50 protein-coding genes, 1 tRNA gene and 1 other RNA gene (1 of these 52 running past the window's edge) are annotated in these 57,040 nt (G+C 70.1%); 10 read left to right on the top strand and 42 right to left on the bottom strand.

All coding sequences use genetic code 11. The annotated features are described in order from the left end of the window. The first annotated feature begins 380 nt into the window (after window positions 1-380). Complete coding sequence (locus tag ACFVU2_RS00185; RefSeq protein ID WP_387869685.1) at window positions 381-2,024, top strand: MFS transporter; 1,644 nt, start codon at window positions 381-383, stop codon at window positions 2,022-2,024. Here the strand turns inward: ACFVU2_RS00185 and msuE are convergent. The 10 genes from msuE to ACFVU2_RS00235 form a co-directional block, all read right to left on the bottom strand. Continuing rightward, a complete protein-coding gene (gene msuE, locus ACFVU2_RS00190; protein ID WP_387869687.1) occupies window positions 2,021-2,614 on the bottom strand; it encodes an FMN reductase in 594 nt (197 codons plus the stop codon). The two genes, ACFVU2_RS00185 and msuE, sit on opposite strands and share 4 nt — an antisense overlap. Before the next feature lie 90 nt (window positions 2,615-2,704). Further along, the gene (locus ACFVU2_RS00195; RefSeq protein ID WP_387869689.1) at window positions 2,705-3,721 is read right to left on the bottom strand and encodes an LLM class flavin-dependent oxidoreductase; all 1,017 of its coding nucleotides are present in this window, start codon (window positions 3,719-3,721) and stop codon (window positions 2,705-2,707) included. Between the two features lie 54 nt (window positions 3,722-3,775). Beyond that, complete coding sequence (locus ACFVU2_RS00200) at window positions 3,776-4,333, bottom strand: LPXTG cell wall anchor domain-containing protein (protein ID WP_387869691.1); 558 nt, start codon at window positions 4,331-4,333, stop codon at window positions 3,776-3,778. Between the two features lie 56 nt (window positions 4,334-4,389). Further along, window positions 4,390-6,246, bottom strand: coding sequence for a DUF4012 domain-containing protein (locus ACFVU2_RS00205; RefSeq protein WP_387869693.1), 1,857 nt, complete (start codon window positions 6,244-6,246; stop codon window positions 4,390-4,392). A gap of 70 nt (window positions 6,247-6,316) precedes the next feature. Continuing rightward, window positions 6,317-7,624 carry a UDP-glucose dehydrogenase family protein gene (locus ACFVU2_RS00210; protein WP_387869695.1) on the bottom strand — a complete coding sequence of 436 codons (1,308 nt, stop codon included), beginning with the start codon at window positions 7,622-7,624 and terminating at the stop codon, window positions 6,317-6,319. Window positions 7,625-7,654: 30 nt separating this feature from the next. Next, window positions 7,655-8,332, bottom strand: coding sequence for a thymidine kinase (locus ACFVU2_RS00215; protein ID WP_387869696.1), 678 nt, complete (start codon window positions 8,330-8,332; stop codon window positions 7,655-7,657). Between the two features lie 28 nt (window positions 8,333-8,360). Next, a complete protein-coding gene (locus ACFVU2_RS00220) occupies window positions 8,361-9,035 on the bottom strand; it encodes a response regulator transcription factor (protein WP_387869698.1) in 675 nt (224 codons plus the stop codon). Beyond that, window positions 9,032-10,249, bottom strand: a complete 1,218-nt coding sequence (locus ACFVU2_RS00225; RefSeq protein ID WP_387869700.1) for a hypothetical protein — start codon at window positions 10,247-10,249, stop codon at window positions 9,032-9,034. The genes ACFVU2_RS00220 and ACFVU2_RS00225 overlap by 4 nt, the downstream gene beginning before the upstream one ends. Further along, window positions 10,246-11,355, bottom strand: a complete 1,110-nt coding sequence (locus ACFVU2_RS00230; RefSeq protein ID WP_387869701.1) for a sensor histidine kinase — start codon at window positions 11,353-11,355, stop codon at window positions 10,246-10,248. The genes ACFVU2_RS00225 and ACFVU2_RS00230 overlap by 4 nt, the downstream gene beginning before the upstream one ends. A 243-nt stretch (window positions 11,356-11,598) precedes the next feature. Then, a complete protein-coding gene (locus ACFVU2_RS00235; protein ID WP_387869703.1) occupies window positions 11,599-12,771 on the bottom strand; it encodes an Rv2578c family radical SAM protein in 1,173 nt (390 codons plus the stop codon). A 24-nt stretch (window positions 12,772-12,795) separates the two neighbouring features. On the opposite strand from ACFVU2_RS00235, the gene ACFVU2_RS00240 reads away from it, so the two are divergent. Next, window positions 12,796-13,191 (top strand): hypothetical protein, encoded by a 396-nt coding sequence (locus tag ACFVU2_RS00240; RefSeq protein ID WP_387869705.1) that lies wholly within the window; start codon window positions 12,796-12,798, stop codon window positions 13,189-13,191. Window positions 13,192-13,332: 141 nt separating this feature from the next. On the opposite strand, the gene ACFVU2_RS00245 is transcribed toward ACFVU2_RS00240, so the two are convergent. The 4 genes from ACFVU2_RS00245 to ACFVU2_RS00260 all read right to left on the bottom strand — a co-directional run bounded on the left by ACFVU2_RS00245 (window position 13,333) and on the right by ACFVU2_RS00260 (window position 17,657). Further along, the gene (locus tag ACFVU2_RS00245) at window positions 13,333-14,955 is read right to left on the bottom strand and encodes an ABC-F family ATP-binding cassette domain-containing protein (protein WP_387869706.1); all 1,623 of its coding nucleotides are present in this window, start codon (window positions 14,953-14,955) and stop codon (window positions 13,333-13,335) included. 213 nt (window positions 14,956-15,168) lie between these two features. Next, window positions 15,169-16,644 carry a malate:quinone oxidoreductase gene (locus ACFVU2_RS00250; RefSeq protein WP_387869708.1) on the bottom strand — a complete coding sequence of 492 codons (1,476 nt, stop codon included), beginning with the start codon at window positions 16,642-16,644 and terminating at the stop codon, window positions 15,169-15,171. 86 nt (window positions 16,645-16,730) lie between these two features. After that, a complete protein-coding gene (locus tag ACFVU2_RS00255; RefSeq protein WP_387869709.1) occupies window positions 16,731-17,174 on the bottom strand; it encodes a DUF1801 domain-containing protein in 444 nt (147 codons plus the stop codon). A gap of 60 nt (window positions 17,175-17,234) precedes the next feature. Then, on the bottom strand, window positions 17,235-17,657 hold the full coding sequence (locus tag ACFVU2_RS00260) for a hypothetical protein (RefSeq protein ID WP_387869710.1): 423 nt from the start codon (window positions 17,655-17,657) through the stop codon (window positions 17,235-17,237). 85 nt (window positions 17,658-17,742) lie between these two features. Between ACFVU2_RS00260 and ACFVU2_RS00265 the strand changes: the two genes are divergently transcribed. After that, entirely contained in the window at window positions 17,743-18,378 is a 636-nt protein-coding gene (locus tag ACFVU2_RS00265; RefSeq protein WP_387869712.1) for a MerR family transcriptional regulator, read from the top strand. 73 nt (window positions 18,379-18,451) lie between these two features. Here ACFVU2_RS00265 and ACFVU2_RS00270 read toward each other — a convergent pair whose 3' ends face one another. The 10 genes from ACFVU2_RS00270 to ffs form a co-directional block, all read right to left on the bottom strand. Further along, window positions 18,452-19,522, bottom strand: a complete 1,071-nt coding sequence (locus ACFVU2_RS00270) for an aspartate-semialdehyde dehydrogenase (RefSeq protein ID WP_387869714.1) — start codon at window positions 19,520-19,522, stop codon at window positions 18,452-18,454. A 95-nt stretch (window positions 19,523-19,617) separates the two neighbouring features. Continuing rightward, a complete protein-coding gene (locus ACFVU2_RS00275; protein ID WP_387869716.1) occupies window positions 19,618-20,904 on the bottom strand; it encodes an aspartate kinase in 1,287 nt (428 codons plus the stop codon). A gap of 95 nt (window positions 20,905-20,999) precedes the next feature. Further along, complete coding sequence (gene recR / locus ACFVU2_RS00280) at window positions 21,000-21,596, bottom strand: recombination mediator RecR (protein ID WP_387869718.1); 597 nt, start codon at window positions 21,594-21,596, stop codon at window positions 21,000-21,002. A gap of 3 nt (window positions 21,597-21,599) precedes the next feature. After that, window positions 21,600-24,050: a DNA polymerase III subunit gamma and tau gene (locus ACFVU2_RS00285; protein ID WP_387869720.1), complete on the bottom strand. Its 2,451-nt coding sequence runs from the start codon at window positions 24,048-24,050 to the stop codon at window positions 21,600-21,602. Between the two features lie 47 nt (window positions 24,051-24,097). Then, entirely contained in the window at window positions 24,098-25,345 is a 1,248-nt protein-coding gene (locus tag ACFVU2_RS00290) for an acyl-CoA thioesterase/BAAT N-terminal domain-containing protein (RefSeq protein WP_387869722.1), read from the bottom strand. A gap of 24 nt (window positions 25,346-25,369) precedes the next feature. Next, entirely contained in the window at window positions 25,370-26,755 is a 1,386-nt protein-coding gene (locus tag ACFVU2_RS00295; RefSeq protein ID WP_387869724.1) for an acyl-CoA thioesterase/BAAT N-terminal domain-containing protein, read from the bottom strand. Window positions 26,756-26,770: 15 nt separating this feature from the next. Beyond that, window positions 26,771-27,967 carry an acetate/propionate family kinase gene (locus ACFVU2_RS00300; protein WP_387869725.1) on the bottom strand — a complete coding sequence of 399 codons (1,197 nt, stop codon included), beginning with the start codon at window positions 27,965-27,967 and terminating at the stop codon, window positions 26,771-26,773. Beyond that, entirely contained in the window at window positions 27,964-30,087 is a 2,124-nt protein-coding gene (pta, locus tag ACFVU2_RS00305; RefSeq protein ID WP_387869727.1) for a phosphate acetyltransferase, read from the bottom strand. The genes ACFVU2_RS00300 and pta overlap by 4 nt, the downstream gene beginning before the upstream one ends. A gap of 3 nt (window positions 30,088-30,090) precedes the next feature. After that, on the bottom strand, window positions 30,091-31,434 hold the full coding sequence (locus ACFVU2_RS00310) for a DUF1254 domain-containing protein (protein ID WP_387869728.1): 1,344 nt from the start codon (window positions 31,432-31,434) through the stop codon (window positions 30,091-30,093). Between the two features lie 99 nt (window positions 31,435-31,533). After that, window positions 31,534-31,630: signal recognition particle sRNA small type (gene ffs / locus ACFVU2_RS00315), an RNA gene on the bottom strand. Window positions 31,631-31,729: 99 nt separating this feature from the next. On the opposite strand from ffs, the gene ACFVU2_RS00320 reads away from it, so the two are divergent. The 3 genes from ACFVU2_RS00320 (at window position 31,730) to ACFVU2_RS00330 (ending at window position 32,898) form a co-directional block, all read left to right on the top strand. Then, window positions 31,730-31,817: transfer RNA gene (locus tag ACFVU2_RS00320), tRNA-Ser, on the top strand. Window positions 31,818-31,949: 132 nt separating this feature from the next. After that, window positions 31,950-32,492, top strand: a complete 543-nt coding sequence (locus ACFVU2_RS00325; RefSeq protein WP_387869730.1) for a hypothetical protein — start codon at window positions 31,950-31,952, stop codon at window positions 32,490-32,492. A gap of 4 nt (window positions 32,493-32,496) precedes the next feature. Beyond that, window positions 32,497-32,898, top strand: coding sequence for a hypothetical protein (locus tag ACFVU2_RS00330; RefSeq protein ID WP_387869732.1), 402 nt, complete (start codon window positions 32,497-32,499; stop codon window positions 32,896-32,898). Window positions 32,899-32,971: 73 nt separating this feature from the next. Here the strand turns inward: ACFVU2_RS00330 and ACFVU2_RS00335 are convergent, their stop codons facing one another. From ACFVU2_RS00335 to ACFVU2_RS00360, 6 genes are all read right to left on the bottom strand, one after another. After that, entirely contained in the window at window positions 32,972-34,486 is a 1,515-nt protein-coding gene (locus tag ACFVU2_RS00335) for an alpha-N-arabinofuranosidase (protein WP_387869734.1), read from the bottom strand. Continuing rightward, window positions 34,483-35,796, bottom strand: a complete 1,314-nt coding sequence (locus ACFVU2_RS00340; RefSeq protein ID WP_387869736.1) for a family 1 glycosylhydrolase — start codon at window positions 35,794-35,796, stop codon at window positions 34,483-34,485. Before ACFVU2_RS00340 ends, ACFVU2_RS00335 begins: the two co-directional genes overlap by 4 nt. After that, the gene (locus ACFVU2_RS00345; protein WP_387869738.1) at window positions 35,796-36,698 is read right to left on the bottom strand and encodes a carbohydrate ABC transporter permease; all 903 of its coding nucleotides are present in this window, start codon (window positions 36,696-36,698) and stop codon (window positions 35,796-35,798) included. Before ACFVU2_RS00345 ends, ACFVU2_RS00340 begins: the two co-directional genes overlap by 1 nt. Continuing rightward, window positions 36,698-37,645, bottom strand: coding sequence for a carbohydrate ABC transporter permease (locus ACFVU2_RS00350; protein ID WP_387869740.1), 948 nt, complete (start codon window positions 37,643-37,645; stop codon window positions 36,698-36,700). Before ACFVU2_RS00350 ends, ACFVU2_RS00345 begins: the two co-directional genes overlap by 1 nt. A gap of 53 nt (window positions 37,646-37,698) precedes the next feature. After that, window positions 37,699-38,958, bottom strand: coding sequence for an ABC transporter substrate-binding protein (locus ACFVU2_RS00355; protein WP_387869742.1), 1,260 nt, complete (start codon window positions 38,956-38,958; stop codon window positions 37,699-37,701). Window positions 38,959-39,084: 126 nt separating this feature from the next. Beyond that, window positions 39,085-40,140: a LacI family DNA-binding transcriptional regulator gene (locus ACFVU2_RS00360; protein WP_387869744.1), complete on the bottom strand. Its 1,056-nt coding sequence runs from the start codon at window positions 40,138-40,140 to the stop codon at window positions 39,085-39,087. A gap of 81 nt (window positions 40,141-40,221) precedes the next feature. On the opposite strand from ACFVU2_RS00360, the gene ACFVU2_RS00365 reads away from it, so the two are divergent. Then, window positions 40,222-40,449 (top strand): hypothetical protein, encoded by a 228-nt coding sequence (locus tag ACFVU2_RS00365; protein ID WP_387869746.1) that lies wholly within the window; start codon window positions 40,222-40,224, stop codon window positions 40,447-40,449. 15 nt (window positions 40,450-40,464) lie between these two features. Then, window positions 40,465-41,037: a hypothetical protein gene (locus tag ACFVU2_RS00370; protein ID WP_387869748.1), complete on the top strand. Its 573-nt coding sequence runs from the start codon at window positions 40,465-40,467 to the stop codon at window positions 41,035-41,037. A gap of 33 nt (window positions 41,038-41,070) precedes the next feature. On the opposite strand, the gene ACFVU2_RS00375 is transcribed toward ACFVU2_RS00370, so the two are convergent. Next, window positions 41,071-41,679, bottom strand: coding sequence for a GNAT family N-acetyltransferase (locus ACFVU2_RS00375; protein WP_387869749.1), 609 nt, complete (start codon window positions 41,677-41,679; stop codon window positions 41,071-41,073). Between the two features lie 17 nt (window positions 41,680-41,696). Here ACFVU2_RS00375 and ACFVU2_RS00380 point away from each other — a divergent pair, with 17 nt between their 5' ends. Further along, window positions 41,697-42,602: an aminoglycoside phosphotransferase family protein gene (locus ACFVU2_RS00380; RefSeq protein ID WP_387869751.1), complete on the top strand. Its 906-nt coding sequence runs from the start codon at window positions 41,697-41,699 to the stop codon at window positions 42,600-42,602. Here the strand turns inward: ACFVU2_RS00380 and ACFVU2_RS00385 are convergent. The 3 genes from ACFVU2_RS00385 to ACFVU2_RS00395 are packed head-to-tail and all read right to left on the bottom strand — an operon-like array spanning window position 42,595 to window position 45,689. Beyond that, window positions 42,595-43,491: a carbohydrate ABC transporter permease gene (locus ACFVU2_RS00385; RefSeq protein ID WP_387869753.1), complete on the bottom strand. Its 897-nt coding sequence runs from the start codon at window positions 43,489-43,491 to the stop codon at window positions 42,595-42,597. The genes ACFVU2_RS00380 and ACFVU2_RS00385 overlap by 8 nt on opposite strands. Beyond that, complete coding sequence (locus tag ACFVU2_RS00390; RefSeq protein WP_387869755.1) at window positions 43,488-44,441, bottom strand: carbohydrate ABC transporter permease; 954 nt, start codon at window positions 44,439-44,441, stop codon at window positions 43,488-43,490. Before ACFVU2_RS00390 ends, ACFVU2_RS00385 begins: the two co-directional genes overlap by 4 nt. 6 nt (window positions 44,442-44,447) lie before the next feature. After that, on the bottom strand, window positions 44,448-45,689 hold the full coding sequence (locus ACFVU2_RS00395) for an extracellular solute-binding protein (protein WP_387869756.1): 1,242 nt from the start codon (window positions 45,687-45,689) through the stop codon (window positions 44,448-44,450). A 482-nt stretch (window positions 45,690-46,171) separates the two neighbouring features. On the opposite strand from ACFVU2_RS00395, the gene ACFVU2_RS00400 reads away from it, so the two are divergent. Next, window positions 46,172-46,957 (top strand): DeoR/GlpR family DNA-binding transcription regulator, encoded by a 786-nt coding sequence (locus tag ACFVU2_RS00400; protein ID WP_387872369.1) that lies wholly within the window; start codon window positions 46,172-46,174, stop codon window positions 46,955-46,957. Window positions 46,958-46,981: 24 nt separating this feature from the next. Here ACFVU2_RS00400 and ACFVU2_RS00405 read toward each other — a convergent pair whose 3' ends face one another. The 8 genes from ACFVU2_RS00405 to ACFVU2_RS00440 form a co-directional block, all read right to left on the bottom strand. Beyond that, complete coding sequence (locus tag ACFVU2_RS00405) at window positions 46,982-48,820, bottom strand: helicase HerA-like domain-containing protein (protein WP_387869758.1); 1,839 nt, start codon at window positions 48,818-48,820, stop codon at window positions 46,982-46,984. A 33-nt stretch (window positions 48,821-48,853) separates the two neighbouring features. Further along, window positions 48,854-50,125, bottom strand: coding sequence for a saccharopine dehydrogenase family protein (locus ACFVU2_RS00410; RefSeq protein ID WP_387869760.1), 1,272 nt, complete (start codon window positions 50,123-50,125; stop codon window positions 48,854-48,856). Window positions 50,126-50,169: 44 nt separating this feature from the next. Continuing rightward, on the bottom strand, window positions 50,170-50,880 hold the full coding sequence (locus ACFVU2_RS00415) for a phosphatase PAP2 family protein (RefSeq protein ID WP_387869762.1): 711 nt from the start codon (window positions 50,878-50,880) through the stop codon (window positions 50,170-50,172). 42 nt (window positions 50,881-50,922) lie between these two features. Beyond that, entirely contained in the window at window positions 50,923-52,152 is a 1,230-nt protein-coding gene (locus tag ACFVU2_RS00420; protein WP_387869764.1) for a multidrug effflux MFS transporter, read from the bottom strand. A gap of 361 nt (window positions 52,153-52,513) precedes the next feature. Continuing rightward, on the bottom strand, window positions 52,514-53,725 hold the full coding sequence (locus tag ACFVU2_RS00425; RefSeq protein WP_387869766.1) for an ROK family protein: 1,212 nt from the start codon (window positions 53,723-53,725) through the stop codon (window positions 52,514-52,516). Window positions 53,726-53,741: 16 nt separating this feature from the next. Continuing rightward, the gene (yicI, locus tag ACFVU2_RS00430) at window positions 53,742-55,985 is read right to left on the bottom strand and encodes an alpha-xylosidase (RefSeq protein WP_387869768.1); all 2,244 of its coding nucleotides are present in this window, start codon (window positions 55,983-55,985) and stop codon (window positions 53,742-53,744) included. Between the two features lie 2 nt (window positions 55,986-55,987). Beyond that, window positions 55,988-56,887, bottom strand: coding sequence for a carbohydrate ABC transporter permease (locus tag ACFVU2_RS00435; RefSeq protein ID WP_387869769.1), 900 nt, complete (start codon window positions 56,885-56,887; stop codon window positions 55,988-55,990). Then, window positions 56,887-57,040 carry the 3' end of a carbohydrate ABC transporter permease gene (locus tag ACFVU2_RS00440; protein WP_387869771.1) on the bottom strand. It continues 803 nt past the right edge of the window, so 154 of the gene's 957 nt are visible here — the last part of the coding sequence; its start codon lies beyond the right edge, outside the window — the gene reads right to left on this strand; the stop codon is at window positions 56,887-56,889. The genes ACFVU2_RS00435 and ACFVU2_RS00440 overlap by 1 nt, the downstream gene beginning before the upstream one ends.

The raw sequence follows: 57,040 nt of genomic DNA on the forward strand, positions 1-57,040 counted from the left end.
TGTGGTTGGGGTCGTTGTCTTCCGGGTACCGTTACCACATAAAATAAATTTACACCCTTTTCTAATCTTCTCTCAGCTCGGGCGGGGGCGCCCCCCCCCCCCCCCCCCTCTTCTGTCTTCTGCGATGTGTCGCTGGAGTCTTCCCGGCCCCTGCCGCGAGGGGCCCCGGGCGCCGCCGAACGCGCAGCGTGAGGCGGTGTTCGGGGTAGCGGTAGGGTGCACCCCGACCACACGGCAAGAAAATGAAGAAGCCCGGTTCGCATCGCGAACCGGGCTTCTTCGCTTCCTGCCATTCGGCGCTGCGGGGTTCTGCATCAACGCGTCGCGTTCGAAGGTGAATACTGGCTCCACGATTCCGAAGCGAGGGAGCAGGTACCGGGATGCGCAAATGGGCCGTCGTCATCATCCTCGGCAGCGCGCAGTTCGTCATGGTCCTCGACGGCACGGTGATGAACGTCTCCATCTCGACCGTGGTCAAGGACCTGCACACCTCCGTGGCCGCGATGCAGGCCGCCATCACTTTCTACACACTGACGATGGCCGCGTTCATGCTCCTCGGGGCGAAGCTCGGCGACGTGTGGGGGCGGCGGCGCGCCTTCGTGATCGGTTCGATCGTCTACGCGGCAGGCTCCCTGACCACCGCGCTCGCACCGAACATCGCGGTGCTCTTCCTGGGCTGGTCCGTCGTCGAGGGCCTCGGCGCCGTGCTGGTGATACCCGCGATCGCGGCGCTCATCGCCGACAACTACGACGGCCACGACCGCGTCACGGCCTATGCGGTCATCGGGGCCGTGTCCGGAGCGGCCGTTGCGGCGGGCCCGCTGATCGGCGGGTTCGTGACCACCTATCTCGACTGGCGCTACGTCTTCGTGTCCGAGGTGCTCATCATGGCCGTCGTCGTGGCGTGCGCGCGGTTCGTGACCGACACGACCGGGCGCCGCGCCGCCTCCATCGACGTCTGGAGCGTGGTGCTCTCGGCGTCCGGACTGGTCCTGGTGGTGTACGGGATGCTGCAGAGCAAGACGTGGGGGTGGATCGCCCCACTGCAGCCGCCGGTGATCGCGGGGACGACGATCGCGCCACTGGGCATCTCACCGACCGCGTGGCTGATCCTCCTCGGCGGGATCCTGCTCTGGGGCTTCCTCCGGCGGCAGTCCCGCCTGGTGCAGCGCGGTCGCCTGCCGCTCGTGCACGTCGACGTCTTCTCCATCCGCCGGTTGCGGAGCGGGTTGAGCGTGCTCGGCGCCCAGTACGCCGTCACGGCGGGCCTCTTCTTCATGGTGCCCGTGTACCTGCAGATGACCCTGGGGCTGGACCCGCTCTCGACGGGATTGAAGGTGTTCCCGCTGTCGATCGCGCTGATCCTGTCGTCGATCCTGGGATCCGCTCTGAGCCGGCGGTGGTCGCCCCGGCGGATCGTTCGGATCGGGCAGTTGGTCCTGGTGGTCAGTGCGGTGGTCCTCCTGAGCTCGATCACGACGGACCTCCGGAGCTGGGTGTTCGGCGTCGGGATGTTCCTGTCCGGGGCGGCGCTCGGCCTGCTGGCGTCCCAGCTCGGCAATGTGAACATGTCGAGCGTCGACGAGACACGGACCAGCGAGGTCGGCGGTCTGCAGGGCGTGCTGCAGAACCTCGGTTCGTCGCTCGGCACGGCACTGATCGGGTCGATCCTGATCGGGGCGCTGGCGACGTCGTTCGCCGGCGGGGTGGCCGGCAGCGACCTCCCGTCGAGCGTCCGCTCCGAGGTCAGCGACCGGACGCAGGGCGGCGTCGCGATCGTGCCCGCCTCCAGCGTCCCGGAGATCGCGACCACGGCCGGCCTGTCGACGCAGGACGCCGACGAGCTCGCGACGATCTACCGCGACGCGCAGGTCTCGTCGCTGCGGGTCGCGTTCTTCGGACTGATCGCGATCACCGTGGTGTCGCTGCTGTTCTCGCGCGATCTCCCGACCGATGTGCCGGGTGCTCCGGGGGCATCTGCACGCGCACGGCCACGGCCACGACCGCGTCGGACCGGGGCCTAGAAGGCGTCGGGCCGCGCGAACTCCGCGTTCGCGTACCGCGACTCGGGGTCGATGTGCGCCCGGACGAGCGGGATGGTGCGGTTGACCGCCGTGTCGATCCGTCCCCGGAGGTCCTCCGACGTGATCGCGTAGTCGGCGAAGTCGCTCTCGGCCGCATAGATGCCCAGCGGGAGGGTGAGGGACTGGAAGAACCCGAACAGCGGACGCATCTGGTGCTCGACGAGGAGGGCATGCCGGTCGCTCCCGCCCGTCGCGGTGAGCACGATCGGCTTGTCGATGAGGGCGTACTGGCCGATGTGGTCGAAGAAGAGCTTGAAGAGGCCCGTGTAGGTCGCCCGGTAGGCGGGAGAGCCGACGACGATGACGTCGGCCGCCTCCACCGCCTCCAGGGCCTCCACGACCTCGGGCCCCAGGTGCGAGCGGAACGGCCCCGCACCGAGCTGCCCCAGCAGAGGCGCGAGCTCGATGGTGCGGTGCGTCCCGCCGATGGCCTCGGCGAACGAGCGGGCGACCTCGTCGACCAGGACGGTGGTGCGCGAGGGATGAGTGGGGCTGCCGCTCACTCCGACGACCGTGGGGACGTGTGCCATGCGGGGACCGCCTTCGTGTGACTTCGGCTCGGGAACGCCCTCACGCTACTCGCGTGCCGCCCCGGCCTCCTCTCGGCGCGTCACGCACCGTCATGGAGCGGGGTACAGCTCCGACACGATCTCGAGCGAATGGATGCGGCCCTCGACGGTCGCGGCGCCGGAAGACACCATCAGTTCGTCGGCGCCGGTGGAGCCCAGGAGGGCGTCGAGACGGGAGCGCACCTCGTCGGGCGTGCCGATCGCCTGACGGGCGTTGCGGGCGGCGATGAACTCCTCCTCGAGCGGGCTGAACTCGTAGGCCATCGCCTCCTCGACGCTGACCGGCTGCGGCTTCTGGCCTTGCCGCATGCGGAGGAACGAGAGCTGGCCGGGGAGCGACAAGGCACGGACCGTCTGCGGGTCCTCGTCGGCGACCACGTTGACCGCGATCATCGTGTGCGGTTCGTCGAGCAGATCGCTCGGCTCGAACTTCGACCGGTACAGATCGAGCGCCGCTTCGGTGTTCTCGCCGGCGAAGTGGTGGGCGAAGGCGAACGGCAGACCGAGCGCGGCCGCCACCTGGGCGCTGAAACCGCTGGACCCGAGCAGCCACACCTGCGGCGCGTCTCCGAGACCAGGGACGGCGGTGATCGTGTGCAGCGGGTTGGCGTCGCTCATGCCGCCGTAGAAGAATCCGAACAGGTCGAGCAGCTGCTGCGGGAAGTCGTCGACCCCGAGGCCCTGCTCGCTGCGGCGGAGCGCCATCGCGGTCGCGCCGTCAGTGCCCGGCGCGCGCCCGATGCCGAGGTCGATGCGGTCGCCGTAGAGGGCACGGAGGGTGCCGAACTGCTCGGCGACGACGAGAGGCGCGTGGTTGGGAAGCATCACACCGCCCGACCCGACCCGGATGCGCGCCGTAGCTGCTGCGACGCCCGCGATGAGCACGGCGGGGGCACTGGAGGCGATCGCCGGCATGCCGTGGTGCTCGGCGACCCAGAATCGCTCGTAGCCGAGACGCTCGGCCGCCTGCGCGAGGCGGATGGTCCCGCCGACCGCATCGGCGTTCGTGCCTCCGGCGGGGCGACTGGCGAGGTCGAGGACGGAGAGGGGGATGCTGCGATTCGTCACACTGAAGCCAACCGGCGGGCGGGGGATGTCATTCCATCCCGCCCGGCGGTTCGCTCAGGACTCGCGGACCTTGCGCGCCCAGAACACGACGGACACCGTGACGAGTCCCGCGACCAGGAGGCCACCGCCGATCCAGATCGCCCAGACCGCCATCGTCGAGCCCGTGTCGGCGAGACCGCTGCCCGGGTCGGACACCGTGACGGCCGTGTCCGCAGGGAGGACAGTGATCGATGCCGGACAGGTGTGGTCGCTGGTCCGCCCGACACCGGTGAACGAATACACCCCGACGGCATCGGCTGGAAGCGTGACGGCGAGCAGGTCGCTGCCGTCGGCGTTGGACTGCTTCGCGAAGTGCACGCTGCTGACCATGGTGCGGAAGCTGGCGAGCTTCATGCTCGAGCCGTCCTCCCCGGTTCCCGTCCAGTCGATGAACTCGCTCGACGCCCAGGTGCCCGCGGTGCAGACGATGTGGACGGTGTCGCCGGCGTGCGCGACCGCCTTGTCGAAGGCACAGGGCGAGCCTGCCGTGTAGTCGACGGCGTTCGCCGCCGTTGGAGCCGCGAGCAGCACCGCGACGGTCACGGCTGCCGCCGCAAGGATCTTCTTGAACATGGCCCCGCCTTTCGCCGACCCGGCCTCAGCGTCGGGATACGTGATTATTTCTCAGTTTACGGACTGGTGCAACCGACGGCAATGGAACCGACCGCCGATTCTGTCCCCACATCGGGGGTCGAGCCGTCTCCTGGCAGCGTCGGAGTCGTCGTCACCGACACTCCCGTTCCCGTCTGCTTCAGCGCGAGGAAGTCCACGTCGACCGTCTTCTGCTCCCCCGGTGCGAGGGTGACCAGGAACACGCTGACGGGACGGCCGCTGTCCGTTCCCGAGATCGCCGACTTCGTCGCGCCGCCGCTCGTCGTCGCCGCGAGAAGACCGCCGGACGGCCCGTAGACGGCGACTCGCGTCTGGATCGAGCCCGGAGGGATCCCGAACCTCCCGCCTCCCGTGACGTAGTCCGGCAGCGTGGTCGCCGCATCCGCCGGCGCGCGGTTCGCCAAGGTCACCGCGACCCGCGTGGTCGGCGTGCCGTCCGCCCGGCAGATCGCAGCGCCCGCCGCGACCGACGTGTCGAGGTAGTAGTCCATCTTCGCGCCGGTTGAGTCGTTGAAGTACACCCCCACCCCCGCCGTCGAGGCCGTCGAGGTGGGCAGGCCGCCGGCCAGCGAAGTGGAGGAGAGCACGGCCTGCTCGTCGGGATGGGCGCTCCAGATCAACAGGCGATGGGAGGAGCCCGCGGCCGCCAGGGCGGAGATCAGCGCGCTGCCGTCGATACCGCCGCGTGCGACGCGCTGGAAGACCGCCGCGGCCGCCGACGCGAAGAACGCATCCTGCTGGGCCGGATCCGGATAGCGCTGGTACACCTGGCTGAGCAGCAGGCTCACCGCGTTGTCGGCGGTGATCGACTCGCCGCCCGCCAGCTCGACGGGGCCGGTCGCGCGCAGAAGCGCGGCCAGCACGACGGGGTCCATGGTGATGACACCGTCCACGCTCCCCCCGTTGGTCAGCGTCCACATCCGGGAGGCCGTGGAGGCTGCGAGCGGGAAGTCCGGGGTGAGGTTCACATCCTGGATGTACGTGCCGATGAGCTGACCGAAGAGTCCGGTCGGTCCGTCGGGGATGGGCGCGACCGACTCCGTCCACGGACCGATGGACGTGCCCGCCTGTTGGGCCACCAGCGAGACCGCACCGTGGTCGGCCGCGATCAGCGCGACGGAGCCGATCAGACCGCCCGTCGCCCGCAGCTCGGCGGGGTTCTGGGCGACCAGCAGGTAGTGGCGCGGTCCGTCGGCGCCGAGCATGGCGGGGAGCAGCTTCGCGCTGTTGCCCAGAGCATCGACGGCCGGCGTCACCTCGGCGAAGAGTTCGCGCAGGCGGTCCACCGCCGACCCGACCGGATGGATGGTGGCCGACGTGTCGACGGCGGCGAGGCTCTTCGAGGCGGCGTGGAAGGCGGTCTGGGCCTTCGCCACGACAGGCTGAGCGGCGACGAGCGGAGCGAGGTCGACCTTTCCCCCGACGATCGAGAGCTTACGGGGGTCAGCCGATCCCGCGACGTCGACGAGGGGCGCGATGACGCGGGATGCGACCTGCTGGGTGGTGGCCGCGGCGGTACGCACGGCCGCGAGGTTGGGGCCCGCCCACGGCACGATCTCGGCCGCGCGCCAGATCGGGTCGTCGGTCAGCGCCGCCGCCGCGGATGCATGCTTCTCGAGCTCGTCGGCCGAGGATCGCGCCGCGGCCAGATCGCCCGACACGATGGCGCTCTGGATGCCGTGAGCGGCAGGGAGCGCGGCGTACAGCTCCTGCCGCGCGAGGTATCCGCGCAGGGCCACCCAGCCCACGAGGCCGGCGACGACGAGCACCAGTGCGACGGCGATGCCCGTCGTGAGGCGACGCCGACGGCGCGCAGGGACCGGAGGCTCCGCCGGAAGGGGCGGCGCCTCCTCACGCGTGAGACCGGTCGCCATGAGGACAAATGTAACAAATCCTCACTTTTTGGCATCCCCCGAAACGAGGGACGCCTGCGGCCGGCGCCAGCTAGCGGCCGAGACCCCGGTACGACCATCCCGCCGCGCGCCAGGCCGCGGGATCGAGCACGTTGCGGCCATCGATGATGCGCCTGCCTGCCACGATCGCTCCGAGCTCGAGCGGATCGAGGGAGCGAAACTGGGGCCACTCGGTGATGAGCACGACGATGTCGGCTCCTGCCGCGGCCTCCTCGGCACTCGCGGCGTAATTGAGCTGGGGCGCACGCCGGCGGGAGTTCGCGACCGCCTCGGGGTCGGTCGCCGTCACCACGGCACCGGCTTCGGCCAGGCGAACGGCGACATCGAGCGCGGGCGAATCGCGCACATCGTCGGAGTGGGGCTTGAACGCCAGTCCCAGCACGGCGACCCGGAGGCCGGCGAGGTCGCCTGCCTCCTCCCGGACCAGCTGGACCACCCGATCGCGGCGACGCAGGTTGATCTTGTCCACTTCCGCGAGGAACTCGACGGCCTCGCCGCGGCCCAGCTCGCGGGCGCGAGCGGTGAACGCGCGGATGTCCTTGGGCAGACACCCGCCTCCGAAACCCACGCCGGCGTTGAGGAAGCGGCGTCCGATGCGCGCATCGTGCCCGATCGCGTCGGCGAGCTGCGTGACATCCGCTCCCGTGACCTCGGCGATCTCCGCCATCGCGTTGATGAACGAGATCTTCGTCGCGAGGAACGCGTTCGCCGCGACCTTGACCAGCTCGGCCGTCGCGTAGTCGGTGACGATGACCGGCGTGCCGGCGGCCACGGCCTTCGCATAGACGTCGTTCAGCACTCCGGCGGCGCGCTCCCCCGCCGGTCCCGACGGGACCCCGTAGACCAGGCGGTCAGGGCTGACCGTGTCCTGCACGGCGAAGCCTTCGCGCAGGAACTCCGGGTTCCAGGTGAGCGTCACCTCGGGCGCCCGCTCGGCGACCAGGGCCGCCAGTCGCGTGGCGGTCCCGACCGGGACGGTGCTCTTGCCGACGAGCACATCCCCCGGCTTCACGTGCTCCAGCAGGGTGGTGAAGGCCGCATCGACGTAACGGAGGTCCGCCGCGTCGCCGTCCGCGCTCTGCGGCGTCCCGACGGCCACGAAATGGACGTCCGCGTTCTCGGCGGCAGCGAAATCGGTCGTGAAACGCAGGCGGCCGCTGGCGGTCGCCGAGGTCAGCACCTCGGGGAGTCCCGGTTCGAAGAAGGGGGCGCGGCCCGCCGACAGCTCGGCGATCTTCGCCTCGTCGACGTCGATGCCGACGACCTCGTGGCCGAGGTCCGCCATCGATGCGGCGTGGACCGCGCCCAGGTAGCCGCAGCCGATCACGGAAATACGCATGTCGCCTCTTCTCGCCGCGCGCGCGGCCGCTCAGGTGAAATCGGGGTCGGGTTCGCTGTCGTACGCGGTCTCGGAGGAGCCGACCGGCCAGTGCCGACGGCCGTTGTTGAGCACTCCGCGGCTCTCCTGGAGGTAGCAGTTGCCGCAGAGGGACTCGTAGCCGACGTCGACGCCGTCGATGGCCACCTGCGCGCCGTCGAAGACGAAGACCCCGTCGATCGTGCGGGCGTTGAAGATCGCCTTGCGACCGCACCGGCAGATCGTCTTCAGCTCTTCGAGGCTGTGCGCCACCTCGAGCAGACGTCTGCTGCCGGGGAAGGCGACCGTCTGGAAGTCGGTGCGGATGCCGTACGCCAGCACCGGGATGCCCTCGAGCAACGCGATGCGGAGGAGGTCGTCGACCTGAGTCTCCGAGAGGAACTGCGCCTCGTCCACGAGGAGCGCGCTCACGTCGGTGTCGAAGCGCTTGATGGTGCGCTCGCGGTGCTGCTGGAACTTGCCGTAGGCGTCGGTCTCGGGAGCGATCAGGAAGTCGACGTCGCGGGTGACCCCGAGGCGCGACAGGATCCCCATGTCGCCCTTCGTGTCGATCGCAGGCTTCGCGAGCAGCACCCGGTGACCGCGCTCTTCGTAGTTGTAGGCCGCCTGCAGCATCGCCGTGCTCTTGCCGCTGTTCATCGCGCCGTAGCGGAAATACAGTTTTGCCACGCACCGATCCTAGACGGCACGAGCGGTCTCAGGTGAGGTAGCCGTCTTCGGCGGCGCGGCGGATGAGATCGGCGCGGGAGCTCGTGGGACGACCGGCCTTGCCGTACTTCTCGCGGACGCGGCGCAGGTACGTCTTCGCCGTCTCGTACTGCACGTTCATCGCCTTCGCGACCTCCGAGGTCGTCCGGCCGTCCGCGTAGAGCACGAGCGCCTGTCGCTCGCCATCGCTCAGTCGCGGGCGGGCGGCCTCCGGGATGATCGGGCGGGGCCGCCACACCGGTTCCGGCGCCGGCTCCCTCCGATCGCCTCCACGGCCGATCGCCGAGAGGGCGGCGGCGAGCAGCTCGTTCATCGGCTGGGACTTGGTCACGTACGCGACGGCGCCCGCAGCGAGGGCGGCGTCCCGGTCCTCCTGGGTGTCGACGGCGCTCAGCACGACGACCTTGGCACCGGCTGCGCGGCAGGTGCGCACCCGTGCTCCGATCGAGACGGACTCGCGCAGCTGGAGGTCCATGATCACGAGGTCGGTCGGGAAGGCGTCGCTGTGCACGAGTTCGATCCAGCTCCCGGCCCGCAGCACGAGATCGAACTCGGGGGCGTTCTTCTCGATCCAGGTCGCGAGACTGTCGAGCAGGATCTCGTGGTCGTCGAGGATCGCCAGCCGTGCTGGCGCGGGGACGGGGGATGCGGGGGTGGTGCTCATGGTCTGCGCCTTCCAGGATAGGCGAATCGAAGCGTCAGCCCGCCCGCTCGAACGCGCAGGCCGGTCTCCATCGAGACCGAACGGAGGGCGCTGAGGTAGGGGACGAGCTCCCGTCGGATCTCCGAGCGCGGCTGCGCGACCCGAGCCGTCAGCAGGAAGGCGGGGTGCGCCGGCTCTCCGACCTCGATCCGGAAGGTCGACGGGTCGAGTCCCGGCAGCTCGGACACGGTCATCACGAGGGCGGACACGATGGCCCGCTGCTCGCCCGTCAGCACGCCATCCAGGCGATCCGGGTCGTGGACGTGCGGGCCGGATGCGGCGGTGGAGGCCGGGTCACGGCCTGCCAGGGCGAGAGCGACGGTCTCGTCGAGCCAGGTGCGCTCGACCGACGAGACGGCGAGGGCGCGCAGGCGGCCCGCGAGTTCGGCGGCTCTGTCGCGGTCGAGCGGGGTGATCTCATCCTGATCGAGGATCCGGGTGAGGAAGGGCACCGTCTCCTCGAAGGCGGAGGCGCTCTCGTGGGCGATCTGCCGCCGTGCCGTCTCGCGCAGCTCTCCCTCGAGCCGTTCCTGCCCGGCGCGCGCGATCTCGCGCCAGCGGAGGGTCTCGCCGGTCATCGTCCACGCGTAGCCCGCTCCCCCGGCCGCGAGAGCGAGCACCGGAGTGGCGGCGACGGTGGCGTAGACGATCGAACCGGTGTGGATCACGAGGGAGTCGGCCTGAAGCGCCGCGAGCGTGCCGACGACGACGGCCCCCGTCACCGCGACGACGAGGACCTCCAGCACTGGACGGTAGAGCGGCATGGCGATCAGCATCAGCGCGATCGCGATCTGCCCCCAGTCGTCCTGGATCCGCAGGTTCCGGCCCCAGACGGAGGCGTCGAAGAGGCAGGCGGCTACGATCGCCAGGCCGATCACCGAGACGTGGGACCAGCGGCCGAACGGCGCGAGCCCGGGGTGCGTGCGCACCGTCGCGATGACCACGGCGAGCAGCAGGATCCCGATACCGGTGATCGCGAGAGACGGTGAGCGTAGCTGGTCGAGATGCCAGATGGTCGACGTCACGGCGTAGCCGATCGCGGTCGCCCCGATCAGCGGGACGAGGAGCCAGGCCGACTGGACGCCGAGCGGGTCGAGTCGCTGCGGCGTCCGCTCGACCGGCACCGAGCGCAGGCGCACGATGGTCTCGCTCGCGATGCCGCGCGGGGCGTTCATGCGACCACCTCGGGAGCGCACGGGACGACCATGATCACAGTGGTCCCGACGTCTTCGCTGGAGTACACGGTGACCGTTCCGCCGACCCGCGAGATCCTGTCGTGCACCGACTGCCGCAGTCCGAGCCGGTCGCCCGCGGTCGAGTCGGGGCTGAATCCGCGGCCGCCGTCGACCACCATCACCGACAGCGAGTCGTCGCAGATGCTGAGCGCGACTTCGGCGGTCGCGCTCCCGGAATGCCGGATGACGTTGACGAGGCACTGGCGCACGGCCAGCCCGATCGCCCGCAGAGCGTTCTCGTCGAGGCGCGACACCGACGACCTCTCGCCCGAGACGTCGACGGCCAGTCCCTCGTCGCGGGCGTCCTCGATCGCCCGGTGAAGATCGCTGCGGTACCAGGGGTCGTCGTCGATCGCCTCGACCGTCACGCTCTCGCTCAGGGAGGGGAGACCGCGACCGAGCGCCACGAGGTCGGCCTCGATGCGTCCGCGCAGACGATCCGGGAGGGCGCCGGGCTCGGTGCGCGAGATGGCCAGGAGCTCACTGAGCACCGTGTCGTGCGTGTCTGCCGCGAGGTCTGCGACGAGAGACCTCCGCAGCTCGACCAGACGCACGTCGCGGACGGCACGATGGATCGCGGACTGGGTGCGCCCGCGCGACCCTCTCGTGAGGCCGTCGAACGCCAGCACTCCGACGAGGAGGAGGTAGGCGCCGAGGGAGATCGCGTCCGTCGTGAAGGTGCGGTTCGTGGTGGCGGCGGCGAGGATGACGGCCGCTTCGGCGAGGGCGAAGCCGAGGGAGGCCCAGAGGATTCCGGCGAGCGCCCCGGTGCCGGTGCCGCCGACCAGCGTCATCGCGACGACGGGCAGAGCCACGACGAAGAGGTTCGTGTCCCGGTAGGCCGGGGTGCCGAGGAAGATCGCCACGACGTAGAAGTACGTGCAGACCGTGCCGACGGCGAGGTAGGCGATCGTGAGCGCGACCGTGCGCCCTCGTGCCAGGAGCGCCAGGAGCGCGAGCAGCGCGACCATCGGCAGCAGCATGAGCAGCGTCAGCCAGGAGGCCCCGCTCACGCCCTGGCTGAAACCGGAGAAGAGCGCGTTCACGAGGGCCGCTGCGAGACAGACGAGTCCCGCCCAGCGGGCTGCTGTGGCGAGCGCTCTCGAATTGGCCGCCCTCGAGAGGTGGGTGGGTAGGCCGAGGGACACACGACCCCTTTCGAGCGAGCGGTCGATCCGGACCGATCCGGAGGGGTCGGATCGTCCCGGCCCCCTCGGGAATTATGACATCCGCCACGCACCGCGTGTACCCCGCATTTCGCCCGCGGTTGTACCCCGAGGGCCGCCCGCTCAGAACAACGTCGGCTGCAGTCCTGCCGCGAGCAGGGAGGCTCCCACGAGGGACTCTGCATCGGGCGCACCGCCGTGCGCCACGGCGTCGCCATCGGCCCTCGCACCTGAGCCCGAGCCCGACACCGCCCCCGAACGAGTGATCCGACGCTCGCCTTCGCTGTCCCGCAGCATCCCGAGCGCGGAGGATCGCACGCCGCCCGTCACGGGGTCCTCCTCACTGCGTTCGAGACCGTGCGCCCGGATCAGCGGCTTGATGCGCGCGGCGAGCCACTTTCGGTACTCGGCGGGCGCGTAGGTGCCGCGCCCGTACATGCTCCGGTACTTCGGCAGCAGCTCGGGATGCTCGCGACCGAGCCACAAGTAGTACCACTCCTTCACACCCGGCTTGAGGTGCAGAGCCGTGTACAGCACCGAGGTCGCCCCGGCCTCTTTCGCCTGGCGCAGCGCTTCGTCGAGATGAGCGCGTGTGTCGGTCAGGTACGGGAGAATCGGCATCAGGAACACCGAGCAGTCGAGTCCGTGCTCGCGCACCGCGGTCACCGTCGCGAGTCGCGCCTTGGTGCTGGGCGTGCCCGGCTCGACCGACTGCTGAAGCTCGTCGTCGTAGACCGCGATCGACATCGCGAGATCGACGGGCACCCGCTTGGCCGCCTCCGCCAGGTGGTCGAGGTCCCGTCGCATCAGGGACCCCTTGGTGAGGATGCTGAACGGCGTGCCCGTGTCGGCCAGAGCGTCGATGATGCCGGGCATCAGCGCGTAGCGGCCCTCCGCGCGCTGGTACGGGTCGGTGTTGGTGCCGAGTGCGACGGGATGCCGCCCCCAGCTCGGCCGGGACAGCTCCCGTCGCAGCACCTCGGCCACATTGACCTTGACGATGATCTCCTGATCGAAGTCCTTGCCCTGATCGAGCTCGAGGTAACTGTGGGTCGGCCGGGCGAAACAGTAGACGCAGGCGTGCGAACACCCCCGGTACGGATTGATGGTCCAGCCGAAGGGCATCGGACCGCCCCCGCCCGGGATCTTGTTCAACGCCGACTTCGCGAGCACCTCGTGGAAGGTGATGCCCGCGAAGTCGGGCGTGCGCACCGAGCGCACGAGGTTGTTGAGCCGCGCGAGCCCGGGCAATGCGGTCGGCGCCTCCGCCGTGAGTTCCTGCCCGCTCCATCTCATGACCTTATTCGAACATATGTTCGAATGATCGTCAAGCGAACCGCGGTGAAGTCCAGGGGTGCGGCGCATCGAAGTAGGCTCGCGACCATGTTCTACGGCTCGCCGACCATTCACGACGACGGCGACGGCTCTCTGCAGCTGCAGGCGGCCGAGATCACCGATCAGCGCGTGATCCTCCGACTGCGGGACACACGGTTCACCAGCGGCCCGCACGCGACCACGAGCGCCGCCGCCGCCGGTTCCCGCTGGGTACTCCAAGACACCAGCGGTCATCGGTACGGATTCGAACAGTCCTCCACGGGCGGTGGACCGTTCCAGGGGATCGTCGACATCGCCTTCCTCATCGAATCCGGACTCGGTCGGGACGATGAGCTCATCCTCGAGAGCCAGGAACGCAGCATCCGCTTCAGCCTCCGATGATTCGCCGTCCCGCCCAGCGGCAGCAGCAGGCGCAGGCGCAGCGGTGGAGAAGGGTGCACGTCCGGGCGTGCACCCTTCTCCACCGGCCACCGACGGCGTCACCGACGCTCCGAGACGGAACCGTCGATCTTCGAATGTCCGTCAAGCGGCGCGCAGGGAGATCTCCTCCCCGTCCCACCGCGCCCGCAGCCAGCGGTCGTGGCTGGCGACCACCACCGCGCCCGGATAGGCGCCGAGAGCATCCTCCAGCTCGGTCGCCAAGGCGAGCGAGAGATGGTTGGACGGCTCGTCGAGCAGGAAGAGGTGCGGCGGCCGCGCGAGGATCAGAGCCAGCGCGAGCCGGCGCTGCTGCCCGACCGAGAGCGCCCCGACCGGCCGGTCGAGGTCGCGCGGTGCGACCAGGCCCAGCGTGACGAGCGGGACGCTCTCGGACCGCTTCTCCCCGAGAGCCGCCGCGTAGATGGAACGAGGCGAGATCGAGGGATCGGCGAAACGGACGTCCTGCTCCAGCAGACCGACGCGCAGCCCGCGCCTGCGACCGACGGAGCCGGCGGCTGGTTCGAGACGACCCGCCACGGCGGCGAGCAATGTCGATTTGCCCGCCCCGTTCGCGCCCGTGACCAGCACCCGCGACTGCGGTGCGATGTCGAACGCGGGGACGTCGAGCCGCCCCGGGATGCGCAGCCCGCGGGCGTGCACGAGCAGCCCGCCGTCCTCCGCGAGCGGCTGGAATCCCGACGGGATCCCGGCGAAGCGGAGGACGGGAGGCGGTTTGCGCACCTGCGTGCGCTCGAGCTCGTCGCGCCGGCCGTCCGCGTTCTTGATGCGGCGGCTGATCTGCTTGTCGAGCGCTCCCCCCTTGAACGACTTAGCGAACTTGTCGTTGTCGCGCACCTTCCCCGACCAAGCGATCGACCGCGCGGTGACGTCTGCGGCGAAGCGGAGGGCGGCGAGCTCGTCCTGCTCGTCGGCGAACTGCTTCTCCCAGCGCGCCCGCTCGGCCGCCTTGGCGTCGAGGTAGGAACTGTAGCCGCCGCCGAACGCGACGGGACCGCCGCGGGCGGGGTCGATGTCGAGCAGCCCTGTCGCGACCGCGTCGAGGAACGCGCGATCGTGACTGGCGAACAGCACCGGACCGCGCCAGTCGCGCAACCGGCTCTCGAGGAACGCGGCAGCCGCATCGTCGAGATGGTTCGTCGGTTCGTCGAGCAGCAGGGCATCCGGCCTCCCGAGCAGCAGCGCCGCCAGGGCGAACCGGCTGCGCTGGCCACCCGAGACCTCGTCAAGCCGCCGGCCCAGCGGGATCCCGCCGACACCGAGGCCTGCGAGGAGCTCGTCCCGGCGGGCGTCGATCGTCCAGATCTCGGCCCGCTCGGCCGCCTCGAGAGCACGGTCGTACCGGGTGGACGAGTCGTCCTCGCCCGTACCGAGCGCGACGGCGGCCGCCTCGAGCTCGCGCTCGACGGCCCGGACGCCGGCGAGGGCGTCCTCGATCAGCGACTCCAGGGAGTCGTCCGGCCGGAACCGGACCTCCTGCCAGAGGAAGCCGACGCGCGCCGGACGGCGGATGGTGCCGGCGTCCGGCGACTCGACGCCCGCGAGCAGGCGCAGCAGAGTGGACTTGCCGACGCCGTTCTCGCCGATCAGCCCGAGGCGCGAGCCGGGAGCGACGGTGAGGGAGACATCGGTGAGAATGCGACGTTCGCCGTAGCTGAGCGAGACGCCGTCCGCACGTAGCGGAGTGAGAGTGGTTGATACGGGCATGGAGACCGCCTTCCGAGCGCTCCGATGAGCCGGTTCCCGCCGGGCGTGCTCCGTCGAGAGCGGCGCGTGAGCGCAATGAACGCGATGACCTGTTCTCAGGTGCACCCCACTCTGTCGACGGCGCCTCGGGCGCGGGACGAGAGGAGGTGATCACTTCATAGCGTTGACGACCATAACAGGCCGCCGACGCCCCTGTCCACCCTCTGGGAGGGACTACCGGGCGAGGTTCAGCGTGGCAGCGGTCTCCGCCAGCACACGCGCGGCCTCCTCCGGACGGTCGTTGAGGGTCGTCCCGACCGTCGGGATGAGCTTCTCGATCGTCGGGAGCCAGCCGTCGTAGCGGTCCGGGAAGCAGCGCTTCAGCAGGTCGACCATGATCGGGACGGCCGTGGAGGCTCCCGGCGATGCGCCGAGCAGACCGGCGATCGAGCCGTCCTCCGCCGCGATGACCTCGGTGCCGAACTGCAGCACTCCGCCCTTCTTCGCGTCCTTCTTCATGACCTGGACGCGCTGACCGGCGGTGATGAGCTCCCAGTCCTCGCTCTTGGCGGTGGGCATGAACTCCTGCAAAGCCTTGAGCTTCTTGGCGCGGTTGGCGAGCAGCTCCCCCACCAGGTACTTGATCAGGTCGAAGTTGTCACGGGCCACGGCGAGCATCGGTCCGAGGTTGCCCGCACGCACCGAGCCGGGCAGGTCGAACCACGACCCGGTCTTGAGGAACTTGGGGCTGAAGCCGGCGTAGGGGCCGAAGAGCAGCGACGTCTCGCCGTCGACGACGCGCGTGTCGAGGTGCGGCACCGACATCGGCGGCGCGCCGACGGCGGCCTTGCCGTAGACCTTCGCCTGGTGCTGGGCGACGATCTTCGGGTCGCTGGTGCGCAGGAACTGCCCGGAGATCGGAAAGCCGCCGAAACCCTTGATCTCGGGGATGCCGGACTTCTGCAGCAGGTGGAGCGCACCGCCTCCCGCGCCGACGAAGACGAATCGTGCCTGGACCTCGTGCGGCGTGTGCCCGACCTCGTGGAGGACCTTGATGCGCCAGAGACCGTCCTTGGTCCGCTTGACGCTGCGGACGCGGTTGTTGAGAGCCAGCTCCGCGCCGTTGGCGACGAGGTTGTCGACGAGCGCACGTGTCAGGGCGCCGAAGTCGACATCGGTGCCCGAGGTCGAGCGGGTGGCGGCGATGCGCTGCTTGGCGCTGCGCTTCTTCGTCAGCAGGGGCGTCCACTCGCCGATGACGGCCGGGTCTTCCGAGAACTCCATGTCGGAGAACAGCGGCTGCTCTTTGAGCGACTCGTAGCGGCGGCGCAGATAGCGCACGTTGTCGCGACCGCGCACGAAGGTCATGTGCGGCGTCGGGTTGATGAAGGTCTCCGGGGCCGGGAGGTCGCCCGCCTCGACCAGGCTCGCCCAGAACTGGCGGCTGAGCTGGAACTGCTCGTTGATGCTGATCGCCTTCGCGGGGTCGACGGAGCCGTCCGCGCCCTCGGGCATGTAGTTCAGCTCGCAGAGGGCGGCGTGACCGGTGCCGGCGTTGTTCCAGGGGTTCGAGCTCTCCTGGGCGACTTCGCCCAGGTTCTCGTAGATGCGGATGCTCCAGTCGGGCTGCACGCGCTGCAGAAGCGCTCCGAGCGTCGCGCTCATGATGCCGCCGCCGATGAGGACCACGTCGATGGGAGAGTTGCTCACCGTACGATCTTACGGTGCGGTGGGCGCATCCCCTTGTCCCGAGCGGGAAAGTGTCTCGATGTCGAGATAACCAGCAGGAGGCGGCCTCAGTTCGCGCGCTCGTAGATGGAGACGAACCGCGCGACCGGGAACGCGGCCACCGTCTTCGCCACCAGCGGGAGGTCCACGTCGGCGAGGGAGCGGAAGCGCACGCAGCTCTTGCCCATGTCGAGCCGCCGGCCGCTGCTCGCCCATTCGCGCCGGAAGCCGCGCTCTTCAGCCGAGTCGCTGGAGAGCGCCATGAGATACAGCGACGTGTAGTTCTTCTGCGCGCCGAGGCTCACGTATGCGAGCGGCTGTCCGTTGTAGGTGTCCGGGAACGTCTCGAGCGGGACGACCCAGCCGGGCATCCGCCACTGGACGCCGAGCCGGTAGCCGTCCGGCATGGCCTCGGCGACCGTGTCGAACACGGGCTGGTAGACCTCCCGGCGCTTCGACGGCAGCGCTTCGAGATAGTCGACGACCTCGGCGGGCAGTGGTTCGGCGCGCATGCGTTCAGGCTAGCCTCCGCCGGGCGCCGCGAGGAGGGTCGGATCCGGGCGCGGACGGCGTCATCCCACCTGTGCCGCACCGGCTCCGATCAGGGCGATCCCCGCGATCACCAGACTCACCGTCAGGACCCCGAACCCCACCCAGACCAGCGCGATCACCCCGTTGGGCCGCTGCGGATCGCGCCCCAGGACCGAGAGGAAGAAGCCGCCCGGGATCAGGATCGCCGTGGCGAGAACGCCGATCGCGGCGACGTGCATCCAGCTCGTGACACCGGCTGCGTCGAGCAGCACGAGGACGACGAGACCGAGGATGACGAGCACGCCCGCGTGCGCATGGCCGGCGCGGAAGAAGCTCTTCTGGAGGTCGTTGGCCCCCTGCTTCCCGGTGACCACTCGGAGCATGAAGGTCCCGCCGTAGGCGATGCCGATGACGGTGAGCAGGACGACGCCCGCGGTGATGGCGCTGGCCGGTTGGAGCAGCATGGTCCGCCTCCTTGGATAGTTACGGTATCCAAAGATTAGATAGTGCTACTATCCATGTCAAGGGTCGATGAAGGAATGGTGAGACGTGCGCATCTCCGAGCTGGTCGGGCAGACGGGCGTCCCCCTCGCCACCCTCAAGTTCTATCTGCGCGAGGGGATGCTGATGCCCGGCGTCGCCGTCAGCGTCACCCGCGCGGACTACGGCGAGGAGCACGTGCGGCGCGTCGCGCTCATCCGGGCACTGTCCGATGTCGCCGGGCTGCCGCTGCAACGAGTGAAGACGGTGCTCGGCCTCATCGACGCACCATCGGGTTCGCTCTTCGATTCGCTCGGCAGCGCCGTCGCAGCGCTGCCGCCCTACGCGGACGGACCCCCGGTGGATGGCGCGGACTACCCGCGCGCCCGAGCCGCCCTCGAGGCGCTCGGTCAGGTCTACGACCCGCGGTTCGCCGCCGTCGCGCAGCTGGAGCGCGCGCTCGTCGGGGTGGAGGCGGCAGGCATCCCGCTCTCCCCCGATCGTCTGGCGGTCTACGGCGAGCACGTTCGGGCGATGGCCGAGTTCGACCTCTCCCGCATGCCCGACGACGGCAGGGAGAGTCAGCTGGGCTACGCCGTTCTCGGCACCGCGCTCTACGAGCCGGTCATCGCCGCCCTGCGGCGTCTCGCGCACCAGGACATCGCGGCGCAGCGCCTGGCAGCGTCGCCCGACGCACGCGCGTAACCCTGCCGCATTCGTGGCGAATGTCGGGAAAGCGTGGGGCTTTCCCGACATTCGGCACGAATGTGCGGAGGGTTCAGGCCTCGACGGGCGAGGAGAGCCGCTCCGCGACCAGCTCGGCGATCTGCACCGCGTTCAGCGCTGCTCCCTTGCGGAGGTTGTCGTTGCTGATGAAGAGCGCGAGTCCGCGTCCGGCCGGGGCCCCCTCGTCCTGACGGATGCGTCCGACGAAGCTCGGGTCCTTGCCCGCGGCCTCGAGCGGCGTCGGGACGTCGGTGAGGACCACGCCGGGCGCCGACGCGAGCAGCTCCTCCGCGCGAGCCGGGGTGATCGGCTCGGCGAACTCGACGTTGATCGAGAGCGAGTGGCCGGTGAAGACCGGGACGCGGACGCACGTCCCGCTCACGAGCAGGTCCGGGAGGCCGAGGATCTTGCGGCTCTCGTTGCGGAGCTTCTTCTCCTCGTCGGTCTCGTTCAGGCCGTCCTCGACGATCGAGCCCGCGAGCGGGATCACGTCGAAGGCGATCGGCCGCACGTACTTGACCGGGGCGGGCAGCGCGACGGACGAGCCGTCGTGGACCAGCTGGAGGAGGTTCTCGTCGGCCACGGCCGTGCGGACCTGGGTGGCGAGCTCCTCGGCCCCGGCGAGGCCGGAGCCCGAGACCGCCTGATACGTGCTCACCGTGAGGCGCTGGAGTCCGGCCTCGTCGTGCAGCACCTTCAGCACCGGCATGGCCGCCATGGTGGTGCAGTTGGGGTTGGCGATGATGCCCTTGCGGGCGTCCGCGATCGCCTCGGGGTTCACCTCGGAGACGACCAGCGGCACATCCGGGTCCATGCGCCATCCGCTCGAGTTGTCGATGACGATGGCGCCGGCCTCCGCGAATCGCGGTGCGTGGGCCTTCGAACCCGTGGCGCCGGCCGAGAACAGCGCGATGTCCACTCCGGACACGTCGGCGGTCGCGACGTCCTCGACCGTGATCTGCTCGCCCCGGAACGGCAGCGTGGTGCCGGCCGAACGCGACGAGGCGAAGAAGCGGACGCTCGTCGCCGGAAACGCGCGCTCCTCCAGCAGTCGGCGCATGACGCTGCCGACCTGGCCGGTCGCGCCGACGACGGCGATGTTGAGTCCAGTGGTCTCGCTCATGGTGGTGGCCCCTTCGGGTCGGTGGTCTTGGAGGGTCGAACGTGCTGCCGGTCGCGGCCATTCCCTCGCGGGCGGTCGTGCGGCGGGCCGGGGTCCTAGCGGCCGGTCCCGGCGTAGACGACGGCCTTCTCGTCGCCGTCGAGGCCGAAGGCGGTGTGGATGACCCGGGCGGCCTCGGCCACGGTGTCGGCGCGCGTGACGACCGAGATGCGGATCTCGCTGGTCGAGATCATCTCGATGTTGATGCCCGCGTCGTAGAGGGCCTCGAAGAGCTGGGCCGAGACACCGGTGTTGGTGCGCATCCCGGCGCCGACGAGCGCCAGCTTGCCGATCTGGTCGTCGTACTGCAGCGACTGGTAGCCGACCTCGTCGCGCTCGGCGGTGAGGGCGGTGAGCACGCGCTGCCCCTCCGACTTCGGGAGGGTGAACGAGATGTCGGTGAGGCTGGTGGCCGCCGCCGACACGTTCTGCACGATCATGTCGACGTTGGCGTTGGCCTTCGCGACGATCTTGAAGATCTGCGCCGCCTTGCCCGGCACGTCGGGCACGCCGACGACGGTGATCTTCGCCTCGCTCAGATCGGTGGCGACTCCGGAGATGATCGGCTCTTCCACGGTTCCATCCTTCTTCGCGGCCTTGGCCGCAGCTGCTTCGTTGAGGACGTACGTGCCCTCCTTGTTCGAGAACGAGGAGCGCACGTGCAGGGTCACGTTGTGACGGCGCGCGTACTCGACCGCGCGGATGTGCAGGACCTTCGCGCCGGCGGCGGCGAGCTCCAGCATCTCCTCGCTGGTGATGCGGTCGATCTTGCGGGCCAGGGGCACCTGACGGGGGTCGGACGTGAAGACGCCGTCCACGTCGGTGTAGATCTCGCACACCTCGGCCCCGAGCGCGGCGGCGAGGGCGACAGCGGTCGTGTCGGAGCCGCCGCGGCCGAGCGTGGTGATGTCGCGGGTGTCGCGGTTGAACCCCTGGAAGCCGGCGACGATCGCGATCGCGCCTTCGGACAGGGCGTCCTGGATGCGGCCGGGTGTGACGTCGACGATGCGGGCCGACCCGTGCTGCGCGTCCGTGATCATGCCGGCCTGGCTGCCGGTGAAGGAGCGCGCGTCGTAGCCCATGCTCTTGATCGCCATGGCGAGCAGCGCCATCGAGATGCGCTCGCCGGCGGTGAGGAGCATGTCCAGCTCGCGCGGAGCGGGGATCGGGGTGACCTCGTGCGCCAGGTCGACCAGCTCATCCGTCGTGTCGCCCATCGCGGAGACGGCGACGACGACTTCGTTGCCGGCCTTGCGGGTCTCGACGATGCGCTTCGCGACGCGCTTGATGCTCTCGGCGTCGGAGACGGACGAACCGCCGAATTTCTGCACGATAAGGGCCACGGACACTCCTGGACTGACGGGTTTCCCATCCTACCGTCCGGGTGCATGCCCCGATCCCCATATGACGGCCGGGGTGCGGGCAGCGGAGGACGGGCTCAGGACACCTGTCGGCGCCCCTCGAACGCGCGGCCGAGGGTGACCTCGTCGGCGTACTCCAGGTCGCCGCCGACCGGCAGGCCGGAGGCGAGCCGGGTGACCCGGATCTCGAGGGTCGTGAGCAACCGGCTCAGGTAGGTGGCGGTGGCCTCGCCCTCCAGGTTGGGATCGGTGGCGATGATGACCTCTTGGACGGTGCCGTCCGCCAGGCGCTGCATCAGCTGGCGGATGCGCAGGTCGTCCGGCCCGACGCCGTCGATCGGGCTGATGGCGCCGCCGAGCACGTGGTACAGGCCGCGGAACTCGCGCGTCCGCTCGATCGCCACGACGTCCTTCGCCTCTTCGACCACGCAGATGAGTTCCGGGGTCCGACGGGGGTCGCGGCAGATGGAGCAGGTCTCCTGTTCGGACACGTTGCCGCAGATCGCGCAGAACCGGACCTTGTCACGCACCTCGAGCAGGACCTCCGCCAGACGCGTGACGTCGAAGCTCTCGGTCTGGAGGATGTGGAATGCGATGCGCTGCGCCGACTTGGGCCCGATGCCGGGCAGGCGGCCGAGCTCGTCGATCAGCTCCTGGACGATGCCTTCGTACATCGCCTACCTCATCCCCATCGTGGGCGGAGCATCGATCTCTTCGATGAAGGTCGCCCCGAGCAGTTCGCGCACGACGGCCTCGCCGTAGCGCTGCGGCTCCTGGAAGGTGGGGGTGCGCGAGCCGGCCGCAGGCGCGGAGCGCTGGGCAGCCGGGGCCGACGCCGCGGCAGGCGCAGAAGGGGTCGCCGGAGCAGACGGGGCTGCGGAGCGCTGGGGCGCCGGGGAGCCGGATCCCGCGGGAGCCGCTGCGGCGGCCGACGGCGCGGCCGCCCAGTCGCCGGCGGGTTCGTCCGGGGTGGGCGGTTCGAGGGGGGGCTCGGTCTCATCCGGCGGCACGTCGTCGAACGGCGGCTCGTCGGCTGCCGGAGCCGCCGGGCGGGCGGCGGACGGCGCGGCAGCGGCCGGCCGGGCCGGCGGCGCCGCGGTCTCGGGTCGCTCCATCGTGGCCACCGACGACGCGGACGCAGCACCGGCGCCGGCTCCGGGGATGCTGACGATCGCCCAGTCCGTGACCGGCCCGGTCGATCCCGCCGCGGCAGGCGCGGGCGGCTCCGACCTCGGCGCAGCGGTGGGTGCAGCATCCGGGGTCGCGGCGGCAGGAGCGGGCGCCGCGGAGGCGACGGGAGAGACCGGGGCCTGCCCGCCGGAGCTCGACGCACCGCCGGGCCACGTCTCGGCGACCGGCGCGGTCGGGGCACCGGCGCCGGGGCGCTGAGCGCCGCCGGGACCGCCGTCGGCGCGGGCGATGAACTTCACCCGGATGCCGAGCAGGTCGACGATCGCCTGGCGGAGGTATTCGCTGACACCAGGGGTGCCCGGCGCCTGCGACTGCCGGAAGCTCTGCACGTCGTTGTCGCTCGGGAAGGACAGGGTGAGCACGTCACCGTCGAGGGATCGCACCTGCGCCGTGAAGACGACCATCCAGGCGCTGCGCTTGGCGCGCTGGACGGCATCGAGGATCTGCGGCCAGGAGTCCTTGATCTGCTGCGTGCTGACCGCTCCGACCGGCGCGGGAGCCGGCTTCGCGGGAGCAGCCGGGGCCGAATCGGTGGGCTCCGGCTCCACGCGGGCGGTGTCGGCGGCCACGGGCTCGGCGGCCACGGGCTCGGCGGGCGCCGGCTCGGCTGCTGCCTGCGGCGCATCGGCGGGGGCCTCGACCTCGCGCGCCGGAGTCGCACGCGCGGGTTCCCGAACAGAAGGCGCCGCAGCGGGAGGTGCCGCCGCGGGTGCGCGCGTCGGAGCCACCGGCGACGCGCTCGAGGCTGCTGCGGCTCCCCCGTCGCCGTCGCTGACGCCGACGCGCCGCTCCAGGCGTTCGACGCGAGCCAGCGCCCCACGCTCGGAGGCGTCGCTCGACGGCACCAGCACGCGGGCGAGCAGCAGCTCGAGGTGGAGTCGCGGGGAGGTCGCGCCCGTCATCTCGGTCAGGGCGGCGTTGACGATGTCGGCGGCACGGCTCAGCTCGGCGGCCCCGAACTTCATAGCCTGCACGCCCATCCGGTCGAGCTCGTCCTGCGGCACGCCGCGGAGCACGGCGGCGGCCCCGTCGACGCTCGTGGCGGCGACGACGATGAGGTCGCGCAACCGCTCGAGCAGGTCTTCGACGAACCGGCGCGGATCCTGCCCGGTCTGGATCACACGGTCCACGGCCGAGAATGCACCGGCCGCGTCGCGCGCGGCGATGGCGTCGATCACCTCGTCGAGCAGGGCGGCGTGCGTGTAGCCGAGGAGCGCGACGGCCCGCTCGTACTCGATGGCCTCGCCTTCGGAGCCGGCCATCAGCTGGTCGAGCAGGGACAGCGTGTCGCGGGGGGAGCCGCCGCCCGCGCGGACGACCAGCGGCAGCACACCCGGGGCGACCGTCATGCCCTCGCTGTCGCACAGGCTCTGGACGTATTCGAGCATCTGCGCCGGCGGCACGAGGCGGAAGGGGTAATGGTGGGTGCGCGAGCGGATGGTGCCGATGACCTTCTCGGGCTCCGTCGTCGCGAAGATGAACTTCACGTGCTCCGGCGGCTCCTCGACGATCTTGAGCAGCGCGTTGAAGCCCTGCGGCGTCACCATGTGCGCCTCGTCCAGGATGAAGATCTTGTAGCGGTCGCGCGCCGGGGCGAAGATGGCGCGCTCGCGGATGTCACGGGCGTCGTCGACGCCGTTGTGGCTCGCGGCGTCGATCTCGACCACGTCGAGGGACCCGCCGCCGTCGCGGCTGAGCTCGACGCAGCTCGCACACGTGCCGCAGGGGGTGTCCGTCGGGCCCTCCGCACAGTTGAGGCAGCGGGCGAGGATGCGCGCGGAAGTCGTCTTGCCGCAGCCCCGGGGGCCGGAGAAGAGATAGGCGTGGTTCACGCGGTTGGTGCGCAGCGCCGTCATCAGCGGCTCCGTCACCTGCGATTGGCCGATCATGTCGGCGAAGGTGTCGGGCCGATATCGGCGATACAGAGCGGTTACCACCCCCACATGCTACTTGCCGCCGCTGACAATCGTCGGGCCGGCCCCGGTCAGCGACCGGGGACGGTGGAGGGCGCCGTCAGGGCTGCCGCGATCGCTCGCCAGACGGCCTCCCTCCCCCGCTCCGTCGGCTGCGCGGCCGCCCCCTCCGGCAGATACAACGGGCTGTAGGGAGGCGTGTAGAAGAGGTGCTCGGCTCCCTGCGCTGTGACGTACGTGTCGCCCGGTCGCGCGGGCCGCAGCCGCGCGGCCTCGTCCATCCACGCGCACCCGTTCGCCAGCTGCTCGTCACGGGTCGCGCAGCCCAGCACGAGCGGGCCGCGGATGCGGCTGAGATCGAGCACGGACGCGGCTTCGACGTCGTTGGTCCCGGTGGTGCACGGCACCCACGCGCCCCCGACCGTGATCGCGGGGCTCGGGACGGGCGACGGGCAGACCAGGCCGGTCGTCCCTCCCGGAGCGATCGCCCCGTAGACCAGGCCGGGATGGGCGACCGCGAGCCACAGGGCGAGCTGCGCGCCGCGCGAGGTGCCCATGACGAAGATGCGCTGATCGTCGACCCCGGGCTGTGCCTTGAGCCAGTCGACGGCGGTCAGCAACCGCTCGGCGGGCACCGTGCGGCGCGGCTCGAGCTGCCCGGCGCTGCCGTATGTGGAGAGGGCGAGCGCCGGGTAGCCCATCGCCGACAGCGTCGCCGCGGCGAGCACTCCCGTCGGCGTGCCCGGGTCGGTGCCGTCGAGCACGAGGATGCCCGGTCGCAGGCCCTCGGTCCGCAGCACGGGGGCGAAGTAGTCGGCGCTGAGGCTGTCGTCGGAGACGACCGCCGCCGGGGCGGCGGAGGTCAGCCCCACCCGCTGGACGTGCGTCTCGGCCACCCGCAGACCGCCGACCGTCGCGGTCAGGTCGACCGAGAGGGTCGAGCCTCCCCAGGTCTGGTCCGAGGTCGCCGCCCCGCCGTTCGCACTCCGCATGGTCCAGAACAGCCCCATCGGGTCGGCCCCGGCGAACGGCGCCTCGACGGGGGCCTGCCGAGCGAGATCCACGCGCCCGTCGGGCGGAACGGCGTAGACCGCCCGCGACGACCAGGTCCCACCGGCCCGTGCTGACGCCGTGACAGTCACCCGGTCGCCGGAGGGCAGGCCGTCCAGGGTGATCCGGACGGGCTCCCACACCCCGGTGGGATTCGTCTCGACGACGAACCGCGGGCCGCCCTCCCGGACGGAGGCGCACCCGCTCAGCCCGCCGAGCGCGACGGCTGCGACCGCGGCGACGGCGATGGCGATCCGCGAGACCTTCATGTGGCCACCTTCATCTGCCCATCCTCATGTGCGCGTCGCCCGCAGGACGATCTGGGCGACGGCGTTCCAGAAGGCGACGCGCGCCTGTTCCGTCGCCTGGGCGTCGGCACCGGTGTCGCCCGCTGCGCGGACGCCGTGGAGCGGGAGGGCGAGCGGCAGTCCGGGTGGCACGGAGACCGCATGCCCGGCGCTGCCCGCGTCGTGGATGCTGTCGCCTGCCCGCACCCCACGGCTCCGGGCGAGCGCCGCCTGACCCGTGCAGGCGGAGGGCAGCACCGCATCGCGTCCGCCGCACGCGAGCACGATCGGGCCGTTCACGGCACCGAGCGGGAGGACGGAGGAGGCGGACACCGGGCCCGGTTCGACGCGGCAGGGCAGACCTGCGCCGTCCTCGAACGCCGGCGCCGTCGAGCCGGACGGGAGGCAGAGCAGCTGAGGCGCTCCGCCTGCCGCGAAGAGGCCGTGCAGCCGGGTCGGGAACCGCGTCGCCGCCCACAGCGCGAGCGGCTCCGAGACACCGGTTCCGTACGCGAAGACATGACGGGCGTCGATGCCGGCCTGCGCATCCAGCCACTGGAGCGCGTCGTCCACGGTCGTGCTGTCGACGACGCTGGAGGCCCGGATGCCGTCCGAGGCCGCCGACACCGGGAGCACGAGGACCGACGCCCCGAAGCGCGCGAGCAGTGGTGCGACGAAGGCCGAGGAGGATCCCGGCGACGGGTCGTCGAACATCAGCACCGCCGGGGTGATCGGGCGCTCCTGCGATGTCGCGCTCCAGAACTGGGCGACCGGCTGGTCCTCGTGGGTCTCACGCGGAAAGGCGGTGGCGCCCGGCCCGACGAGGTCGCGGGTGTAGAGGGTCCGCGGCCCGAGTCCGTCGGCGAGCCCCTGGAGCTCGAACGTCCGCGATGCGACGACCCGCTCCCCGTCGACCGCGGACAGCGTCACCGGGAGCGTGTCGTGCATCCACTGCGTCGCGAGCGCGGCCCCGGAGAGCTCGGGGCCGTCGAGCGACCAGAACAGGCCGACGGAGTCCGGCTCGGCGAACGGCGCCAGCTGCGGGAGCGCGGTGGCCAGGTCGAGCACGCCGCCCGCCGGCACCGTGTAGGTGGCGGACGATCGCCAGACGCCGTGACCCGTGGTGAGGGAGGCCGCGATGCGCAGCCGGCTGCCGGGCTCGGCACCGACGAGCTGCAGCGGCACCGGCCAGAGCACGGACGTGTAGTGGATGAGCGGCGGTGTGACGAACCGCGGGCCGGCCGGTGCGTCGGCGGTGGCCGAGCATCCGCTCACGGCGAGGGCGATCGCCGCGAACACCGCCGCCAGAGCGGCCAGCGGGCGGTGGCGGCGCAGCGGCGAGCGGGCGGGAGGCCGTCGCCATCCGTCTCCGTCGCCGCCACGTCGCCGCATCTGGATCCTGTCCGCTCAGCCTCCGGCCGACACCGCCTGGAGGGCCTGCCGGGCGATCTCCAGCTCTTCGTTCGTCGGCACGACCAGCACGGTCACCGCCGAGTCGTCGGCCGAGACGACCCGCGCCTCCCCCGACGGCGACGCGTTCCGCTCCGGATCGATACGGATGCCCAGCACCTCGAGCCCGGACAGCGCCTCGGCCCTCAGGTTCGCGTCGTTCTCGCCGACGCCCGCGGTGAACGTCAGCACGTCGAGACCGCCGAGCAGTGCGGTGTAGGCGCCGATGTAGTGCTTGAGCCGGTGGACGACCGTGTCGAGGGCGAGTCGTGCCGCCTCGTCGCCCGCCTCGGCGGCACGACGCACGTCGCGCATGTCGCCGCGGCCGGCGAGACCGAGGAGGCCGCTTCGCCGGTTGAGCAGCTCGTCCAGCTCGTCGGTGTCGAGGTGCGCGCGACGGGCGAGGTGCACCAGCACGGCCGGGTCGAGATCGCCGGAGCGGGTTCCCATCACCAGGCCTTCGAGCGGCGTCATGCCCATCGAGGTGTCCACCGAGCGACCGCCGTCGACGGCGCAGGCCGAGGCGCCGTTGCCGAGGTGCAGCACGATCTGCTTCAGCTCGGCGAGCGGCTCGCCCACGAAGGCCGCTGCCGCCTCCGACACGTACTTGTGCGACGTGCCGTGGAACCCGTAGCGGCGGATACGGTGCTTCTCGGCCAGGTCGGCGTCGATCGCGTAGGTGTACGCCTCCGGCTGCAGCGTCTGGTGGAAGGCGGTGTCGAACACGGCCACGTGCGGCACATCCGGGAACGCCTTCTCGGCGGCGCGGATGCCCTGCAGATTGGCGGGGTTGTGCAGGGGCGCGAGATCGGCGAGGTCTTCGATGTTGATCTCGACCAGCGGTGTGACGATCGTGGGCTCGAAGAACCGCTTGCCACCGTGCACCACCCGATGGCCGACGGCCACCAGCGGGTTCTCGTCGAGGCTCGGGCCTTCGCTCGCGAAGAGGTCGAGCATCGCCCGGAACCCGGCCGCGTGGTCCGGGATGGCGAGCGATCGTTCGCTCGTGCCGCCCGGTCCGCGGTGCCGGATGTGGCCGGACTCCTCCCCGATCCGCTCGATCAGGCCGCTTGCGAGCGCCTCCTCCGACTCCGCGTCGATCAGCTGGTACTTGAGGGACGACGAGCCGCTGTTGACGACGAGGACGGCGCTCATGCGAGGGCCGCCTGGATCGCGGTGATGGCGACGGTGTTCACGATGTCCTCCACGGTCGCGCCGCGCGACAGGTCGTTGATCGGCTTGCGCAGACCCTGCAGCACCGGACCGATCGCGACGGCGCCCGCGCTGCGCTGCACCGCCTTGTAGGTGTTGTTCCCGGTGTTGAGGTCCGGGAAGACGAAGACCGTCGCGCGTCCGGCGACGTCCGAGCCGGGCATCTTCGCGGCGCCCACGGCGGCGTCCGCGGCGGCGTCGTACTGGATCGGCCCGGCCACGGCGAGCTGCGGCGCACGCTCGCGCACGAGCGCAGTCGCGGCCCGCACCTTGTCGACGTCCGCCCCTGCGCCCGAGTCGCCGGTCGAGTACGACAACATGGCCACGCGAGGCGCGATGCCGAACTGGTCCGCCGTGCGCGCCGACGACACCGCGATGTCGGCCAGCTGCTCGGCCGTCGGGTCGGGGATGACCGCGCAGTCGCCGTAGACGAGCACCCGGTCGGCGAGGGCCATCAGGAAGACGCTCGAGACGACGGAGACGCCGGGTGTCGTCTTGATGATCTCGAACGCCGGGCGGATGGTGTGCGCCGTCGTGTGCGCCGCACCGGAGACCATCCCGTCGGCCAGTCCGAGGTGGACCATCATCGTGCCGAAGTACGACGAGTCCGTCACGGTGTCCGACGCCTGGTCGACCGTGATGCCCTTGTGGGCCCGGAGCTTCGCGTACTCGGTCGCGAAACGGAAGCGGAGCACGTCGTCGAACGGGCTGACCACCTCCGCTCGGGAGAGGTCGAGGCCGAGCTCGATGGCGCGGGAGCGCACCTCGAACGGCTCCCCGAGGATGGTGAGCCGGGCGACCCCGCGCGCGAGGAGGGTTCCGGCCGCACGCAGGATGCGGTCGTCCTCGCCCTCGGGGAGCACGATGTGCTTGTTCGCCGCGCGGGCCCGCTCGATGAGGTCGTACTCGAACATCAGAGGGGTCACCACGTCGTGGCGGGTCACGTCGAGGCGCGCGAGCAGCGCGTCCGCGTCCACGTGCCGCTCGAAGAGGGCCAGGGCGGTGTCGTACTTGCGCTGCGAGTCGGCGGCCAGCCGGCCGCGGGCGTGGGTGATGCGCACGACGGTGTCGTAGGTGTCGAGCCCCGTGCGCACGATCGGGAGCGGCGAGCGCAGACCCGCGAGCAGCCGCTCGATCGGCTCCGGGAGCTCGAACCCGCCGTTCAGGACGATGCCCGCGATCGACGGGAAGGTCCCCGACGCGTTCGCCATCAGGACGGCCAGCAGCACCTCCGTGCGGTCGCCCGGGACGACGACGACTGCGCCCTCCACCAGTCGCGGCAGGACGTTGTCCATCGACATGCCGGCCACGACGACGTCGAGCGCCTCCCGGCCGAGGAGCGTCTCGTCGCCGGCGATGAGCGTCGCACCCGTGGCCTCGACGATGGACCGGATGCTCGGGGCGACGAGGAACTCGTCCTCGGGGATGGCCCAGACCGGCGGGCGGTCGCCGCCGCGCTCGGCCGGGACGATCTCGGAGATCGCCTCGACGATCTCGTCGAGACGGGAGCCGTCGGCGCGGTTGGCCACCACGGCGAGGATGCTCGCGTGCTCGGCCCGCATCTCGACGAGCGCCAGTTCGGCCAGATGCTGCAGGTCCTCCGGCGAGCGCGGATCGGCCTGGCCGAGGCGCTCCCCGAAGCCCTGCCCGACCCGACCGCCGAGCACGAGCAGGACGGGCGCCCCCAGGTTCGCGGCGATGCGTGCGTTGTAGCCGAGCTCGGTCGGGCTGCCGACATCGGTGTAGTCGGAGCCGAGGATGACGACGGTGTCGAACCGCGCCTCCACCGCCCGGAAGCGGTGCACGATCTCGGCGAGCGCGGCATCCGCGTCCACGTGGACGTCCTCGTAGGTGACGCCGATGGCCTCCTCGTACGAGAGGTCGGCGGTCACGCGTTCGAGCAGGAGCTCGAGCACGTAGTCGCGCTCGACCGTCGAGCGCGCGATCGGCCGGAAGACGCCGACGCGGCCGACCGAGTGCCGCAGCGCCTCGATCACGCCGAGGGCGATGGTGGACTTGCCGGTGTGGCCTTCGGCCGAGGTGATGTAGAGGGAACGGACCACGTCTCAGCCGATCCGCTCGATGGCGGGCAGCCGGTACTCGCCCGAGAGCACGGCGGCTCCCGGCGCGTACATGCGCATCAGCGGGCGGAACGCCCCCGCCGGTGTCGGCAGCCAGTTGGCCGCGGCCGTCGGATCGGTCGGTCGGGTGGTGCTCATCGTGATCGTCAGTCCTCCGTCGTCGTCGTACACGATCCCCTCCGTCCGGTCGCCCAGCGAGTACCGCTGCGCCTCGTTCTCGACGAGGAAGTACTGCGGGAGGTCGTACATGGTGAGGGACCAGAAGGCGCCGACCGGCGGGGTCGGCGAGAGACGCAGCCGGTAGACGTGCTCACCGCTGAGCGCGTCGCCGTCGGCGTCCTCGTACGTCGCGGAGTAGGAGGCCTCGTAGCCGTGGTTGCCCCACAGACCGCCCAAGGCCGCACCGGCCCGGATGGCGTAGCGCGTGCGCGGTTCGACGAGCTTCCAGGCCGGGTCGTCGAGCGCACCCGCCTCGAAGAAGTCCAGGTTGTAGTCGAACGCGTGGAGGTTGACCTGCCAGTGGTCGACGACGGGCGACGACGTGCGCAGCGACGACTCGAGCGCCTCCTTGCCGACGGCGTAGCCCGCCTCCAGGGCCGAGCGGACGTCCTGAGGGAGGTCCCGGACGGGCTCCTCGCCGGTCAGGCCGAGCGCGGCGTAGGAGGCCAGGGCGGCGCGATCGCGCTCCGCGGGCGGGAAGGCGCGCGACCACACCCGCATCCGCTCGAAGAAGGTCAGCGCCTCGCCGGCGTCGGCCTCCACCGGCGGCACGCCCTCCGGAGGCGTGAGCGAGCGGCGCAGCGGTGTGAGCGAGAGGGCGTCCTGCAGGGCGTGGACGGCCGGGAGGTCGTCCTCGCCGGCAACGGCCCAGCGGCCGACGATGGAGGCGACGCGGGTCGGGAAGTGGATGCGCGTCGGGCCGCCGACGACCTCGTCCGCGTCGTCCGCCTCCTGCCAGCCCGGCGGCAGCAGCAGGAAGTCCCCGGCACCGCCTCCCGTGGCGCGGGTGCCGATGTACGCGAAGTTCTCCGTCCACGCCGACACGAACTGCAGGACGTAGTAGCGCTCCCCCGCCTCGGGGACGCTCAGCAGCACCGGGCCGACGCTCAGGTCGACCTGGGCCATGGAGTACACGGTGTCGTTGTTGATCGACACGAAGGTGTCAGCAGGCCCTGCCAGCGTGCGCCCGTGCCCGAACACGTTGTACGGGGTGGGCGGGACGGCGCCGATGCCGTCGCTCACGAACCTCTCGACCTGTTCCAGGTCGAACACCAGGGGGAAGCCCACGACATACGCTTCGGAGGCCAGCTCGGCCATCTGCTCGGTCACTCCACCATTCCATTCTTCGGCGGGATGCCCATTCTACAGACTGTAGAAGAGCGGGCGATGCTGCCCTCACTCTACGCGGGCACTCCTGGCGGATGGAATGGAAAAGACCCCCCACGCACCCGCCAGAGCCCGGTTACCCTTGCTGCGTTTCCGCCCTGGGGGAGTTGGCCTGGATGGCGCCACGTGGGGAGCCGGAGAACAGTCTAGCGGGTCGTCCTGGAGGCTCGTGCACCGACCCCCCTCCGGCGTCCGCTAGGATATTGTGAGCCGTCGCCCGCAAGGCGGTGGCAACCCAGGAGAATTCGCCTAGTGGCCTATGGCGCACGCTTGGAAAGCGTGTTGGGTGCAAGCCCTCGGGGGTTCGAATCCCCCATTCTCCGCCAGCGATCCCCCTCCTCCGTGCACTCACATTCGTGCCGAATGTGGGCTCTGCCGCGTCGTGAGTCGACATTCCGCACGAATGTGCGAGGCCTCTGCCCCGCGGGCGGGAGACGCAGGGGGCGTAGTGTCGGGGGATGTTGCAGAATCGCGAGGTCGGCGGGGCGACCATGGGGGCCGGGGGCGGCGGTGCCGGGGGCGACCAAGCCGACATCCACGACGGCAGGACGACCGCGGGGATCCTCTACGGACCGTGGGGCTACGTGAATCTCGCCGCAGCCGTCGGGCTGTTCTCCACTTTCATCTGGGTCGTCTCGTCCGGGCTCCACGATCCGCTCGGCGGGCATTGGGCGTGGGCGTCGCTCGCAATCGTCATCGCAGCGTCTGTGCTCGGTGTCCTCACCCGCAGATTCGGGATGGCGAGTGTGCGGCGAAACGCCCAGGGCCCTCGCGACGTGCGCATCCGCACCCAGCAGATCGTGCCGTTCGTGGTGATCGGGATCTTGCTGATCGGCCTCATCGGTCATTTCGCCGGGTCGGACGGGCTCACGACCGTGACGATCGCGCTGGCCGTGGGCGCGACCGCCGGCCTGGCGCCGATGTTCTTCCTGAAGCCGCCCGCCCCGGCCGGGGACGCGGAGCCGATCGAGATCCGCACGGAGGAGCGGATCCATTCGTAGACGGGTGGCCGCGCTCGGCGCGACGACACTCGCTCTGACCGCGTCCGCGATCGGCGTCGTCCTGCTGGCGAACCCTTCCGCGCCGGAACCGGTGCCCGGCAGAGACGCGACGCTCGCGTCCGTCGCCCGCACCTATCTGGAGGCGGCGAAGCATCACGACTGCGGCCTGACGCGGGCACTGACCACGGCGCACACGTGGGCGTGGTGCGACGATCCGAGACTGCTCTCGTACACGGAACGGGTGGTCCCGCCCGACGACACCGAGTCCGACAACCCGTGCCTCGACTACACGATCGACACGACCGGCACCGCGAGCGGGTCGCTGCCGCGCGGCGAGGAGCCGTGGGTGCTCTGCTTCGTTCAGACGCCCGACGGCTGGCGGCTGCGGGACCAGGGGCAGGACTGAGTCGCGGAGGAGGGATGGCCGGCGCGAGCCGACCACCCCTCGGCCACCTCTTCGTGCGCGCCGCCACGATCGCTCAGCCGAGCAGGATCTCCGTCCACGACACCGCGGGCAGCTCGATGCGGAGTGTCGAGCCGTCGCGCGTGAACGGCGCGTCGACCAGGGACACGCGGTCGGGGTTCTCGAGGGTGTTGGCTGCATCCAGATCCGGGTCGCTCAGCGTCCGGGCGCTGACGGTCAGGCCGGCGGCGGCGTCGCCGAGCTCGGCGAGGTCGATCACCAGCTCGGTCGGCGCGTCGACCGCGCGGCTGACCGCGTAGATCGCGTACCGGCCGGTCACGGCGTCGTGGGTGGCCACGGCGTCGACGAGCGGGACCTCGCCGAAGCGCTCGGTCGCATACGTTCCGCTGGTCACGTGCGCGTCGAGCGCGATGCCACGGCCGTTCGCGGACGTGGCGGCGAACGGGAAGAACGTCGTCTGGCGCCACGCCGGGCCGCCGGGCTCGGTCATGATCGGGGCGATCACGTTGACCAGCTGGGCGAGGGAGGCACTGGTGACCCGGTCCGCGTGCTTCAGCAGGGTGATCAGGAGGCTGCCGAAGACGACGGCGTCCGAGACGGTGTAGGTGTCTTCGAGCAGGCGCGGCGCGACCGGCCAGTTGTCGACTCCGGCGATGCGGTCGACGGTCTCGAAACGGGTGTTGTACCAGATGTTCCACTCGTCGAAGGAGATGTCGATCGTCTTCTGGCTGCCACGCACGGCCTTCACGTGGTCGGCGGTCGCGACGACGCTGTTGATGAAGTAGTCCATGTCGACGCCCGAGGCGAGGAAGGCCCCGAGGTCGCCCTTGTTCTCGTAGTAGGCGTGGCACGAGATGTACTCGACGTCTTCATAGGCGTGGGTGAGGGTGACGCGTTCCCACTCGCCGAAGGTCGGCATCGACGAGCTGGACGACCCGCAGACGACGAGCTCGAGATCGGGGTCCACCATCTTCATCGCCTGCGCGGTCTTCGCGGCGAGCGTGCCGTAGTACTCGGCGGTGCTGTGGCCGACCTGCCACGGGCCGTCCATCTCGTTCCCGAGGCACCACATCTTGATGCCGAACGGGTCGGTGCGGCCGTTGGCGATGCGCTTCTCCGAGAGCGCCGTGCCACCGCGGTGGTTCGCGTACTCGAGCAGATCGAGGGCCTCGGCGACACCGCGCGTGCCGAGGTTGACCGCGAGCATGAGCTCGCTGCCCACCTTGTCGAGCCAGTCCTGGAACTCGTGCAGGCCGATCTCGTTCGACTCGGTGGAGTGCCAGGCGAGGTCGAGGCGGGTCGGGCGCTCCTCGCGCGGACCGACCGAGTCCTCCCATTTGAAGCCCGACACGAAGTTCCCGCCCGGGTAGCGCACGGTCGAGACCCCGAGCTCCTTGACGAGCTCGATCACGTCGGTGCGGAAGCCGTCCGCGTCCGCCGACGGGTGGCCGGGCTCGTAGATGCCGTCGTACACGGCCCGCCCGAGGTGCTCGAGGAACGAGCCGTAGATCCTGGGGTTGATCGCGCCGATGACGGCGGAGGGGCGGAGGGAGAGGTGTGCAGTGTTCATTCGTTCTTCCGTCGGTGGTCGTCGGTCGGTGGGAGGTTCAGGATGCCGCCCGGGGCGGCGCGCGCCAGGCGCAGCGCGTGCTCCCGATAGCGGTCGGCGACGGGGTTCGCCACACGGAGGAGTCCGTCGGGCGACTCCACCAGGTCGTGGAGTCCCATCGTGAGCAGGTGGTCGGCGCGGGGCGCGTCGGTGTGGCGCCAGGTCCACTCGTACATGTCGAACAGCGGCCACCAGACGTAGCCGACGACGTCGACGCCTTCGGTGCGGAGGTCCTCGACGACCGCGAGCGAGTCGTCGAGCCAGGCCGACCGCTCGGAGACGGTGCCGGTCACACAGGTCTCGGTCACCATCACCGGAGCGCCGTAGCGACGGGCGAACGACACGAGCGCCTCGCGGAGGCCCGCGGCGCCGCGGTCCACGCTGGGTCGCGGGTCGGCGAAGCCTCCGCCGTGGCGCACTCCGGGTTCGAAGAGCTCGGTCGAGTGGCGCGGGTAGTAGTTGACGCCCATCACGTCGGGCTGCACCGCGTTGTCGCGGAACCAGTCCAGCTCCTCGTCGGTGACTGCGGACCCGAGACGATCGCGCAGCGGATGCGCACCGTCCACGCGCCCTGTCACGAGGTCTTCGACGAGGTGGACCTGATGGCGCAGCCGTTCGGCCTCCTCGCGATGCTCCGGCGCGGTGTCGTCGCCGACGAAGCTCATCGCAGCATCCACGTGGACGAACACCGCGGCATCGCCGACCGCGTCCGCGATCGCGCGCTGACTGCGCACGAAGCCGCGCGCGAGGTTCGCCGCGATGAAGGCGAATCCCTCCGCGCCCTCCCGGTACGGGGGCCAGTAGCCGTACTCACCCGAGAAGAGCGCGTGGATCACCGGCTCGTTGACCGGCGTGTAGTCGGTCACCCGGTCCCCGTAGCGCTCGGCGAACCGACGCGCGTACTCCTCGACATGGCGCGGATACTCGGGATGGGCGAACTGCCCGTCGAGCCACAGCGGCGTTCCGTAGTGGAGCAGGTCGACGATCGGCCGGATCCCGTGCCCGAGCATCGAGTCGATCGCCCGGTCGGTCCACTCCCAGTCCCACTCACCGGGCGCCGGGGCGACCCGGTACCAGGGGACGCCCCAGCGCAGGAGTTCCGCGCCGACGCCTGCAGCGAGAGCGAAGTCGGCGTCGAATCGCTCGTAGTGCTCGGTGAGCTCGTACTCGTCGATCGCGCGCTCGCCCGGGCGGGCCTGGGGCACGAACGTGTCCTCGATGCCGAGCCCGAGATGAAGTCGGCCGTCCCGGTGCCAGTCGGATGCCGTCATCATTTGATCCCCGTCGTTGCGACGCTCTCGATGAAGCGCCTTTGCATGATCAGGAACATCACCGCGAGCGGGAGCACGGCGATCAGCGATCCGGCCATCATCGTGCCGTAAGGGATGATGCCGCTCGGGCCGGTCAGCAGCGTGAGACCGGAGGTGATGGTGCCCATCTCGGGCGACGTCGTGAAGACGAGCGGCCAGAGCAGATCGTTCCAGTTGTTCACGAAGGTGAAGATCGCGAGCGTCAGCATGGCGGGCACGGCGTTCGGGAGCACGATGCTCCGGAAGATCCGGAACTCCCCCGCCCCGTCGATGCGCGCCGCGTTGTCGAGGTCGCGGGGCAGCGAGAGGAAGAACTGCCGCAGGAAGAAGATGCCGAACGCGTCGGCCGCCCGCGGGATGATCAGCCCGGCGAACGTGTTCACCCAGCCGAGCTGGGCCACCAGCTGGTACACCGGGATGAGCGTCGCCTGGAACGGGATCATCAGGCTGGCGACGATCACCACGAGCAGGACGCGATTGCCCCGGAAGTCGAGTCGCGCCAGTGCGTACGCGGCGAGGGAGTCGAAGAACAGTGCGAAGACGGTGACACCGCCGGCGAAGACGAGGCTGTTGACGAACAGACGCCCGAACGGGAGGTCGCTGAAGATCTTCGTGAAGTTGTCGAGCGTCCAGGTGCCGGGCACCAGCGTCGGCGGGAACGCGTTGACCTCGGCCGCTGGTTTGAAGGCCGTGAGCACGATGATCGCGACGGGCAGGAGCACGATCGCGGTGAGCACGAGGACGGCGGCGAAGAGCAGCCAGCGTTCGGCCGTCCGGCCGATCCGGCGACGGGCGCCCGGCGGACGGGTGCGGGGGGACGCGGCGGGTGCGGCAGCGGGTGCGGCGGCAGGTGCGGCGGTCATCAGGCGTTGTCCTTCTCACGTCGTCCGAAGAAGCGGAACTGCACCAGGCTGAGGATGAGGGTGGCGGCGAGCAGCACGTACGAGAGCGCGGTCGCCCCGCCCAGATCGAGCTTCTTGAACCCCTCCTGATAGATCTCCATCACGACGGTCTGCGTCGACCGGTACGGGCCTCCTCCGGTCATCACGTAGATCTGGTCGAACGCCTGGAGGGCGGCGATCATCGCGAAGACGATCACGAACGCGAGGGTGTTGCTGAGCTGCGGCAGCGTGACGTTGGTAAACCGGCGCCAGGCCCCGGCACCGTCGATCTTCGCCGCTTCGTACAGCGATGCGGGGATCTCCTGGAGCCCGGCGATGAAGATCACCATGTAGAAGCCGAAGTTCTTCCAGATCGCCACCAGGACGACCGTCGGCATGGCGAGCGCCGGATCCTGGAGCACGTTGCCGAGCTGGATGCCGACCGACCGCAGCCAGTAGTTCAGGAGACCGACTTGCGGGTCGAGCAGGTAGGTCCAGGCGAATGCGGCGACCGCGAGCGAGACGATGAACGGCAGGAAGAGCGCCGTGCGGAAGAACCCGCGTGCGATCAGCCTCCGGTTGCCGAGCAGCAGGGCGAGCAGCAGTGCGGCGATCAACGCCGTCGGGGTGAACAGGACGGTGTAGACCGCGGTGTTGCCGAGCGTCGACAGGATGCGCGGGTCCGTGAACACGCGCACGTAGTTGTCGAGCCCCACCCACTCCTCGATGCCGAAGCCGCTGGCGTTCGTGAACGAGAGCCGGAGCGCGGAGAGCATCGGCCAGCCGACGAATGCGATCAGGATGACGAGGGCGGGCAGGAGGAAGAGGAGCGCGATCGGCGCCTGACGCCCCGAGCGCGGCCGGCCGCCGAGCGGTGCGGGCGGGCGGTACGCGCGGCGGCGTTCGCGGGAGCGGGTGAGTGAGGTCATGGTCGCTTTCGTGGGGCGAGCGGCCGCCGCGTGCGCGGCGGCCGCTCGGGGGATCAGTTGCCGAGCGCCTGCTGCACCTGGGCGGAGGCGGACTTCAGCAGGTCGGCGGGATCGCCTCCGGTGAGCGCCTTCTGGGTGGCCTCGTCGACCGCCGAGAGCACGTCGGTGCTGTTCGCGACGCCGGGCAGCAGCGGGCGCGCATCGGGGACGAGCTCGGTGAGCGCCGCGACGACGGGGTTCGACGCGACGGCGGACGACGGGATGTCGGTGCGCAGGGGCGGCCATCCGGAGCCCAGGGACCACTTGGTCGCGACCTCCTTGGTGAAGAAGTAGTCGAAGAACTTCTCCGCGGCGGCCTTCTTCGACGAATCCGCCTGTGCGGTCACGGCGGCCGAGATGCCGATCGCCGAGGCGGCGGAGCCCTTCGGACCCGCGGGGATGCCCGCGATGCCGTAGTCGATCTTGTTCTCGGTGGCGACGGAAGCCATCCACGGGCCGCCGATCTCCATCGCGGCCTTGCCGGACGAGAAGAGCTTGTCGGACGCGACGCCGTCGAGGCCGGTGGGCGAGATCTTGCCGTTGCGGACGGCGTCGGCCCAGTAGGTCAGCGTCTCGGTGTTGGCCTTCGAGTCGAGGGCCGACTTCGAGCCGTCCACGATCGCACCGCCGTTGCCGTAGAAGAGACTCGCCCACACGCCGTTGCCGACCGTCGCGTGGTCGGGCAGAGCCAGCCCGTACTGCTCGGGTGTGCCGTCGCCGTCCTCGTCGACGGTGAGCTTCTTGGCATCGGCGACCCATTCGTCCCACGTGGTCGGGAAGGTGCTGATGCCCGCCTTGTCGAAGAGGGTCTTGTTGTAGATGACGGAGAGCGGGACGAATCCGGTGGGGACGCCGTAGTACGAACCGTCGACCTTCTCCATCTCGACGGCGCTCGGGTTGAGGGACGCGCTCTTCGTCGCGTCGCTGGAGTAGAAGTCGTCCAGCTTGGCGAAGGCGCCCTTGGACGCGTACACCGGGAGGTTCTCGGCCGGCATGGCGACGATGTCCGGCCCCTTCTTCGCCGAGAGGGCCGGGAGCAGGGTGTCGCCGATGACGGCCCAGGTCTTCGTCGTGGTCTTGATGGTGATCTTGTCCTGCGACTTGTTGAAGTCGTCGACGATCTGGTCGAGCACCTTGCCGTCGGCCTCGGTGTAGCCGTGCCAGAAGGTGAGCGTGACGGGGCCGGACGCGTCCGTGCCCGACGAGCCGGAGCAGCCCGCGAGCGCCAGGGAGACGCCGGCTGCGGCGGCGAGCGTCGCAAGCAGTTTCTTCATTGAATGCCTCTCGTGTGCCCGATCGCGCCGTGGATCGGGTCTGATTTACAACGCTGCAATTCCAACGTTGTAGAAGCGATTGTACAAACGCCTCGATGGCACGTCAACGTCGATCCTCCAGTGCGATCAGACGGCGGCCGAGAAGGGGGTCCCGGCGGTGTCCGCCGTCGCCGAGGCAGGGGCGGACTCCCGCTCCACGAGACGGGCGGGCACGTCGAAAAGTCGAGGACCCGTCCCCTCGGGGACGCGCCCGGCGATCCGCTCGACCAGGGCCTCCACCGCGATCTCGGCGACCCGGCCGCGATTCGGATCGATCGTGGAGAGGCTGGGCATCGCGAACTGCGACTCCGTCACGTTGTCGTAGCCGATCACGGCGACATCCTGCGGGACCGCGACATGATGCTGGGCGAGGGTGCGGAGTGCTCCGAGAGCCAGCTCGTCGTTCAAGGCGAAGACCGCGTCGAACGGCACCGCGCGATCGAGCAACTCCTGCATCGCCTCGGCGCCGTCGCGTCGATGCCACCCCTCCCGTGCGACCACCAGGTCCCGGTCGAAGGCGATGCCCGCCTCGGCGAGGGCCTCGCGATGCCCGCGCAGCCGGAGCGCCGCGGAGCCGACCCGTTCCCCCTCGTGGGCGCCGAGCACGGCGATCCGCCGTCGGCCGCTCGCGATGAGATGCCTGGTCGCCAGCGCGGCGCCGTCGACGTTCTGGATGACGACGTGATCGGTGGGACCGTCGAAGATCCGCTCACCGAGCAGCACGAGCGGATACGAGACGTCGAGCACGTCCGCATCGTCGAAGGCGAGGCCGAGCGGCGAGAAGAGCAGACCGTCCATCATCGCGGTGCGCGACCCGGTGAGCAGCGCGACCTCGGCATCCCGCACTCCGCCGGTCTGCTCGATGAGCACCACGTAGTCGCGGGCGCGAGCCGCCTCGAGGACGGCGTCGGCGAGCTCGGCGAAGTAGCTGAAGCGGAGCTCCGGCACGGCCAGCCCGATGACACCCGTGCGACCGGCGCGGAGCTGGCGCGCGGCGAGGTTCGGCTGGTAGCCGAGCTCCGCGATCGCCTCCCTGACCTTCTCCCTCGTCGACGGGCGCACGAACTCGAAGTCGTTCACAACGTTAGAAACGGTCTTGACGGAAACCCCCGCCAAGGCCGCGACATCCCGGAGCGTCGCCACCTCTCACCCCTCCTCGATCTGGAGCCATCCTATTCACACCCTGCGGGCGGCCGGGCGCCACACCCTGTTAGATGGAGGGCGATGAGCAAGAAGATGTTCTCCCAGCTGTGCGCCACCGTGGCGATCGCGATCGTCACGCTGCTCATCGGACGCTCGATGCACGATGCCGGAACAGTGATCGTGTTCGCGATCGGGGTGCTCGCGACCATCCTGAGCGCCTTCCGGGTGCGCAGCATCCGCGCCCGTGAGCTCGCCGAGAAAGCCTCCCGTGTCCCCCAAAATGCCGCTACCGGAGGCACCGACCGATAGGTCAGGCTCAGTCCGATGACTGAACAACGGGAACTCGGACGGGAGTCGGGTGTGACGCGCGAGACGGTGCTCCGGCCGCACCGCCACCTGTTCACACGCGGTGTCGTCGCCATCCTGGCGCTGACGACCCCGGTGTTCGCCGTGCTCTACTGGCTGTCGATCCCCACCGGCGGGTGGCCGCTGGTGCTGATCGCGCATCTGCTCGTCGTCGCGGCGACAGTGCTCTGCGTCTACTCGTTCCTCAGCGTCACGATCACCCTCGGCGCCGGCAGCGTGCGCGAGCGCGGCTTCTTCGGCCGCGTCGTCGAGGTGCGGCCGAACGACGTCGGCGCGGTCGTGCTCGTGCAGCTCTACGAGAGCAGCACGCTCGACACCCTCCCCCAGCTCTTCATCACCGGCACGGACGGGCAGCTGCTTATCCGGATGCGCGGTCAGTTCTGGTCGCTCGAGAACATGGAGCGCGTCGTGGAGGAGCTCGACATCCCCGTCACGCGCCCGCAGGACTCGATGACGCTGGCCCAGCTGCGCCGCACCTCCCCCGAACTGCTGTACTGGTTCGAGCGGCTGCCGGCACTCGTCGGGCGCTGACGCGGGCAGCCTCCCGACGCGAACGGGCTGTGGCTAGAGCACGGCGTCCGTCGCGATCGCGAGGGCAGGCCCCTCGACCGTGCTCGACGGCAGCTCGGCGAAGCCGAGACGCTCGTAGAACGCCCGCGCGCCGTGGTTCGACGGCGACATCGTGAGATAGACCCCGGGGACGCCCTTCTCGCGCAACGCCGCCAGCAGGGTGCGGATGAGCGCCCTCCCGAAGCCCTGACCCTGCAGCTCCGGGAGCAGGTCGATGTGGAGGTGCGCCGGGTACCGGTCGACCTCGGGCACGATCGCCTCGCGCACGTCCAGCCCGAAACCGATCGCCTGACGCTCGGCATCGTCGCGGGCACCCTCGAGCGGGTACTTCGCACGGAAGCCCGGCAGCCACTCGGCCTCGTACCAGTCGGCGAAGGCGAGGCTGTCGGCGACGGCGATCACGTACCCGGCGACGTGGTCGCCGGTGTCGACGACGAAGGCCAGGTCCGGCTGGTACGCGAGATAGGGGCCGGCGAACACATCGGGCAGGAGATCGTCGTCCGGGTAGACGCCGGTGGCGTCCTGCCCGCTCGCACCGGTCCGCACGCAGACCGCGTAGACATCGTCGCGGTCGGCCGGCTGGAAGGGGCGGATCGAGTTCACCGTGAAAGTATGGCAGCGTGAGTCCGCCCAGCGATGCCGTGCCACGCAGCCCCGGCGTTCCGCGCCCGCAGCCGATCGATCCGGATGCGGCGCTGGCGGAGTGGCGCACACGCTGGAAGCTGGCGCCCGACGGCGCCGCGTTCCTCACACCGTCGAGCGTGCTCCAGCCGGTACGGCAGGCGGCCCGGGCCGCCTTCCTCAAACGGGCCCTGGTCGAGGAGGAGGCCGTGGGGACGCTCGTGCTCCACTGGTGGTCGGGCGACGGTGCGGCGCAGGTGCTCGAGCTCGGCGCAGGCGGCGAGGCGGTGCTCCTGGAGCGCGCGGAGGGGCCGCGTTCCCTCGACGCCCTGGCGCGCACAGGCCCGGGCGGGGACGACGAGGCCACGCGCATCCTGTGCCGCGCCGGGATGCGGCTGCACGGTTCGGGCACAGGAGCGCGTCCGCCGGGTCTGCACCCCCTCGACGAGTGGTTCCGCGAGCTGTTCGAGCACGCCGCCGATCGCCCGGACGACCACGGCGGTCTCTACCCGGCAGCCGCGACCGAGGCGAGGGCGCTGCTGGCGCACCCGGCCGACGACGTCGTGCTGCACGGCGACCTGCACCACGGCAACGTGCTCGACTTCGGCGAGCGCGGCTGGCTCGCGATCGACCCCAAGCCGCTGCACGGCGACCCGGCGTTCGACGTGCTCAACATCCTGTGCAACCCCGACGCGGAGATCGCGCTCCGCCCGGGCCGACTCGAGCGCACGGCCCGCGTGATCGCGTCGGAGTCCGGCCTCGACGAGCGCACCCTCCTGCGCTGGGCGCTCGCCTGGGCGGGGCTCTCGGCGGCGTGGAGCGAGCGGAGCGGCGACGCGGCGCCGATCGCGCTCGGCGTCGGTCACCGCTGCCGCACCCTCCTCGGAATCCTGCCCCTCACTTGACGCTGCCGGCGGTGAGCCCGCCGACCAGGCGCTTCTCGATCAGTGCGAAGAGCACCACGACCGGGATCACCGCCACGACGGAGACCGCGAACACGTATTGCCAAGCGGCGTCGTACTGACCGACGAACTTGGTCAGGGCCACCGACAGCGGCTGGTTCGCGTCCGTCGACAGGATCACCAGGCTCGCGGCGAACTCGTTCCACGAGGCGACGAACGTGTAGATGATCGCCGTCACGATGCCGGGCCACACCAGCGGCAGCTGGACGCGGAGGAGCACCGTCCACTTGCCCGCCCCGTCGAGCTGGGCGGCCTCGTCGACCTCCTTGGGGATCCCGGCGAAGAAGGTGTGCATGATCCAGATGGCGAACGCGATGTTGAACGCCGCGTTGATGAGGATCATCGCCAGCCACGTGTCGTTGAGGCCGAGCGCCACCATCTCCTTGAACAGGCCGGTCGCCAGGACCGTGGGCTGCAGCATCTGCGTCACGATCACCAGGAAGAGGAACACGCCCCGGCCCGGGAACCGGAACCGCGCGGTGTAGTACGCCGCGGGGACGCACACCACCAGCACGAGCAGCGTCGCGAACACCGAGATCACGATGGTGGACACGAGGTTCAGCGGGAGCGGCGTCTCCGGCGTCGACCACATCGTGAGGTAGTTCTCGGGATGCCATTGGTCGGGCAGGTAGGTCGGAGGCACCTGGAGGATGTTGTTCCGCGACTTGAACGAGCCGACCAGCATGATCAGGTACGGCGCGATGAAGACGAGGGCGATGACGACCCCGGCGAGCGCCTTGCCGACGGTCCGCCCAGGGGAGCCCGAGAGGCGCGAACGGCGGCGGCGGGCCTGCGGAGCCCCTGCCACCAGGGTCGGGGCCGGCGCGGTCATGCGACCTCCTTCATCGGCTTCACGATCCACAGGTACAGCGCGACGACGACCAGCACGATCAGGAAGTTGATCACGCTGAGCGCGCTCGACAGGTCGATGCGCTGCTCGTTCTGCAGCAGCTTGAAGACGTACGTCGTCGTCGTGTCGGCCTTGTAGCCGGGGATGGAGCCCGTCATCAGCTTGAGGATCGGGAGCGAGTTGAACACGTTGATGATGTTGATGAGCGCCGCGAGGGCGATCGCGTTCCGGAGGTTCGGCAGTGTCACGCCGAAGTAGGAGCGGATGGCGCTCGCGCCGTCCACCTTCGCCGCCTCCAGCATGTCGCTCGGGATGCCGGCGAGCCCCGCCAGGATCGTGTAGGTCGTGAACGGCAGCGATACGAAGACCGCGATGCCGATCGACGAGATGAACGCCGGCACCGGCTCCTTCGTGAAGCCGAACGGCTCGGCGAGCAGATGGATGTCGACGAGGAACTTGTTGATGATCCCGTAGAAGGGGTCGAGACCGTAGACGAACACGGTCGTCGTCATCACCACGCTGGCCGCCCAGGGGATGATGATCGCCATCCGCACCCAGCGGCGGCCCGGGAAGTTCTTGTCGAGGAACTGCGCGAGCGCGAGCCCGATCAGCACGGTGATCGCGACGACGGCGACGACCCAGACGAGCGTGTTCAGGAGGATGCCGGGGAGCTCGGGGCGGGAGAGCACCGTGATGTAGTTCTTCAGGCCGACGGAACCGTGGTCGACGCCGGCGAGGGAGATCTTCCGGGTCGAGTTGTAGATCATGTAGCCGGCCGGGAACAGGACGACGCCGAAGATCAGGATGAGGGCCGGCAGCGTCCACGGCACGGCGTGGAGCAGGTCGGACGCGCCGGAGCGCTTCGGTGGGGACCCGCGGCGGGGGCGGCCGGTAGCCGCCCCCGCGCGAGTCGACTCAGCGGTGCTGGTCATCCGGGATTACTGGCCGTCGGCCTTGGCCTGGATGGACTTGAGCAGGTCGGCCGGTACGGCGCCCTGACCGAGCTGTCCGATCTGGCTCTGGATCGCACCCTGCGCCGCGGACCAGTTCGGGTTCGTGGACGGGTAGAACTTCGCGTCGGGCAGCAGGTCGAGGAACGGCTTGATGGTCTCGTCCGAGGCCATCTCCTTGGCGCCCGACTTGGTCGTCGGCAGGAACCCCTCCGCACCGACCCACTTGGTGTAGACGGCGGGAGTGTAGAAGTAGTCCAGGAACTTCGTGATCGCGGCCTTCTTGTCCGTCTTGTTCTTGAACGCCATCAAGTGGTCGGCGACCCCGAGCGTGAAGGAGGAGCCGTCCTTCGTCGGGATCGGCGCGATCCCGTAGTTGAGGGACGGGTTCTTGTCCTTGATCTGCCCGACCGTCGGCGGGAGGCCCACCTGCATGCCCAGCTGCCCCTGGATGAAGACGTTGAGGAGCGGAGTGCGGTTGGTCGAGCCCGGGTTCGGCTCGGTGTACCCCTGGTCGATGATCTTCTTCATCTCGGTGGCGCCCTCGACGTTCTGCGCACTGTCGATCGTGAGCGTCTTGGCGTCGCCGTAGCCGCCGCCCGCCCCGTAGAACCAGAGCGCCGTCTCGGCCTGGGCCTCCTCGCTTCCCAGCGGCATGCCGTACGCCGTCACCCCGGCCGCTTTGAGCTTGCCCGCGTCCTCCTCGAACTCGGCCCAGGTCTTCGGCGGAGCGGAGATCCCGGCCTTCGCGAAGTCGTCCTTGTTGTAGAACAGGGCTCGGGCGGAGGCGATGAAGGGCAGGCCGTACTGCGTACCGTCGATGCTCGCGTTCTTCTTGAACGCGTCCTGGAAGTCGTCGAGCGTGGAGGCCGAGACGATGTCCTTGGCGGGATAGAGCAGGTCGTCCGCCGCGAATCCCGCGAAGGCGTCGATGTTCAGGATGTCGGGCTGCTTCTGCGCCTGGATGCGCGTCTTGATGACGTTGTTGATGTCCGTCCAGGATTCGACGTCGAGGTTGACTGTGATGTCGCTGTTCTTCGCCTCGAAGTCCTTGATGATCTGCTCCCATTCGGCCTTGGTGTTGTCCGAATAGCTCGCCACCATCAGATCGAGGGTCTGCGCTCCCCCGGACGATCCGCCGGACCCGCCGCTGAAGCCGCAGGAGGCGAGTGCCATGGTGGCGACGGCAGCGGTCGCGACCGCCGCTGACCGCCGGAATGACTTCTTCATTGAATTCCCCACTTCTCGAAAGAACACGTGCCGATACAGCTGGGTGCCTGCGCGTCAATGCGGAGCCAGTGATTTTTATTGACGTGTTTCCGGAGGAAACAAGCACTTTCGCTCAATAGATCACCGTGATCATGCCCCGTTCGGGGGCAGGACGTCAAGCATCCGGAGGGTGATCGTCACAATATGGAAACATTCCGAACAAATTGCCGCCTCTCGCGGCGCCATCTGCGTGAAACTGATCTCTAGACGGCTTCTTCGATCATGAGCGATCATGGACGCACCCACTCGCGTACCCACGCGATGGCACAGGATAGGATCGCCCCGTGACGCGCTCATCCACCGCCGGAACGCACCAGGAGGACGACGCGCCCCTGGTCTCCGAGGAGACGGCGGACGACGCCCGCGCCGCCGCGGATGCGCCCGGAACGCTCGAGCTGTCCGGCCGCCCGCCGCGCGACGAACGGAGCCGGGAGCGGACGGCCATGAGCAGGCCTCAGCGGCTCGGCGCCGTCCTCGACCTCCTGGCGGAGACGGGCCAGGTCGAGGTGGAGGACATCGTCACCACGCTCAACGTCTCCGCGGCGACGGCCCGCCGGGACCTCGACGCGCTCGCCTCGCAGCAGATGCTCACCCGCACCCGGGGCGGCGCGATCGGCCAGTCCGTCGCCTACGACCTGCCCCTCCGGTACAAGCACGAGCAGCACGGCCCCCAGAAGCAGCGCATCGCGCTGGCGGCGAGCTCGCTCGTCCCCCGTGGCGCCGTGGTCGGACTCTCCGGCGGCACCACGAGCACGGCGATCGCGACCGCGCTGGCCTCGCGGGCCGACCTGCTGGAGCCATCGCAATACCCGAACCTCACCGTGGTCACCAACGCGATCAACATCGCTGCGCAGCTCGTCATCCGTCCGCAGATCAAGGTCGTCGTCACCGGAGGAGTCGTCCACGCGCGCTCCTACGAACTGGTCGGCCCCTACACCGATCTGGTGCTGGAGAAGATCACCATGGACGTCGCCTTCATCGCCGTGAACGGCATCGACGCCGTCGTCGGGGCGACGGTGCACGACGAGGGCGAGGCGAGTGTCAACTCCCTCATGGCGCGACGCGCGACGCGCGCCGTCTTCGTCGCGGACTCGTCGAAGATCGGCCAGAAGGCGTTCGCCACCGTCGGCGGGCCGACGGCCCTCACCACGCTCATCACCGACTCCGGCATCACGGACGAGCAGCGGGCGGCGTTCATCGAACGCGGCTACGAGATCATCGTCGTCTGAGACGACCCGTGCTCCGCGCGATTCCTAGCGGCGGCGGCGCGTCCCGAAGATGCCCTCCACCACCCCGGTCAGGATGTCGCGCGTGGCTTTCGATCCGAGCACCTGCTCCAGGACGTTCGGCGCGGGCTTGGTGCTGCGCCGGGTGGTCCGGGTCGGCGAGGTGCTCTTCAGGATCCGCTCGTACTCCTTCTGAGCGGCGGCCTGCGCCTTTGCGTCCGCCTTGGCCTGTGCGGCTGCGGCCTTCTCGGCGGCTGCGGCCGCCTCGGCCTGCACCTTCGCCTGGTCGGCGGCGTCCGCCGCAGCGGCCGCGGCATCCAGCTTGCGGGCCAGCTGCTCCCGAGCCGAGTCGCGATCGATCGGGGTCCCGTACTTCGCCTGCAAGGGCGAGGCGGCGACCGTGGCCTCCACCAGCGTCTCCGGCGCCGGCGACATCGACCCCTGGGGTGCGCGCAGCCGGGTCCAGGCGACGGGGCTCGGCGCACCCTTCTCGTTCATGACGGTCACGATGGCCTCGCCGGTGCCGAGCGACTGCAGCACCGCGGCGAGGTCGTAGCCGGACTTCGGATAGGTCGACACCGTCGCCTTCAGGGCCTTCGCATCGTCGGGGGTGAAGGCGCGCAGCTGGTGCTGCACCCGCGAACCGAGCTGGGCGAGCACGTCTCCCGGCACGTCCTTCGGCGTCTGGGTGACGAAGAAGATGCCGACACCCTTCGAACGGATGAGCCGCACCGTCTGCGTGATCGACGCGAGGAAGTCCTTCGAGGCGTCCTTGAACAGCAGGTGCGCCTCGTCGAAGAAGAACACGAGCTTGGGCTTGTCGAGGTCGCCGACCTCGGGCAGGTCGTTGAACAGGTCGGCCAGGAGCCACATGAGGAAGGTCGAGAAGACGGCGGGCTTGTCCTGCACCCCCGGCACCTCCAGGAGGCTGACGACCCCGGTGCCGTCGGGCGCGACGCGGAGGAATTCGGCGGTGTCGATCTCCGGCTCGCCGAAGAACGCCTCGGCCCCCTGATCGGCGAACCCGATCAGCTCACGCAGGATGACACCGACCGTGGCACTCGACAGACCGCCCAGGCCCGCGAGCTCGGCCTTGCCGTCGTCGCTCGTCAGGTAGGTCAGCACGGCACGGAGGTCGGCGAGATCGAGGAGCGGGAGCCCCGCCTGATCCGCATAGTGGAAGACCAGACCGAGACTCGACTCCTGCGTGTCGTTCAGGCCCAGCACCTTCGACAGCAGCAGGGGACCGAAGCCGGCGACCGTCGCCCGGATCGGCACGCCTCTTCCCACCCCGCCGAGGGAGAAGAACTCGGTCGTCGCCGCACGCGGAGTCCAGTCCTGACCGATGCCGCGGGTGCGCTCGAGCAGCTTGTCGCTCGACTCGCCGGCGACCGCGATCCCGGAGAGGTCGCCCTTGATGTCCGCGGCGAAGACCGGCACACCGGCGGCGGCGAGCTGTTCGGCCAGCACCTGCAGGGTCTTGGTCTTGCCCGTCCCGGTCGCTCCGGCCACCAGTCCGTGGCGGTTCGTCATGGCGAGCGGGATGCGCACGGGCACATCGGCGACCGGGTCGCCGTTGACGAGCGCACCGAGCTCGAGAGCCGGGGCGTCGAACGCGTATCCCGCGCGGATGACGGCGACGGCCTCGTCGGAGAGGGGGCCGGTGCCGGCGGGGGCGGGTGGAGTCGTGGGGGCGGGCGGCGTGGCGGATACGGTGGCCGCAGCCTCCTGGGCCGCAGCCTCCTGAGCTGCAGCTTGCTGCGCTGCAGCCGCGGCTGCCGCCGCCTCCTGCGCCTTGCGCAGCGCCTCTTCCGCCTCGGCCTGCAGCTTCGCGGCGGTCTCCGCCAGCGCGTCAGCGTCGCTCATGCGGCTCAGCCTAGTGACGGGCCGCGCCGCCGCCTAGCGTGCTTCGCGCATCCCCCACTGCTGCCCGTAGCCGCCGTCGGCCTCCGCCCGCTCCATCAGCTCGAGGAACGGCCGGGCGGGGAACGCCTCGGGACCGAGCACGCCGGTCCCCCGCCAGGCGCCCTTCGCGAGCAGCTCGAGCGCGATGACCGGGTTGAGCGCGGTCTGCCAGACGACGCACTGCGCGTCGTACTCGCGCATCGTCCACTCGTTGTCGCTGACGTGGTACAGGTACACCTCGCGCGGCGCCCCGTCGACGCCGATACCGGTCACGTTCACGCCGGCGCAGGTCTTGCCCGTCATGAGCGGCCCGATCGTCGCCGGGTCGGGCAAAGCGGCGGCCACGACGTCGCGCGGTGCGACCTCCACCGGTCCGCCGGCGCTGCGCACGCGGACGGGCGTCGTGGAGTCGAGGCCGAGGAGGTGCAGGGTCTTCAGCACCCCGATGAACTCCTCGCCGAGCCCGTACTTGAACGTCACCCGCTTCGCGTCGAGCCAGCGCGGCATCAGCAGCACCTCCTCGTGCTCGACGTTCACGCACTCCACCGGGCCGATGCCCTCGGGGAAGTCGAACACCTCGGGCTCGCTGAACGGCGCGGTGGTGAACCATCCGGCGTCCTTCTCGAAGATCACCGGAGGGTTCAGGCACTCCTCGATCGTGGTCCAGATCGAGAACGAGGGAGCGAAGATCTCGTTGCCGGCCTCGTCGCGCACCACGAGGTTCGCGCCGTCGCGGGTGCCGAGCTCGTCGATGGACGAGAACAGCTCGTCCGCGGCATAGCGGGCGAAGACATCGGAGAGGCCGGGCTCGACGCCCATCCCGACGAGCGCCAGCCGGCCGGCGGCCTCCCAGTCGCCGCGGAGGGCGAACTGGTCGTCGCCGAGCTTCACGCCGGTCTTCTCGTATGGTTCGGTCGGGTGCGGTTCAGAGAGACTCATGGCCATGTCGAGGTAGTCGGCCCCTGCCGCGAACGCTCCCGCGAAGATGGTCGGCACGAACTTGGGCTCGACGGCGTTCATCACATGGGTCGCGCGATGCTCGCGCGCCACCGCCTCCACCGAGTCGGGATCGGAGGCGTCGATCGCAGCCGTCCGGAACCGTGAGGCGACGTCGTCACCGTGACGGGCGCGGATCCACCCCACTGTGCGTTCCGCCCGCGCGACGTCGTAGTCGCTGACGGTGATCGAGTCGAAGAACGTGCGACGTGCGGCGATCTTGGCGATGGCGTCGCCGACGCCACCGGCGCCGACCAGCAGAATCCTCATGCCCGCCACAGTAGCCGCCCGGCCGGGGTCGCGGTCTGCGAAATTCACGAACTGGCGGGGGCGGACCTCGCGCGGAGGAACGGGTGCGGCAGGGTGCGCTCACGGGCGAGGCGGTACGCCAGCGGCGCCCAGACGATCACGGCGACCGCGGCGCCGAGCAGCAGCCCCCCGACGGTGTCGCTCATCCAGTGCGCACCGAGATACGTCCGGCTGACCGCCATCAGCAGCGCCCACGCGACACCGAGGCACCACACCCAGACACGCGGGAAGAGGATGGCGAGCACGACCACCATCGTCGCCGCATTGGCCGTATGCCCCGACGGGAATGAACCGGGATCGGCGTTGACCAGGATCTCGGACGGCCGCGCCCGGCCGACGGTGTGCTTGAGCACCTGCACGAGCACCACCGACAGGATGCTCGCCGCAGCGAAGAACAGCGCACCCCAGGGCCTTCGGAAGGCGAGGAGCAGCAAGACGATCACGACCGGGATGACGACCGAGCCGACGATGCCCCCGCCCGCGTAGTTGAAGAAGAGGGCCGGGCCCAGCCAGAACGGCGAGCGGTGCTCGACGATCTCCTGCATCCACTCCAGGTCGAGCGCGAACGGCTCCGTCGGACGGAAGGCGATGATCGCGCCCAGCCCGAGCACGAGCAGCACCGCGACCGACGCCGAGATCAGGGGCCAGCGCCGGCTGACCCGGGCGGCCTGCCGCAGCTGCGCGTGCGGCGCGCCCGCTTGCTCATCCTCATCCACCACCCCACCGTACCCGGCCGTCCCTCCGCGGGACGTGAGTGTTCAGTGCGCCAGGGCGGGCACGGTCCGTGGGCGGACGATCAACCAGAGCGCGGCGATCGAGACCAGCGCGCACACCGCCATCACGTACCCCATCGGCGCGGCGCTGCCCACTCCCAGGATGCCCACGATCGGCGACACGATCCCCGCGATGCCGAAGTTGAGCGCACCCAGGAGGCTCGCGGCGGTGCCCGCCTCGTGGCCGTGGTTGGCGAGCGCCAGAACCTGCACGCAGGGGAAGCCGAACCCGCAGGCCGCGATGAAGAACCAGAGCGGCACGGCCGTGCCCCAGAGCCCGACGTGCGCCTGGTCGAGCACGACGATCACGACGGAGGCGACGAACATGACGACCGTCGAGATGGCGAGGATCCACTGCGGTCCGAAGTACTTGGTGAGGCGGGAGGCGGACTGCACGCCGATGATGATTCCGATGGAGTTCACCGCGAACAGCAGACCGTACTCCTGCGCGTTGAACTTGTAGATCTCCTGGAAGATGAACGAGCTCGACGACAGATATGCGAAGAGCCCGGTGAAGTTCGCCGCGCCGACGATCGCGATGCCGACGAAGACGCGGTCCGAGAGGACGGCCTTGTAGCGCTGGCCGACGGTCGAATGGCCGGCGTCGTGGCGGCGCGCCTTCGGGAGGGTCTCGACGATCCACAGGGAGACGCAGACGATGACGAAGGCGCCGTAGACGGCGAGCACCACGAAGATGCCGCGCCACGGCATCACGAGCAGCAGCCACGACCCGATGACCGGGGCGAGGACGGGAGCCAGACCGTTGACGAGGGCGAGACGGCTCAGCATCCGAACGAGCGGGCGGCCTCCGAAGAGGTCGCGCACCATCGCCATCGCGACCACGCCGCCGGCTGCGGCTCCGATGCCCTGCAAGGCGCGAGCGACGCCGAGCAGCTCGACGTTCGGCGCGATGGCCGCGCCCAGGCAGGCCAGGATGTGGACGGCCGTCGACACGATGAGCGGTGTGCGGCGCCCGATCTTGTCGGACCACGGCCCCACCAGCAGCTGCCCGAGCCCGAAGCCGATCGTCGTCGCGGTCAGCGTCAGCTGGATCGCCGCGGTCGAGACGCCGAAATCGGACTGCAGGGTCGGCAGAGCCGGCAGATAGGTGTCGATCGTGAACGGCCCGAGCGCGGTGAGCGCGCCGAGGATCAGGATGTAGCTCAGGCGCTGGCGGCCGGAGAGGGAGTCGCCGGGATGCACGACGGTGGTCACGAAGAAGGTCCTTGCTGGGTCGAGGTGGTTACGAATGCGGCGTACGCGTGCGGTCTGCTGGGTGCTGGGTGCGTGTGCGTGTGCGGTGTGCTGCGTGCGGTGTGCGGTGTGCGGTGTGCTGCGTGCGGAGTTCTCCGCACGAAGAAGCACCGCGTCGAGTTCACGCGGTGCTGGATGCCCAATCGAAGCCGATAATCGAATCGATTCGACCCCGGGACACCATTCATCCTATCGCAGACAGCCTCCGAATGTTACCGTGCACATCCCCCGCGTTCCGGGGCCCGCTGGGGCCGAGGCGGCGAAAGGTCTGCCGTCTGGGTGCGAGACGGCGAACAGTTCGCCGTCTCGCGCACATGCGTCGTCAGACGGAGACGGGCGCGACGGCGGCGGGGGCGGCGAGGAGGGGGCCGAAGGCCAGCTCGGCCGCGCCGATCATCAGGATGTCGCCGCCGAGCTCGGCGCGCACGATGCGCAGCCGCTCGGCGGAGGCGCCGAGCGCCTGGGCCGTGACGAGCGCGGGGAGGCGCTCGGGCGCCAGCGCGTGCAGCGCACCGAGGAACCCGCCGAGCACGATGAGCTCGGGAGCGAACACGTTGGTCGCGTTGCGGAGGGCGGTGGCGAGGAAGCCGAGCTGGCGGTCGACCTCGGCGGTCACTGCGGCGGTCACTGCGGAGTCGCCCACAGTGACGGCGGCGGCGAGGGCACGGGAGAGCTCGTCGTTGTCGGCGGCCGGCATCCCGAGCACCGCGAGCAGCGCGCGCTGGCTGACCTCGGTCTCCAGGCAGCCGATCGCCCCGCAGTGGCAGCGCACGCCCGACGAGTTCACCAGCGTGTGGCCGAGCTCGCCCGCGTACCCGCTGATGCCGGTCAGAGGCTCGCCGCCGACGATCACGCCGGCGCCGATTCCGGAGGCGCCGCCGTTCAGGTAGACGAGGTCGCTCGCGCCGCGCCCCGCTCCGAAGAGGCGCTCGGCGTTGGCGCCCAGGCTGGCGTCGTTCGCCGCGAGCACCGGGTATCCGGTGGCGGCCGCGAGCTCGGCGGCGAAGGGCTCCTCCGCCCATTCGAGGTGCGGGGCGAGCCGCACGAGGCCGTCCTCCTCCCGGACGAGACCGGGGACGGCCACGCCGATGCCGACGACGCGGGAGGCCGCCGTCAGGTCCGGTCGCAGGCCGTCGATGACCGCGGCGGCGATGGCGGCGGCCTCCTGCGCGGTCGGCACGTGCCCGGTGGGGAACCGCACCCGGCGGTGCACGGTCGCGTCGAGCCCGACGACGCCCACGGTGACCGCATCGATCTCGGGGTTCACGGCGAGCGCGACCACCCGGCCGTCGGCCGCGACGACCGGCGACGGCCGCCCGACGCGGTTGCTCGTCTCGGGCTCGCGCTCCAGCACGAGCCCGAATTCCACCAGCTCGGCGACGAGGGCGCCGGTCGTCGAGCGGTTGAGGCCGGTCGCCTGGGTGAGCGCCGAGCGCGCGAGAGGGCCGCCGCGGTGCACCATCCCGAGCACCGTGGCGAGGTTGTGCCGTCGCACCGTGTCGAGGTTGGTCCCCGCTGTCGTCCTGCCGTTCATGGTCCCGAGTACTGTATTACAGCTCGGCGCGACCTCCGCTGGATGCGGCGGTGCGGCCGGTCGCGACATCCCGCAGGGTGAAGGCGTGATCGGCCGGACCGGAGGCGGTCAGCGCGTCGCCCGACCGGGTCACCGTGTACTCCGCGACGTCGCCCTCGGGGGTCGTCACCGTGACAGTGCGCGCGGCGTCCGGTCCCGGGTACGCCGCCAGGGTCAGGCCGTCGCGGTAGTCGTAGTCCGGCCGGTCGTCGCGTGCCCCGAGCGGCAGCACGGCGCCCTCGCGCACGTACAGCGGGAGGCTGTCGAAACCGTGCGTCTCGCGCCGCCAGGCCCCGCCCTGCACCTGCTCGCCCGTCAGGAGCGACGTCCACGTCCCGGCGGGCAGGTAGAACTCGACCTCGGCCGGGGAGAACACCGGGGCCACGAGGATGTCGCCGCCGAGCAGGTACTGCCGGTCCAGGTGGTCGACGGCGGGGTCTCCCGGGAACTCGAGCTGCAGCGGCCGCATGACGGGCGTGCCGCGCCGTGCGGCCTCCTGCCCCGCGGCGTAGAGGTACGGCATGAGGCGCAGCTTCAGCTTGGTGAACAGGCGGGTGACCTCCACCGCCTCCTCGTCGAACGCCCACGGCACCCGCACCGAGTCGCTGCCGTGCAGCCGGGAGTGGCTCGACAGCAGCCCGAACGCGGTCCAGCGCTTGAAGACGCCCGGGTCGGGCGTCCCCTCGAACCCGCCGATGTCGTGACTCCAGAAGCCGAACCCGCTGAAGGCAAGCGAGAGGCCGCCGCGGAGGGTCTCGGCCATCGACTCGTACGAGGAGGTGTTGTCGCCGCCCCAGTGCACCGGCATGCTCTGCCCGCCGGCGGTCGCCGACCGGGCGAACAGGACGGCGTCCCCCGCACCCCGCGCCTCCTGCAGCACCGCGAACACGGCCTCGTTGTAGAGCTGCGTGTAGTAGTTGTGCATCCGCTCGGGCGCGGAGCCGTCGAAGTACTCGACCTCCAGCGGGATGCGCTCCCCGAAGTCGGTCTTGAAGCAGTCGACGCCCTGCGCGACGAGCCGGCGCAGGTGGTCCTGGTACCAGCGGGTCGCGTCCGGGTTCGTGAAGTCGACCAGCCCCATCCCGGCCTGCCAGAGGTCCCACTGCCAGACCGAGCCGTCGGGCCGCTTCACCAGGTAGCCGGCGGCCGCGGCCTCCGCGAAGAGCGGTGAGCGCTGCCCGATGTACGGGTTGATCCACACGCACACCCGCAGATCCTTGCCGTGCAGCCGGGCCAGCATCCCCTCCGGGTCCGGGAAGGTGCGCGGGTCCCACTCGAAGTCGCACCAGTTGAACTCGCGCATCCAGAAGCAGTCGAAGTGGAACACCGAGAGGGGGAGGTCGCGCTCGGCCATGCCGTCGATGAAGGAGGTGACGGTCGCCTCGTCGTACGAGGTGGTGAAGCTCGTGGAGAGCCACAGGCCGTACGACCAGGCCGGGACGGAGGCCGGGCGGCCGGTGAGGGCCGTGTACCGCTCCAGGATGTCCTTCGGCGTCGCCCCGTGGATCACGTAGTACTGCAGGCTCTCACCCGGGACGGAGAACTGGACGCGCTCCACCGACTCCGAGCCGATCTCGTACGAGACATGCCCGGGATGGTCGACGAAGACGCCGTAGCCGCGGTTGGTCAGATAGAACGGGATGTTCTTGTACGCCTGCTCGCTGGAGGTGCCGCCGTCGGCGTTCCAGATGTCGACCGTCTGGCCGTTCTTCACCAGCGGTCCGAACCGCTCCCCCAGCCCGTAGACCAGCTCGCCGACCCCGAGCGCCAGCTGCTCGTGCACGTACGCGCTGTCTCCGGCGACGGTCATGTGCGCGAGCGACTTGTGCCCGCTCGAGGTGAGCACCCGGTCCCCGGCGGAGAACGTCAGCGACCACGGCGCTCCGCGGCGGACCGTCGCGACGAGGTCGCCGCTGCGCAGCGTCCCCGTCTCGTCGTCGACCACGACCTCCGCGTGGCCGGACTCCGCGGCGAGCGCGAACCCGGGCCGCGGCGCGGCTCCCTGCCAGTGCTCGACACGCACGCCGATGACATCCGCCAGGGGCGAGCTGAGGGTGACCGTCAGGGTGGAGCGGTTGAGGGTGTCGCCGCGGCGCTCGATGACCTTGCCCGGCGCGGTGATCGTGACCGTTCCATCGCCCGCCGTCACGTCGTACGCCTCCTGGGCGTAGACGGGCGTGACGCCGTCGCGGAGCTGCCAGAAACCATCGGTGAACTTCATTGCTACTTGACCGCTCCTGCTGTGATGCCCCGGGTGAGGGTGCGCTGGAAGATGAGGAAGAAGACGAGGGTGGGGATGAGGCCGAGGAGCGCCGACGCGGACGTGGTGGTCACATCCATCAGCCGGTCGCCTTGCAGCGCGCTGATCGCGACCGGGACCGTCTGGTTGTCGTTGGAGACCAGGAACGTCAGCGGGATGAGGAACTCGTTCCACGTCCAGATGAAGAAGAAGATCAGCAGCACGCTCAGCGTCGGACGCGAGATGGGCACGACGACGCGCCACAGGATGCGCCAGCGGCCGGCGCCGTCGAGCGAGGCCGCCTCCAGCACTTCCTTCGGGAAGGTGCCGTAGACGCTCGAGAGCAGGTAGGTGCCGAACGCGCTCTGGATGACGGTGAAGATGATGATGACGCTCCACACGTTGTCGTAGAGACCCACCTGCTTGAACATGAAGTACAGCGGATACAGGAGGGACTCCTGGGGAAGCATGTTCGCCAGCAGGAAGAGCACGATGATCCAGGTGCGCGCCTTCACCCGGCCGATGCCGAGGGCGTACGCGTTGAGCACCGAGATGATCACCGCGAGGATCGAGACGACGCCGGAGATGAAGATCGAGTTCCACAGCTTCTCGGGGAAGTTCACCCGGTTCCAGAAGTTCACTATTCCGTCGGTGTAGAACGATGTCGGGAGTTGCAGCGGTCCACCGGAGTTGTAGTCCGCCGGGCTCTTGAACGAGTTGAGCAGGATCAGCAGGAACGGGAAGGCGATCCCGACGCCGATCAGGACGGCGACGACGAGGATGACCCAGTCGGTCACGGTCTTCTTCGGCTTCTGCAGCTTGAGCTTGCGCGGTGCGGCGGGGGCGGGCGCGTCCGTGCGGGGACGGTCGATGGTGGTGGACATCAGCTCTCGTTCTCCCGGCGCTCGGCACGGTTCTGGGCGACGATGAAGAGGATCGAGACGGCGACGATGACCACGGTCAGCGCGGTCGCGATCGTGGCGCCGTATCCCACCTGCTGGCTCTGGAAGAACTCGCTGTAGGAGTAGTAGCTCGGC

Origin of the sequence: Leifsonia sp. NPDC058194, assembly GCF_042883605.1 — a bacterium.
In the GTDB taxonomy this organism is placed as follows: domain Bacteria; phylum Actinomycetota; class Actinomycetes; order Actinomycetales; family Microbacteriaceae; genus Leifsonia.

What these genes read in the sequence shown, in the direction of transcription:
- ACFVU2_RS00325 (WP_387869730.1), top strand. Translation starts at nt 31,950, where the DNA reads ATGTTGCAGAATCGCGAGGTCGGCGGGGCGACCATGGGGGCCGGGGGC.
- ACFVU2_RS00345 (WP_387869738.1), bottom strand. Translation starts at nt 36,698, where the DNA reads ATGACCGCCGCACCTGCCGCCGCACCCGCTGCCGCACCCGCCGCGTCC.
- ACFVU2_RS00220 (WP_387869698.1), bottom strand. Translation starts at nt 9,035, where the DNA reads ATGAGCACCACCCCCGCATCCCCCGTCCCCGCGCCAGCACGGCTGGCG.
- ACFVU2_RS00295 (WP_387869724.1), bottom strand. Translation starts at nt 26,755, where the DNA reads ATGCGGCGACGTGGCGGCGACGGAGACGGATGGCGACGGCCTCCCGCC.
- ACFVU2_RS00435 (WP_387869769.1), bottom strand. Translation starts at nt 56,887, where the DNA reads ATGTCCACCACCATCGACCGTCCCCGCACGGACGCGCCCGCCCCCGCC.
- ACFVU2_RS00340 (WP_387869736.1), bottom strand. Translation starts at nt 35,796, where the DNA reads ATGACGGCATCCGACTGGCACCGGGACGGCCGACTTCATCTCGGGCTC.
- ACFVU2_RS00260 (WP_387869710.1), bottom strand. Translation starts at nt 17,657, where the DNA reads ATGCTGCTCCAACCGGCCAGCGCCATCACCGCGGGCGTCGTCCTGCTC.
- ACFVU2_RS00335 (WP_387869734.1), bottom strand. Translation starts at nt 34,486, where the DNA reads ATGAACACTGCACACCTCTCCCTCCGCCCCTCCGCCGTCATCGGCGCG.
- ACFVU2_RS00400 (WP_387872369.1), top strand. Translation starts at nt 46,172, where the DNA reads ATGAGCAGGCCTCAGCGGCTCGGCGCCGTCCTCGACCTCCTGGCGGAG.
- ACFVU2_RS00395 (WP_387869756.1), bottom strand. Translation starts at nt 45,689, where the DNA reads ATGAAGAAGTCATTCCGGCGGTCAGCGGCGGTCGCGACCGCTGCCGTC.
- ACFVU2_RS00425 (WP_387869766.1), bottom strand. Translation starts at nt 53,725, where the DNA reads ATGAACGGCAGGACGACAGCGGGGACCAACCTCGACACGGTGCGACGG.
- ACFVU2_RS00185 (WP_387869685.1), top strand. Translation starts at nt 381, where the DNA reads ATGCGCAAATGGGCCGTCGTCATCATCCTCGGCAGCGCGCAGTTCGTC.
- ACFVU2_RS00255 (WP_387869709.1), bottom strand. Translation starts at nt 17,174, where the DNA reads ATGCGCGCCGAACCACTGCCCGCCGAGGTCGTCGACTATCTCGAAGCG.
- ACFVU2_RS00365 (WP_387869746.1), top strand. Translation starts at nt 40,222, where the DNA reads ATGAGCAAGAAGATGTTCTCCCAGCTGTGCGCCACCGTGGCGATCGCG.
- ACFVU2_RS00385 (WP_387869753.1), bottom strand. Translation starts at nt 43,491, where the DNA reads ATGACCGCGCCGGCCCCGACCCTGGTGGCAGGGGCTCCGCAGGCCCGC.
- ACFVU2_RS00355 (WP_387869742.1), bottom strand. Translation starts at nt 38,958, where the DNA reads ATGAAGAAACTGCTTGCGACGCTCGCCGCCGCAGCCGGCGTCTCCCTG.
- ACFVU2_RS00300 (WP_387869725.1), bottom strand. Translation starts at nt 27,967, where the DNA reads ATGAGCGCCGTCCTCGTCGTCAACAGCGGCTCGTCGTCCCTCAAGTAC.
- ACFVU2_RS00235 (WP_387869703.1), bottom strand. Translation starts at nt 12,771, where the DNA reads ATGAGATGGAGCGGGCAGGAACTCACGGCGGAGGCGCCGACCGCATTG.
- ACFVU2_RS00290 (WP_387869722.1), bottom strand. Translation starts at nt 25,345, where the DNA reads ATGAAGGTCTCGCGGATCGCCATCGCCGTCGCCGCGGTCGCAGCCGTC.
- recR (WP_387869718.1), bottom strand. Translation starts at nt 21,596, where the DNA reads ATGTACGAAGGCATCGTCCAGGAGCTGATCGACGAGCTCGGCCGCCTG.
- ACFVU2_RS00390 (WP_387869755.1), bottom strand. Translation starts at nt 44,441, where the DNA reads ATGACCAGCACCGCTGAGTCGACTCGCGCGGGGGCGGCTACCGGCCGC.
- ACFVU2_RS00410 (WP_387869760.1), bottom strand. Translation starts at nt 50,125, where the DNA reads ATGAGGATTCTGCTGGTCGGCGCCGGTGGCGTCGGCGACGCCATCGCC.
- yicI (WP_387869768.1), bottom strand. Translation starts at nt 55,985, where the DNA reads ATGAAGTTCACCGATGGTTTCTGGCAGCTCCGCGACGGCGTCACGCCC.
- ACFVU2_RS00270 (WP_387869714.1), bottom strand. Translation starts at nt 19,522, where the DNA reads ATGAGCGAGACCACTGGACTCAACATCGCCGTCGTCGGCGCGACCGGC.
- msuE (WP_387869687.1), bottom strand. Translation starts at nt 2,614, where the DNA reads ATGGCACACGTCCCCACGGTCGTCGGAGTGAGCGGCAGCCCCACTCAT.
- ACFVU2_RS00405 (WP_387869758.1), bottom strand. Translation starts at nt 48,820, where the DNA reads ATGAGCGACGCTGACGCGCTGGCGGAGACCGCCGCGAAGCTGCAGGCC.
- ACFVU2_RS00200 (WP_387869691.1), bottom strand. Translation starts at nt 4,333, where the DNA reads ATGTTCAAGAAGATCCTTGCGGCGGCAGCCGTGACCGTCGCGGTGCTG.
- ACFVU2_RS00350 (WP_387869740.1), bottom strand. Translation starts at nt 37,645, where the DNA reads ATGACCTCACTCACCCGCTCCCGCGAACGCCGCCGCGCGTACCGCCCG.
- ACFVU2_RS00205 (WP_387869693.1), bottom strand. Translation starts at nt 6,246, where the DNA reads ATGGCGACCGGTCTCACGCGTGAGGAGGCGCCGCCCCTTCCGGCGGAG.
- ACFVU2_RS00370 (WP_387869748.1), top strand. Translation starts at nt 40,465, where the DNA reads ATGACTGAACAACGGGAACTCGGACGGGAGTCGGGTGTGACGCGCGAG.
- ACFVU2_RS00225 (WP_387869700.1), bottom strand. Translation starts at nt 10,249, where the DNA reads ATGAACGCCCCGCGCGGCATCGCGAGCGAGACCATCGTGCGCCTGCGC.
- ACFVU2_RS00245 (WP_387869706.1), bottom strand. Translation starts at nt 14,955, where the DNA reads ATGCCCGTATCAACCACTCTCACTCCGCTACGTGCGGACGGCGTCTCG.
- ACFVU2_RS00210 (WP_387869695.1), bottom strand. Translation starts at nt 7,624, where the DNA reads ATGCGTATTTCCGTGATCGGCTGCGGCTACCTGGGCGCGGTCCACGCC.
- ACFVU2_RS00240 (WP_387869705.1), top strand. Translation starts at nt 12,796, where the DNA reads ATGATCGTCAAGCGAACCGCGGTGAAGTCCAGGGGTGCGGCGCATCGA.